Origin of the sequence: Streptomyces sp. NPDC047079, from assembly GCF_040643755.1 — a bacterium.
Taxonomy (GTDB): Bacteria; Actinomycetota; Actinomycetes; order Streptomycetales; family Streptomycetaceae; genus Streptomyces.
Window position 1 is genome coordinate 516,397 of sequence record NZ_JBEYUZ010000001.1, and the last position, 57,319, is coordinate 573,715.

Genomic DNA, 57,319 nt, shown 5'->3' on the forward strand with positions numbered 1-57,319 from the left:
AGTGCGCACGGGCGAGCGCGGTCCCGACGCGCTCTGACCCGAGGGTCGGCGCCCGCCCACGGCCCGCCAAGGCGCAGGGGCGCTTCAGCCCGCCGTCAGCGTGGCGCGGAGCGCGCCGTCGGGGCCCGCCACCAGCACCGGCGTTCCGGGGCCACCGAGGTCCCGCACCGCCGCCCGGTCATCGGCGGACGCGGTCTCGGCCTCCGTGACCACGGCCGCCGCCTCTAGCGACTTCGCGCCCGACGCCACCGCCATCGCCACCGCGGTCTGAAGGGCGCTCAGCCTCAGCGACTCCAGGGCGACGGTTCCGGCCGCATACGTGCGTCCGGTCTCGTCGCGCACGGCGGCACCCTCCGGCACGCCGTTGCGGGCCCGCACCGAACGGGCCAGGGTGACGATCTTGCGGTCCTCGGGTTCGAGCGCGTTGCTGTCGGTCATGATCCGAGCATACGGAGCCGCGCGGACCGGGCGGTCCCCAGGGGCGCGCGTCCGGGTGCCCTCAGGAGCGCGGCCGGCGCCGTGCGCCCGGCCGCCGGGAACTCACTCCGGCTTCGGCTCCCCCTCGGGGAGCTCGACCGGGCCCACCGGCTCCACCAGCACGGTCACGATCTTGTTCCTGCGGCCCGCCGCCGCCTCCGCGGTCAGACGCAGCTCGCGGCCGTCGGGCAGTTCGACCACGGACGACGCCCCCGCGATCGGCACCCGGCCCAGCGCCTTCGCGAGCAGTCCGCCGACCGTCTCCACGTCCTCGTCGTCGTACGCCTCGAGCCCGTACAGCTCGCCGAGGTCGCCGATGTCGAGGCGGGCGGTGACGCGGTAGCGGTCCTCGCCCAGGTCCTGCACCGGCGGCAGTTCCCGGTCGTACTCGTCGGTGATCTCGCCGACGATCTCCTCCAGGATGTCCTCGATGGTGACGATCCCGGCCGTGCCGCCGTACTCGTCGATGACGACGGCGACGTGGTTGCGCTGCTTCTGCATCTCCCGCAGCAGGTCGCCCGCGTTCTTGGTGTCCGGGACGAAGGTGGCCGGCCGCATGGCGGTGGACACCAGCTCCGACTCGGCGTCCCGGCTGATGTGCGTCTTGCGGGCCAGGTCCTTCAGATACACGATCCCGACGATGTCGTCCTCGTTCTCCCCGGTGACCGGGATGCGCGAGAAGCCGGACCTCAGGGCCAGGGTCAGCGCCTGGCGGATGGTCTTGTGGCGCTCGATGACCACCAGATCCGTCCGCGGGACCATCACCTCCCGGACCAGGGTGTCGCCCAGCTCGAACACCGAGTGCACCATGCGGCGCTCCTCGGCCTCGATGAGGGACTCCTTCTCCGCCAGGTCGACCAGGGCGCGCAGCTCGGCCTCGGAGGCGAAGGGACCGCGACGGAAGCCCTTGCCGGGGGTCAGGGCGTTGCCGAGGAGGATCAGCAGGTTCGGGATCGGACCCATGACCCGGGCCAGCGGGACGAGGATGTACGCCGCCGCCGTCGCCGTGTTCAGCGGATGCTGGCGGCCGATCGTGCGCGGGGAGACGCCGACGGCGACGTACGACACGAGCACCATGACGGCGATCGCGACGAGGAGGGCCTCCGCGGTCCCGGAGAACTCTCTCAGACAGGCGTACGTCACCAGCGACGCGGCGGCCATCTCGCAGGCGACCCGGACCAGCAGCGCCACATTGAGGTAGCGGGTCGGGTCCGCGGCGACCTGGGCGAGCTTGGCGCTGCCGCGCCGTCCGCTGCGTACGGCCTCCTCGGCGCGGAAGCTGGAGACGCGTGCCAGGCCCGCTTCCGCGCAGGCGGCGAGCCAGGCGACGACGACCAGTGCGACCGCGCCGACGACGAGCTGGGGGGTCATGACACGGTCGGGGCCGGGGACGGGCCGGTCAGGCCCTTCTCCGCGCGCCAGCCGTCCACGATGGCGGCCTGGAGGCCGAACATCTCGGCCTTCTCGTCGGGCTCCTCGTGGTCGTAGCCGAGAAGGTGCAGCACTCCGTGGACGGTCAGGAGCTGGAGCTCCTCGTCCATGGAGTGCTGCGTCGCCGCTTCGGCGCCCTGCCTGGCGGCGACCTCCGGGCACAGCACGATGTCACCGAGCAGTCCCTGCGGGGGCTCGTCGTCGTCCTTGGCCGGGGGCCGCAGCTCGTCCATCGGGAAGGACATGACATCCGTCGGTCCCGGCAGGTCCATCCACTGGACGTGCAGCTGCTCCATGGCGTCGGCGTCCACGACGATCACCGAGAGCTCGGAGAGCGGGTGGATGCGCATCCGCGCGAGCGCGTAGCGGGCGATGTCGAGGATCGCCTGCTCGTCGACCTCGGTACCGGACTCGTTGTTGACGTCGATCGACATGGTGCTGCTGGTCTACTTCCCCTTGTGCGCGTGCCCGGCCTTGCCGCGGCCGGGCTTGTGCGTGCCGTTCTCGGTGCCGTTCTTGCTGTCGTACTTCTCGTAGGCGTCGACGATACGGCCGACGAGCTTGTGCCGTACGACATCGCGGGACGACAGGCGGGAGAAGTGGACGTCCTCGACGCCTTCCAGGATTTCCTGCACCTGCCGCAGACCGCTCTTGGTGCCGTTCGGCAGGTCCACCTGGGTGACGTCACCCGTGATCACGATCTTCGAGTCGAAGCCGAGGCGGGTGAGGAACATCTTCATCTGCTCGGGGCTCGTGTTCTGGGCCTCGTCGAGGATGATGAAGGCGTCGTTGAGCGTCCGGCCACGCATGTACGCCAGCGGTGCGACCTCGATCGTCCCGGCGGCCATCAGCCGCGGGATGGAATCGGGGTCGATCATGTCGTGCAGCGCGTCGTAGAGCGGGCGCAGGTACGGGTCGATCTTCTCGTACAGCGTGCCGGGCAGGAAGCCCAGGCGCTCGCCCGCCTCGACGGCCGGACGGGTCAGGATGATCCGGTTGACCTGCTTGGACTGCAGGGCCTGGACCGCCTTGGCCATGGCCAGGTAGGTCTTGCCCGTACCGGCGGGGCCGATGCCGAAGACGATCGTGTGCTTGTCGATCGCGTCGACGTACCGCTTCTGGTTGAGGGTCTTGGGGCGGATCGTCCGGCCGCGCGAGGACAGGATGTTCTGCGTCAGCACCTCGGCCGGGGTCTCGGGCCCGTCGCCCTCGCCGTTCTCGCTGGCCCGGAGCATGGCGATCGAGCGTTCCACTGCGTCCTCCGTCATCGGCTGCCCGGTGCGGAGCACGAGCATCATCTCTGCGAACAGGCGCTGGAGCAGGGCGACCTCCGTCGCGTCGCCGACCGCGCTGATCTCGTTTCCCCGGACATGGATGTCGACCCCCGGGAAGGCCGTCTCGATCACGCGCAGCAGGGAGTCGCCGGAACCCAGCACCATCACCATGGGGTGCTGGGCAGGGACGGTGATCTGCGTTCTCGCCTGCCCCTGCGCGGGGGTGTGAGCTGTGGGTGTCTGAGTCATGGGCCGGCTCTGTAGGCCTGCGATTCCTCCTCCGTACGGCCGCACAGCTGAGGGCGGCCTCGCGGTTTCAAGGGTACGACGCGGCGCTGACAGAGCTATAGGACTTTTCCGTGCGCTTGTACGAAGGCCCTGGGGCACCGGACCGACCGCCGGCGCCGACCCGGCCGGGAGGACCGGCACGGGGCCGGGCTGACGGAGGCGGCCTCGGAGAAGGTCGCTCCACTCGCCGGATCCGCCCCACCAGAGCACCGCCCCGGCCAGTCCGATCACCGCCGCGACCGGGTACAGCACCCGGTAGCCGCCCCGGACACGTGTCGATCGGCGCGGCCAGGGCCGGGGCCGCGACCTGGGGGAGGGCGTTGGCGATGTCGATCAGACCCAGGTCGGGGTCGGGGTGGTCCACGCGGTCCCGCAGGTAGCTGGGGGCGGCGCAGAGTCGGCGGGCCGCTTCGCCCCCGTCATCCCCGCGCCCGCAGCGCGTCCCGCAGCCACCTGTACGACGCCTTCGGGGTCCGCTCCAGGGTCGTGTGGTCCACGTGCACGAGGCCGAAGCGGCGCGCGTACCCCTCGGCCCACTCGAAGTTGTCCAGCAACGACCACACAAAGTAGCCGCGCACATCGACTCCCGCCTCCACCGCCCGGTGCAGCGCCCGGATGTGGCCGTCCAGATAGGCGATGCGCTGCCGGTCCTCGACGCCCTCGTAGGAGCAGCCGTTCTCGGTGATGACGACGGGCGGGAGCCGGTCGCCGTAGCGCTCGCGGAAGCCGGTCAGCAGCTCGGTCAGCGCCTCGGGGACCACCGGCCAGCCGAAGTCGGTGACCGGGTGGCCCTCGATCTCCCGGACCGAGAAGGGGAGTTCGGCGGGCAGGGAGAGACCACCGAACCGGATCTCCTCGCCCTGCGGGGCACCCACCTTCGTCGGCGCGTAGTAGTTGATCCCGTACCAGTCGACCGGTTCCGCGATCACCTCGAGGTCGGCTTCGACGTCACCGGGCATCAGCTCGCCGATGCCCTCGGGGTAGCGCCCCAGCAGAAGGGGGTCGGAGAACAGCCGGTTGAGCAGGACGTCGTAGAAGTCCGCGGCCCCCCTGTCCTCAGGGCTGTCGGACGCCGGCCATGTCGGGCCGTGCGAGTTGGCGATCCCGATGTCGCCCGCCCCCGCCGCGCGCAGGGCCTGTACGGCCAGACCGTGGGCCAGCAGCTGGTGGTGGGCCACCGGCAGCGCGTCGAACATCAGCCGTCCGCCCGGCGCGTGGACACCGAGCGCATGGCCCAGCAAGGTGTGCTCGGCGGGCTCGTTGAGGGTGATCCACTTGTCCACGCGGTCGCCGAGCCGCTCGGCGACGACCGACACGTACGCGGCGAACCGCCTGGCGGTGTCCCGCTCCAGCCAGTCCAGGGTGACCGGCAGGTCCCAGTGGAAGAGGGTCACCACCGGCCGTACGCCCGCCGCGCACAGCTCGTCGACCAGGCGGTCGTAGAAGCCGAGGCCGCCGGGGGAGTTCACCCGGGGCCAGGAGACCGAGAAGCGGTACGCGTCCACGCCGAGGTCCGCCAGGAGGGCCACGTCCTCGCGGTAGCGGTGGTAGTGGTCGCAGGCGACCGCGGCGGTCGAGCCGTCCTTCACCCGGCCCGGCTCGGCGGTGAACGCGTCCCACACGGAGGGCTCGCGCTCCCCGGCCGCCCCCTCGACCTGGTGGGCCGAGGTCGACACGCCCCACAGGAAGCCGGCCGGGAACTGGGGTATCGGGTTCGTCGCCATGCGCCGGATCATCCTTACCGCCGGTAACGGAAGTCAACGGGCAGGTGCGAACTGGCGGCTGTCCGGCGGGCGGGGGCCTCAGGCGCCTTCCTTCAGCACGCGTGAGACCAGTGCTCGCTGCTCCTCCGTCAGCCGGGGATCCGCGCAGTACACGGTCCGGCCGTCCACGCTGATCTCGTAGCTGAAGCCGTCCGGCACACCGGCCGGCGGCGCGCCCCGGCCGGCGGCCAGCGCCCGCTCGGCCAGGGCGTGCCACTCCTGGGCGTCGGCCCGTCCCGAGGTCTCCACCTCGGCCCGGCGCTCGATGCCCGCGAACCCGCCCGTACGCCTCACCCGAATACGCATGGGACCTGTCTAGTACGGGACGGCCCGCCCGGGCTACGGGGCAGGCACCCCGACCTGCTCCCAGGCCTTGAGCACGGCCTCCTGCTCCGCGCCCTCGTGGTAGCGGGCCCGCGCCGCCGCCACCGTCAGCCGCGCGAAGTCCTGGAAGGTCGCCTGGGAATCAAGCTCTCCGCCGGTCAGCACGTCGTACCAGATCTGACCGGCCCGCTCCCAGGCGTGCCCGCCGAGTTCGGTGGCGACCAGGTAGAACGCGTGGTTGGGGATGCCGGAGTTGATGTGCACCCCGCCGTTGTCCCGGCCGGTGCGCACATAGCCGTCCATCGTCCCCGGCTGCGGGTCCTTGCCGAGCACGTCGTCGTCGTACGCGCTGCCCGGTTCCTTCATAGAGCGCAGCGCCTTGCCGGTGACGCGCGGGGCGAGCAACCCGGCGCCGATCAGCCAGTCGGCCTCGGAGGCGGTCTGGCCGAGCGTGTACTGCTTGATCAGCGAGCCGAAGACGTCGGACATCGACTCGTTGAGGGCTCCCGACTGGCCGAAGTAGGCCAGGTTCGCGGTGTACTGGGTGACGCCGTGGGTGAGTTCATGGCCGATGACGTCGACCGGGAGGGTGAAGTCGAGGAAGATCTCGCCGTCGCCGTCGCCGAACACCATCTGCTCGCCGTTCCAGAAGGCGTTGTCGTAGCTCTCGCCGAAGTGCACGCTCGCGTCCAGAGGCAGTCCCTTGCCGTCGATGGAGTCGCGGCCGTACACCCGCAGGAACAGCTCGAAGGTGGCGCCGAGACCCGCGTACGCCCGGTTGACCGTGGCGTCCTCGCCGGGCTCCTCGCCCTCCCCGCGGACCTTGGCGCCGGGCAGGGTCTGCCGGTGCCCGGCGTCGTAGACCGTGCGGTGCGGTGCTCCGGCGCCGGCCGTGGGCGGGGTCGCCGCGGGGGCGCCGATGACGGTGGTCAGCCGGCGGCGGGTGCGCTCCAGGGCATCCCGTTCCAGGGTGCGGCGCGCGGGAGTGGCGAGCGCGGAGTCCTCGTGCCGGGCGACCTCGTCCAGGATGTGCGGCGGCACGATGGTGCAGTAGACGGGCTCAAAGCCCCCGTTGGTGTCCATGTCGGGCACCATTGCACTGAGTGACGACCCTGTCACCCCTGGCAACCATGATTGGTGAAAAGCGGCGACATGGAGGTGTCCGTTCCGTGAAGGGGTGATATGGAGACCTCCCGGAGGAGGGCGTTCTCCGGCTGTGAGCTGACACACTCGTGCCCGAATTGTCTCCCCGGTCCCGCATACTGATACGGACCCTCGCATCCGGCGCGGCTCCACTAACATGCGGAGCATCATGCGTTTCGGGCTGCTCCTCCTTAGCTGCCGCGGCGAGGGCCTGTAGTCGAGGCCGACCCCCTCCCCGCGGAGTTTGGCGTTGCGCCGTCGGCCGTCCTCCCGGACCTCCTGAGGAGCCCACGCACCATGGCCAACCGCCAGCAGCCCACGTCCATGCCGACCCACAAGTACCGCCCGTACGAGCAGGTCGACATCCCCGACCGCACCTGGCCCGACCAGCGGATCGGCCGCGCCCCGCGCTGGCTGTCCACCGACCTGCGTGACGGCAACCAGGCCCTGATCGACCCGATGTCGCCGGCCCGCAAGCGGGCGATGTTCGATCTGCTGGTGAAGATGGGCTACAAGGAGATCGAGGTCGGCTTCCCGGCCTCCGGCCAGACCGACTTCGACTTCGTGCGCTCGATCATCGAGGACGAGGACGCGATCCCGGACGACGTGACGATCTCCGTACTGACCCAGGCCCGCGCGGACCTGATCGAGCGGACCGTCGAGTCCCTGAAGGGCGCCAGGCGCGCGAACGTCCACCTCTACAACGCGACCGCCCCGGTCTTCCGCCGAGTCGTCTTCCGTGGCTCCAAGGACGACATCAAGCAGATCGCCGTGGACGGCACCCGCCTGGTGATGGAGTACGCCGAGAAGCTGCTGGGCCCCGAGACGGAGTTCGGCTACCAGTACAGCCCCGAGATCTTCACCGACACCGAGCTGGACTTCGCCCTGGAGGTCTGCGAGGCCGTCATGGACGTCTGGCAGCCCGGCCCGGACCGCGAGATCATCCTCAACCTGCCCGCCACCGTGGAGCGCTCGACCCCCTCCACGCACGCGGACCGCTTCGAGTGGATGCACCGCAACCTCTCCCGCCGCGAGTTCGTCTGCCTGTCGGCCCACCCGCACAATGACCGTGGCACCGCCGTCGCCGCCGCCGAGCTGGCCGTGATGGCCGGCGCGGACCGCGTCGAGGGCTGCCTGTTCGGCCAGGGCGAGCGCACCGGCAACGTCGACCTGGTCACCCTGGGCATGAACCTCTTCTCCCAGGGCGTCGACCCGCAGATCGACTTCTCCCACATCGACGAGATCCGCCGCACGTGGGAGTACTGCAACCAGATGGAGGTCCACCCGCGCCACCCCTACATCGGGGACCTCGTCTACACCTCCTTCTCCGGCTCCCACCAGGACGCCATCAAGAAGGGCTTCGACGCCATGGAGGCCGACGCGGCAGCGCAGGGCAAGACCGTCGACGACCTCGAATGGGCGGTGCCGTACCTGCCCATCGACCCGAAGGACGTCGGCCGCTCCTACGAGGCGATCATCCGGGTCAACTCGCAGTCCGGCAAGGGCGGCATCGCCTACGTCCTGAAGAACGACCACAAGCTGGACCTGCCGCGCCGGATGCAGATCGAGTTCTCGAAGATCATCCAGACGAAGACCGACGCCGAGGGCGGCGAGGTCACGCCGACGGAGATCTGGAGCGTGTTCCAGGACGAGTACCTGCCGAACCCGGACAACCCCTGGGGCCGCATCCAGGTGAAGACCGGTCAGACGACCACCGACAAGGACGGCGTCGACACGCTGACCGTCGAGGCCACGGTCGACGGCCGGGACACCGTCCTCACCGGCTCCGGCAACGGTCCGATCTCGGCCTTCTTCGACGCCTTGCAGTCCGTCGGCATCGACGTACGCCTGCTGGACTACCAGGAGCACACGATGAGCGAGGGCGCCTCCGCGCAGGCTGCCTCGTACATCGAGTGCGTGATCGACGGCAAGGTTCTGTGGGGCATCGGCATCGACGCGAATACGACACGTGCCTCGCTGAAGGCCGTCGTCTCCGCCGTCAACCGCGCCGCCCGCTAACCCGTCTGACCTGCACGTCCCGGCCCCGTCCGCCCTGAAGGGCGGGCGGGGCCGGGTCATGGACCGGCCATTTCGGCCGAAGATCACGGACAGGTCTCGTCCTGGGTGCTGACTCCGCCTCAACAATGTGGCTAACATCACGCCAGCGCGGCGATGCTGCCGCGTGGTTAGGGAGGTGCGACGTGCTGCCAGGACGGGGACGCAACGCCCGCGGAGTCCGCAGGGGCCGTGTTTCGCAGGTTCTGGGCATCCGTACCGCATGGACCGCCGTCGGCGACGGCGAGTTCTTCTGCCCCGGCTGCGGGGGCGACCGCAACTACCAGCGACTCACCGGACGCCGCCGCCTCGCCCTCGTCGGCGTCCCGGTCCTGCCGCGCGGTGAGACCGGCCCGGTCGTGGAGTGCGCGGCCTGCGGCCACCACTACGGCACGGACGTCCTGGACCACCCCACCACGGTCCGCTTCTCCGCGATGCTCCGCGACGCGGTCCACACCGTCGCCCTCGCGGTCCTCGCCGCGGGCGGCAGCTGCTCCCGCACGGCCCTGGAGACGGCCGCCGGCGCCGTCCGTTCCGCCGGCTTCGACGACTGCACGGTGGACGGGCTCGGCGCCCTGGTCGAGGCCCTGATCGCCGACACCGGCCGGGTCTGCGGGGAACCGGGCGGCGCGAGCCTCGCCATAGAGCTGCACGAGGCGCTGGACCCCCTGGCCCCGCACCTCGCCGCCACCGGCCGCGAGTCGATCCTCCTCCAGGGCGCCCGCATCGCCCTCGCGGACGGCCCCTACACTCCGGCCGAACGCGAAGCCCTCACCACGGTCGGCGCGGCCCTGACCATCTGCTCGGACGAGGTGACCCGCCTGCTGGCGGCGGCCCGCACGCCGTCGTAACGACCGTGTACCCGCAGCAGGGCGCTCCAGGACGGCATCCGTGCCCTCGGCCGGGAGAGCCTCCAGGCCGGACGCCTCGTACCCCGGTACGCCCTCCTCTGCCTCGCCACCGGCCACAGCACTCGCCCTCCGTGTAGCCCTCCGTGTACTCCGCAGGAGGGTCTCACCGCACACCAGATCCCCCGCGCGGCAGGTCTATCGCCATGACGTCGGTGGCACATTGACGGCGACGGGATCTACCACATCCCGTGCCCACCGCAGTGCAGGGAGCGTGCCATGACCCTCATCCGTCGCACCGCCGTCCGAGCCACGATCGCCGCAGTGCTGCTCAGCGTCCTTCCGGTGACGCAGGCGGCGTCCGCCGTATCGCTGCCGCACCGTGGCGGCTGCCTCTCCTCCGTGCCCTACATCGCCGGGCGGGGCGGCTACCACACCTACCGGATCCCGGCGACGGTCGTCACGGGCAAGGGGACCGTGCTCGCCTTCGCCGAGGGGCGGCGGGGCGGAGCCGGGGACAGCGGGGACATAGACGTCGTGCTGAGACGATCCCTCGACGGCGGCTGCACCTGGGGTCCCCTCGCGGTCGTCGCCGCCGGCCGTGGGAACACCCGGGGCAACCCGGCGCCGGTCGTGGACGCACGGACCGGGCGGATCGTCCTCGTCACCTCCTACAACAGCGGCACGGTGAGCGAGGCGCAAATCATGCGCGGCGAGGTGACACCTGGCCAGAGCCGCCGTGTCTTCGTGCAGACGAGCCGGGACGACGGGCGCCGCTTCTCGGCCCCACGGGAGATCACGGCCCAGGTGAAGCGGGCAAACTGGCGGTGGTACGCCACCGGCCCCGGCCACGCCGTCGCCCTCACCCGGGGCCCGCACGCGGGACGTCTCGTCGTGCCCGCCAACCACTCCGCCGCACCGCCCCGCGGCTCCTCCGACACCGGACGGGAGGCCAAGTACTACGGCGCGCACGCGATCTACTCGGACAACGGCGGCATGACCTGGCACCTGGGCTTCAGCGACGACTCCTACGACGGTTACGACAACTCCAACGAAAGCAGTGCCACCCAACTCCCCGACGGACGGCTCTACCTCAGCTCCCGGGACCAGAACGGCAGCAGCGTGGGCAACCGCCTCGACAGCTACTCCGACGACGGCGGCCGGACCCTGGACCGTCCCTACACCGTGCAGCACACCCTGGACGACGTCCCCGTGGTCCAGGGCAGTGTCCTCCAGCTCCGGGGCCCCCAGGCCCCGTTGCTCTTCTCCGGCCCCTCCGTGCCCACCGCGCGTCAGGCGATGGCCATCTGGCGCAGCACCGACGCAGGGGCACACTTCACCAAGCTGCTGAACCTGTCCCGGCGGAAGGCGGCCTACAGCGACCTGGTGGAGCTTCCCGGCAAAGACGCCGGGATCCTCTACGAGACCGGGGCGAAGGGGCCGTACGACACGATCGAGTTCCGGCGGATCCCCGTCGGCCGCCCCGACTGACGGCTACAGCAGCCCCGCCGCCGCCAGGTACTTGCCCACCCGTTCCGTCTCCGCCTCCGACAGCGCCACCTGCGGCTCCGCCGTCGCCGGGCACGCGATCACCCCCCTCAGGCACAGGGCGGCCTTGAAAGCGCCCAGGCCCGAGGAACTCCCGCCCATCCGGGCCGGGTTCCCGACGCCGGTCATGCCGTACAGCGCGCACAGCCGCTCCTGCTCCGCCCGTGCCGCGTCCCAGTCGTGCGCGCGGCACAGGCGGTCCAGGCGGACGTACCCCGCGGGGTCCACGTTGGCCAGCCCCGGGACCGCCCCGTCCGCGCCCAGTGCCAGGGCCGCGTCCACGACCAGCTCGGAACCCGTCAGCACGCTGAAACCCGTGATCCCGGGCCGCGTCCGGGCGCCCGTCACCACCGCGCGGAAAGCGGCCAGATCACCGCTGGAGTCCTTGAGCCCGGCCAGGGTCCCCTCCGCGGCCAGCTCCAGGACCAGCTCCGGACTCAGCTTGGTGGGGACGGAGACCGGGATGTCGTAGGCGACCACCGGCACGGGGGAGCCCTCGGCGACCAGGCGGTAGTGGCGGGCGACCTCCGCCGGATGCGTGCGCGTGTAGAAGGGAGCCGTCACCACGACCGCGTCCGCGCCCGCCCCCGCCGTGTACGCCACATGGTCGAGCACCCGGGGCGTGGTCATGTCGATGGCCCCGGCCAGGACCGGGACCCGGCCGGACACATGGGCCACGACCGTCTCCACCACCAGACGCCGCTGGCGGTCCGTCAAATACGCGGCCTCCGAGGACGAGCCGAGTACGAACAAGGCGTCCACCCCGCCCGACAGCAGATGGTCCACGAGCCTGATGAGCGAGGACACGTCCACCTCGCGATCCGGTGTCAGGGGGGTGCAGACGGGCGGGACGACACCGGTCAGCGGGGTGGGCAGGGTCATCAGGGCTCCCGGGCGTGTTTCTGGTCGGGCAGTACGTGTTCCGGCGGTGCCTCGGCCATGGCGGTGGCCGGGGAGGGCCGTGCCGCCTGGCGCACGAGGTCGCGGGTCGGCACGCCCTCCTCCACAGGATGGTGACAGCGGAAGCGATGACCGTCGGCCGACGCGCCCGAGAACCCCGGCATCGCCGTGGCGCACACCTCGTCCGCCTTCCAGCAACGGGTACGGAAGGGGCAGCCGCTCGGCGGGCGCGTGGCCGAGGGGACCGGACCGGCCAGCGGGATCGGGTCGATCGGGTCCAGCAGACCGGGCGTCGCGGAGAACAGGGCACGGGTGTACGGGTGCCGGGCGTGGCCGGTGACCCGCCCGGCCGGGGCCTCCTCGACGATCCGGCCCAGGTACATGGTGATCACCCGGTCGCTCATGCGCCGCACCGTCTGGATGTCGTGCGAGACGAAGACGAGCGCCAGGCCCAGCCTTTCCTTCAGGTCCAGCAGGAGGTTGAGGATCTGCGCGCGGACCGACACGTCCAGCGCGCTCGTGGGTTCGTCGGCGACCACCAGCTCCGGGTCCAGGGCGAGGGCCCGGGCGATGGCCACCCGCTGCCGCTGGCCGCCCGACAGCTGCCCGGGCAGGGCGTCGGCGAGGGCCCGGGGAAGGCCCACCAGGGACATCAACTCCCCGACGCGCTCCTCCCGTTGGCGCGGGGTGCCACGCCGGTGCACGTCCAGCGGGTCACGCACGACGCGCCGCACGGTCAGCCGGCGGTTCAGCGCCGTCGACGGGTCCTGGAAGACCATTCCGGTGCTGCCTCCGACGGCGGCCCGGCGCTCGGCGGGCGGCATCGACCACAGGTCGCGGCCCCGGAAGAGCACCGTGCCGGACGTCGGCCGTTCCACGCCCACCAGCACCTTCGCCAGCGTCGACTTGCCACAGCCCGACTCGCCGACCACGCCGACCGTCTCCCCGGGCGCCACTCTCAGATCGGCGCCGGTCAGGGCGTACACCCGGTCCCGGGCGAACAGGCCGCCGCTGCGCGCCTTGTGGACGACATGGGCGTCGGAGACTTCCACGATGGCGTCACGGGAGTCACCGCCGTCACGGGAGTCACGGCGCCGGTCACCGGAGTCGCCTCCGTCATGGCGGTCACGGGCGTCACGGGCGTCATGGCGGTCACGGGCGTCGTGGCGGTCACGGGCGCCATCGGCGCCGGAAGGCTCGACGATGGCATTCACGTCACGGCCTCGCTCTCCTCCGTCGTCACCAGGTCCACCGCCGGGTGGTGGCAGGCCGCCGTGTGCGTGCGTGTGCCCGCCAGGCCGGGCGCCGTCGTCCGGCACACCTCGCTCGCCCGCGGGCAGCGGTCCGCGAAGCGGCAGCCGGCCGGGAAGTCGGCGGGTGCGGGGACGACCCCCTTGATCTGTGTCATCCGCGTGGCCGCCGACTCCAGCGACAGGACACTGCCGAGCAGCCCGCGCGTGTAGTGGTGGGCCGGCGCCTCCACCAGGTCCGCGGTCACCCCCGTCTCCACGATCTGCCCGCCGTACATCACCACCACCCGGTCCGTGACGTCCGCCACCAGTGCCAGATCGTGCGAGACGAGGATCAGCGCGAACCCGAGCTCAGCCCGCAGCCGCAGCAGCAGTTCGATGATCTGCGCCTGAACGGTCACGTCCAGCGCGGTCGTCGGCTCGTCGGCGATGATCAGCCTGGGATCGCGGGAGAGCGCGAGGGCGATCAGGACCCGCTGACGCTGGCCGCCGGACAGTTCGTGCGGATAGCTGCGCAGCGTGCGTTCGGGATCCAGCCCTACCAGGCTCAGCAGCTCCGCGGGGCTCCGGCGGCCGCCCCGGCGTACGACCTGTCTCAGCTGCGCCCGGATCGTCATCGCCGGATTCAGGGAGGACAGCGCGTCCTGATAGATCATCGCCATCTCGTGGCCGAGCAGCCTGCGCCGCACGCGCATCGGTTCGGCGAGCAACTCCCGCTGCCCGAAACGGACCTGGCCGCGCACCCGGGCGCCCTTCGGTTGCAGCCCCATGACCGTGAGCGCGGTGAGGGACTTCCCGCAGCCCGACTCGCCGACCAGCCCGAGGACCTCACCGGGGCGTACCTCGAAGCTGATGCCGTCGACGATGTCCACGCCGTGGTGCCGGCCGGGGAAGCCGATGGCGAGGTTCTCCACCGCGAGCACCGGCGGGCCGTCCGGGAGCGGACGGGCACGGGAGCGCAGCCGCCGTGCCGCCTCGGCGAGCCCCGGCAGTGCCACCACCTCGCCGCTGCCGGGCTCCGGCGTCTCCAGCCGGTCGCCGTCGCCCCGCACCCTGACGGCACGGGCCGCGGGAGCCGCCCACGCGTCCGACACGCCCTCGGACAGGATGTTCAGCGACAGGACCGTGACCAGCATCAGCAGGCCGGGGAAGACCGTCGCCCACCAGCCGCCGGTCAGCACCATGTTCTTGCCGTCCGCGATGACGCTGCCCCACGACGGGTCCGGGGGCCGCACGCCCGCCCCGATGAAGGACAGCGACGCCTCGAACACGATCGCCTCGGCCACCTGCACCGTGCAGAACACCAGCACGGGCGCGGCGCAGTTGACCGCCACGTGCCGCAGCACGATATGGGCGGTCCGCGCGCCGATCACGCGTTCGGCCGTGACGTAGTCCTCGCCGTACTGGTCCAGCACGTTCGCCCGTACGACCCGGGCGACCGGCGGGGTGAACAGGAACGCGATCGCACAGATCAGCACGGTGATGCCGCCGCCGAAGACGGAGATGAGGACGGCCGCGAGCGCGATGCCGGGGAACGCCATGACGACGTCCAGGCAGCGCATCAGCGTCTCGTCGACGGCCTTGCGGGAGGTGGCCGCGACCGCGCCGAGCAGGGCCCCCACGACCAGGGCCAGCGCCGTCGCCCCGAGCCCGATCGCGAGCGACCAGCGGGCCCCGTACATCAGCCGGCTGAGGATGTCCCGGCCGAGGCTGTCCTGCCCCATCCAGTGGCCGGCGGAGGGGTGCCCGGTGCCGTCGACCGGCTCCTGCTGGTCGAGCGGGTCGTGGGGGGCGAGCACCGGGGCGAGCAGCGCCACCAGCACCACGACCGCGAGGAAGCAGACCGCGGCCTTCGACAATGGCGGCATCCGGCGCCAGCCGCGCAGCCGGATGCCGGGACGGGACAGGGCCTCGCCCAGGCCCCTGCGTGTGGTGATCATCGGGCCGCATCCCTCAGTCGCGGGTTGACCAGCAGATACAGGATGTCGATGACGAGGTTGACGACCACGAAACCGGTCGCCGTGGTCAGGACCACGCCCTGGACGACGGCCGGGTCGCCGTTCTTGACGGCGTCGATCATCAGCTTGCCCATCCCGGGCAGCGAGAAGATGGTCTCGATGACGACCGCGCCGCCCAGCAGATACCCCACGCGCAGGCCGAGCACGGTCAGCGGGTTGATGAGCGCGTTGCGCAGCACGTTCCGGCCGACCACCACCCGGGGTGGCAGCCCGCTGCCGATCGCCGTGCGCACGTAGTCCTTGTCCAGCTCCTCCACCACGGCCGTCCGCACGATCCGGGTCAGCTGTGCCGCCACCGGCAGCGACAGCGCGAAGGCGGGCAGGGTCATCGTCCTCAGCCACCCGGTGAAGGAGTCGGCCGGGTTGATGTACCCGCCGGTCGGGAACCAGCCCTGGCCGACCGCCAGATACTGGATCATCAGCAGCGCCAGCCAGAAGCCCGGTGCGGCGACGCCGGTCAGCGACACCACCCGGATGATCTGGTCCGGCAGCCGGTCCCGGTGGATCGCGGCCGTCACCCCGCCGGCGAGGGCCAGCACCACCGCGATGCCGAGCCCGAGGAAGGTGAGCTGGAGGGTGAGCGGCAGCGCCGTGGTGACCTGCTCGACCACCGGCGCCCGGGTCAGGGCGCTGGTCCCCATGTCGCCGTGGAGCAGATCGCCCACGAAGTGGACGTAGCGCACCGGCAGCGGATCGAGCAGTCCGTTCCGCAGCCGGAAGTCGTGCAGTTGCTGCGGTGTCGGGTTGGCGCCCTGGAAGAACGCGGAGGCCGGGTCGACATCGGAGAACCGCATCACGAGGAAGACGAACAGCACGATGCCGAGCATCAGCGGCACCAGCAGCAGGACGCGGCGGGCCAGGATCCTGGCGATGGCGACCACTGACCGACTCCCTACTCGCTACACCCACTTGGCCTGGAGCAGGTTGATGCCCGGGTAGGGCTGTGCCCTTATCCCGGTGAGTTCCCTCGGGTTCCAGGCGGTGATCAGCTCGTTGTGGACGACCGGGTAGAGCACGGCCTGCTCGGCGACGACGTCGATGTAGTCCTGGATCATCGCCTTCTTCCGCTCGGGGTCGGACTCCCGGGTCGCCCGGTCCATGTCCCCGAAGAGCTTCTTGGCGACGGGGTCGTCGGCCCAGCGGGCGTACTGCATCCACAGGTTCTGCGGGCCGTAGTTGTAGTGCATGATCAGGTCCGCGTCGAGGCCGAACTGGTTGGGGTTCGACGCGGCGGCGACGACCTGGTAGTCCTGCTTCTGGTCCATCTTCGTGAAGACGGCCGTGGTCTCCTGCGGCGACAGCGTGGTCCGTACGCCGATCGCGTCCCACGAGGACTTGATGGTGGGCAGGCAGTCGACGATCCAGCTCACGTTCACCGAGAGGACGTCGATCCTCAACCCGCTGACTCCTGCCTCCTTCAGCAGTGCCCGCGCCTTGTCGGGGTCGTAGTCGTAGACGGTCTTCGCCCGCCGGTAGGCCGGATTGGCCTCGTTGAGGAAGGAGGTCGACGGCTTTCCGTGTCCCTTCAGGGCCACCTCGACCATCTTTCGGGTGTCGATGGCGTAGTGGAGCGCCTGCCGGACACGGACGTCGTCGAAGGGCTTGTGCTTGGTGTTGAACATCAGGAACAGGTTGTTCATCCCGGCCCCGCCCCTCACCGTCAGCCCGTCGGCGGTGAGCTGCCGGATGTTGGCGTAGGGGATGTTGTCCGCGATCTGCGCCCCCGCGTCGGCGCCGGAGATCCTGGCGACGCGCGGCGCGGCGTCGACGATCGTCAGCCAGTTCATCTTCTTGAAGGCGGGCTTGCGCGGCCCGTTGTAGTCGGCGAACGCCTCGAAGGTGGTGTTGGACTTCGGGTGGTGCGCGGTCTGCCGGTACGGCCCCGAGCCCACCGCCAGCCCCTTGATCGCGTCGTCCCAGGCGCCGGGCCTGGAGAAGACGTGCTTCGGCATGACCTTCGCCAGGGTCAGACGGGAGACTCCCTCCGGGAAGGGGAACTTGAGCCTCAGCTCCACGGTCTCCGCGTCGACCTTGCGGACCTCCTGCAGCCAGCTCGCGAAGAACCCCTTGCCGAGGGTCTGCGTGTCCGGGTCCAGGATCCGGTCGAAGACGAACACCACGTCGTCGGCCGTGACCGGATGCCCGTCGTGAAACTTGGCTCCCGCCCGCAGGGTGAACCTCCAGGTCGTGCCGCCGAGGTCCTTCGGCACCTCGGTGGCGAGCGCCGGGTACGGCTCCCGTGTGATGGGGTCCGTGTCGAGCAGGCCCTCGTAAATGTGGTTGTTGGCGGCCATGCAGAAGGCCGAGGCGGTCTGGGTGGGATCCCAGCTGCCGTCGTTGCCGTAGCCGATGACCGCCGTCAGTGTCCGGTTCCCGCCGCCCCCGCTGCCGGTGTCGTTGGTGGACTCCGGGCCCGAGGAGCAGGCGGCCAGCGACGAGGACAGGGCGGCGGCCGCGCCCAGCGCGCCGGAGTACTTCAGGAACGTCCGGCGGGCCGGCGCCGGTACGTCAGGGGTCACGTCGCGCACGGTTCCTCCAGCAAAGGTGGTCTCGGTGGGGGCTCGGACAGGGGCTCGAGGATGGGGAGATACGACGTCCTACGTCATGGGCGGCAGCGCGACCATAGGTGGGGGCGTGAGGACGGTCAAGGGGACGCACACGAATGGACCAGCCGTCAAAGGTGCGACCAATGACGGCTGGAAATGCGGGGAGTTGACGTTTTTCATCCGTGCCGGAGACGGGACGCCCAAGGGGCACGCGCGTACGATGCGGCGCATGGCCGATGACCCCGGGAACCGGCGCAGGACCGAGCGGCGCGTGAGCAGCCGGATCCAGCGCGAGGTCATGCAACTCATCCTCGATCGCAAACTCAGGCCCGGCGCGCCGCTGCCCACGGAGTCGGAGCTGATGGAGGACCTCGGGGTGAGCCGCAACTCGGTCCGTGAGGCGCTCAAGGCCCTCCAGGCGCTCGACATCGTGGAGATCCGGCACGGATACGGGACGTATGTGGGGCAGGCATCGCTGACCCCCTTCGTGGACGGGCTCACCTTCCGCACGCTCACCCGGCCCGATGACGAGATGGACGCCCTGAACGAGATCCTCCAGGTCCGCGAGGTGCTGGAGGAGGGGCTGATCAGGCGGGTCGCCATGACGCTGTCCGAGCCGGAGCTGGAGCGTCTGGAGGACGTGGTGGCCCGGATGGAGGAAGCGGGCCGTGGGGGCCGTTCCTTCCCCGACCTGGACCGGGAGTTCCACGAGTTGCTCTACGGATCGCTGGGCAACGAGCTCGTGCCGCAGCTTCTGAGCGCGTTCTGGACGGTGTTCCGGCGGGTCGCCCGGGCCCGGGACTGGGCGGACGGCGCGGCCCCGCAGCTGACGGCGCGCCGCCACCGCGACATCGTCACGGCCCTGCGGGCGCGGGACGTCGAGGGCGCGGAGCGGGCGATGACGGACCACTTCCGGGGCATCGAGGACCGCACGGCCCAGGAGTACGGCGAGCCGTCCGGCGGCTTCTGAGGGGTCCTCGCACTACAGGCTCAGCTCCAGCACCAGGCGGTGCTCGCCCGGTCCGAAGTAGTTTCTGCGCAGCCCGCCCTCGGGTGCCGCGGGGGAGAAGCCGGAGGACTTGTAGAGGGCGATGGCCGCCGCGTTGGTGGGCTCGACGGTGAGCCTGACCTCCCGTACGCCGTCGTGGCGCAGCCGCCGCAGGATCTCCAGCATCAGCCGCCGCCCCAGACCCTCCCCGCGCCGTTCCCGGGCGACACCCAGCCCGAGCACCCAGCCGAGCCCGGTGCCCATCACGGTGCCGGCCAGCACGTAGCCCTGCAACGCCTCGCCGTCGTCGAGGACGAGGAGGTGATCCGCGTACATGTCGAACAGCTGGCGCAGCATGAAGTACGGGTACGCCACCTCCTGGAAGACCTCCCGGTCGAGACGGTGCAGCTCCGGCAGGTCGGACTCGGTGACGCCTCTCATCCGCACGGACCGCTCCTGGGCGGGACGGAAAAGGCCCTGGCCGGTGAGCGACGCGAAAGGATCTCCTGAGCGTTCCGCTGGATGAGCGGTCATGGCCCCCCCTGGTCAAAGGTCCGGGGCGCACCGGCCCCATATGGGTGAATAAGACTCGGATGGCGCACACCCTGCCGTCCGGTTCGCTTTCGGCGGGGTTTTGACCAGCATCTCCCGGCGGTGTCCGCCCGCTCAAGGAGGGTTCAGGACCAAGAGGCCGATGTGCCATTGCCCCGGTCGGCCGTCCGGGCTTCCCCCCGTCGCGGCAAAGGGGATCCGCGTCCTCTCACCCGTTGGTACGGTTAAGCATGGACCTGGAAGCCCTACAGGGGGCACCCAAACTCAACGCCGATGCCCCGTGGGACGCATTCGACCCTCACGCGTACATCGATCGCAATTACCGCGAGCTGCTCGACGTGGACGCGGAGATCATCGCGTATGTGCGCGACCACTTCAGCGATCATTTCCGTGAGAATTTCGAACGGCCGGTTTTGGGTATTGACGTCGGAGCGGGGGCCAACCTCTACCCCGCACTGTCCATGCTGCCGTGGTGCAAGGAGATCACCCAGCTGGAGCTTTCGAGTGCGAACGTCGAGTACCTGAGGGAACAGCGGGTCAACTTCGACCAGGGCTGGGACAGTTTCTGGCGCGTGCTGCGAGAGGGCCCCGCCTATCGCGAGATCGACGAAAAACGGAGGGCGAGATTCACCGACACCGTCCGGGTCGAGCGCGGCAATCTGTTCGGTCTGGTCCGCCGTCCCGCGCACTGGGCCATCGGAACGATGTTCTTCGTCGCCGAGTCCATGTCCGACTCCCACGCGGAGTTCCGTCGCGCTGTCGCGTGCTTCATGCGGGCCCTGGCGCCCGGTGCTCCCTTCGCCGCCGCGTTCATGGCCCGTTCCACTGGGTATGACGTCGGCGACGAACATTTTCCGGCGTGCGACGTCGACGAGTTGCAGGTGCATGAGAGTCTCAGGCCATTTGCCGGAAAGATCGCCGTCCTGGGGCTGAGGAAGCCGACGGACATGGTGCGCCCGGGACACGAGGGGATGATCCTTGCCCTCGGTCACCGGAATTCCGAGGTTCATTTCTGACAGAGGGTACGGAATACAGGGGCAGAGCGACCTGTGTGAGGGGCATGGGGATGCAGATCAAGCCACGTCAGCACCTGCTCGACATCTGGCAGGCCATGGCCCGCCACTCGTTCGACGGCGGCAAGTGGTCCTGGGGGGAATGGGGCGGCCGCAGCAGTGTCGCGGACGCCGAACGGCTGCTGTGCCTCATGTACCCCGCCACCGAGATCCCCGCGTTCCGTCTCGACGAGCCCGACACCACCCAGACGGACGTCGAGCGGGCGCTGAAACGGGTCGGCGGGCGCACCGAGATCCCCGCCAACCTCGTCACGGTGCTCGACCAGTTCATGCGCACGCACACCGGCCCGGACGCCACCCCCACCTTCGCCGGCGGCTACTACTTCACCTCCCAGGACCACAAGCAGGAGATCACCCGGGAGCAGCGGGAACTGGGCGTGGTCGACTCCTTCTCCATGTCGGTCACCCTCTGCCTCGCCACGCTCGGATTCCTCAAGGTCTACGGGGACCGCACCTCCCGCAGTGACACGAGGAAGGCCATCGAGCAGCTCAGGGAGGCCACCAGCATCCGTCTGACCGCCGCGATGGTCAGCCTGCTGCGCTCCTTCACCGTCAACGTCTTCGACGCCAACTCCGCCCAGGGGCAGCGGTTACGCCGACTGGTCGGCCAGGGGAAGCTGTCGGAGCGCGCCGTCCTCCAGCAGTTCCAGCGCAGATTCAAACCCCTGCGCGCCACGATCACCGAGAGCTTCGTCCTCGGCGTCGACGTCGAGGAACGGCTCAGGGACGACAACCAGCTCTTCGAATGCGGCTGGGCCTGGAGCCTGGTCAAGGACGCACCCAAGGTGGAGACCAGCGACCCGATCGGCGTGCAGGCCGACGGCGTCGCCGAGGCGGTGCCCTACCTGTACTTCACGGTGGTCGCCCTCGACGGCATCCAGGACCTCTTCTCCGACCGCACCCTGACCCTGGGTCTGCTCAACCCCGAACAGCAGAAGCTCGCCGAGGCACTGCGGCTGCGCTGGGAGATCACCCAGCAGTACTGGTCCGGCATCGCCCGCTTCGACCCCGAACGCTGGCCGCTGGAGGACCTCCCCTGGCGCACCACCGGCCAACTGCTGGAATCCGAGTACTTCTCGCTCTCCGTCGCCGCCATCCTGGTCCACGACCTGGTGCGCAGGCGGGCCACCGACGAGGACCTCACCCGCACCGTGACGGTCATGGAGCGCCTCGCCGAACGCGGCCGCATCACCAGCCGTATGACGCGCGACGACCCCGCCGTAAGCCTCCACAACCCCGGCGTCACCCTGCCCCTGCAAGGCAGCGAGAGCGCGGGCGCGCCCCTTCAGTGGACCATGACCGACTTCTCGGCCCAGCTGCTCAAACGCACCATCCAGCTCAGCGAGCTGTCCCGCAACATCACCGCCCAGGACCGCCTGCTCCGGCTCGCCGAGGAGATCTTCGGGCATCTGTGGCAACGCCGCATCCAGGAGGGCGAGGGCATCGGCCTGTGGGACAACGTCCGTGCCGTGTACCCCGGCTCACCCCAGGGCTCGGGCCGGGTGTCGTGGAGCGTCACCGAGCGGGTCACCGAATGCATGGTGGCCGCCCGCAAGCTCTATGTGCAGCGGCCGATCCGCAGCGCCGAACTGGCGATCCTGGCACGCGCGTTGCTGAGCGAGTCCACCCATCTGTTCGGCTTCGAGCAGATGGAGCCCACCCTCGCGGCCGACGGCGAGCGCGCGAAGTCGCTGCGCAGCATAGAGATCCGACTGCGCCGGGCCCGCAGGATCCTCGACGAGCAGCCGGGTACGGCCTGCGCGCTGACGCTGTCCGTGCTCGGTGAACTGGACGTCCTGGCCCAGGCCCGCGACGCGGCCCGGGAGGTGTGAGACCGTGCTCGTCTTCGCCGCCTCCGACAAAGGAGGCACGGGCCGCTCCGTGACCAGCGCGAACCTCGCCTACCAACGCGCACTCACCGGTGACGACGTGTGCTACGTCGACTTCGACTTCGGCTCGCCCACCGCCGCCGCCGTCTTCGACGTACCCGGAGAGCTGGGGATCGACCGCGGCGGCCTGCACACCTACCTGGAGGCCGGCACGGCGGAGCCGGCCCGCGTCGACATCTGGACCCACACCCTGCACCCGGTGCTGCGCAACCGGCCCAACGGCTCCGGCCGGCTGGTCCTGCTGCCGGGAGACGCGAGCGGCGGCGAGTTCGCCACGGACCAGGACACCCTTCGCCGCTGCGTCGATCTGCTGCTCCGGCTCAACAGCGAGTTCGACGTCATCATCGTCGACCTGAGCGCCGGACGCAGCTACGCCATGGACATGGTGCTGGAAGCGACCGCACAGCCCGAACTGCGGGGCGTCCAGGCCCGCTGGCTGGTCTTCCACCGCTGGACCCGGCAGCACGTACTCGCGGCGTCGGGACTGGTCTTCGGCGAACACGGCATCCTCAACGGCGCGGCGGCCGGCCTCCACGACAAGGACGCGCTCCGCCGTTCCATCCGCTTCGTACGGGCCGCCGTACCCGACCCGGAGTCCGCGCTGTGGTCCCAGGTGTCGCCCGCCCAGTCCGTCTGGATGCAGCGGTGCGACGACTATCTGCGCCAGCTCGCCTCCGACCGGAAGATCGGGGACAGCGTCGTCCTCGGGACCATCCCGCTGGAACCCGTCCTCCAATGGCGCGAGCAGCTCATCACCGAGGAGGACGTGCTGTCCACGCAGATCGCCAACAAGGAGACGCTGGAGGCACTGGAGGAACTCGCCCGGAAGATCACCGACGACGCCCACTGGGGGCACTCGTGACGGACGCCGTGTTCCGGGAGACCGCCGCCGAGCCGCTCACCCGCTCCTTACCCCTGTCCCATCTCTCCCTGGAGCTGGGCCACCTGTACATGGAGGACTTCCAAGGCGGCGCCCAGCGGCTGCGGCGGCACTTCGAGAGCGTGAAGCCCTGGGCGGAGGCCGCCCGCGCCGACGCCACCGCCCGGGCCGGCGGCAAACGCCCCCGCATCAGCACCTGCTTCCTCATCGACGACTACTTCACCCGTTTCTCCACGCCCGCCGAGGTGGTACCGGTCCTGCTCGCCGAGGCCGAGCGCGCCGGGCTGGTCATCGACTACCTGGCCAGGGAGTCCGGCTGCGCCGTGGCGGACAAGGTGCCGCTCGCTGAATCGGTGGCGGGCCGATTGGTCGAATCACCGCCGCCCGGCAGCTACGGCCTGCGCCCGCCCGTGGACCAGACCGGCTGGCTCGCCAACGGGGTGCGCACTCCCGCCCAGCGCGCCCAGGCGATGAAGCGGTCGGGGGCCTGGCAGCCTCCCCAGGAGACCGCCGCCCACCGGCACTCCGTCTTCCTGGACGTCGAACTGTGGGACGACAAGGAAGGGCACCGCACCTGGTCCTGCCCCTTCCTCGCCGCGGTCTGGCAGCTGACCCGCCTCGGCCTGCTCCGCAACGAGGGCGAACCCGTCTTCGTCCCCCGAGCCCACTCCTCGGGCGGCTTCCCGCCCGAATGGGACCACCTCGCCCCGCTGCTCCAGCTCAACGCCGACGCCACCCCCTTCAACGCCTACCGCACCTGCTCCGTGCTGCCTTCGCGATTCCTCCCCATCGAGCACGCCGTGCGCATCATCCTCGACCAGACCGAGGTGGACGCGGGCGCGCTCGGGCAGATAGCCGAGCGGTCGCAGCGCGAGGGCATCGCGGTACCCGACTCCGTGGCGGACCGGGCCTCCTACGTCTTCTACCCGGGGTGGTGACATGGGCAGCCCGAGGCAGACGAGGTCCACGACGCTCGCCTGCGGCGAAGTGCGCACCTGCCTGCTGCCGACGTCCCAGGCACTGGACCTCCGGGCGGCCGGCCATGTGCTGCGGCTGAGAGCCGACGAGCGCGTCCTCGTCTCCGAACGCCCCAACCTGTACGCCCTCTCGCCGGACACCCTCATGGGCGTCGACTGTCCGCTGCCCGCCTCCAACGGCGCCAAGGTGCGCGCCGTCGGTACGGTGCTCACCCGCGCCGCGCTCACCGAGGGCCGTGTCCTCCAGGCCGGCTCGTCCTTCCGTATCCCGGCGTCCGGACCCGACCAGCGGCAGCCCTGGGGCCACTACCTGGTACGCCCGGGGGTGGTCGAGCCCCTCGGGAAACTGCCCGCGCAGGCGGTCGCCGAAGGGCTGCTGGGAGGCGGCCGGTCCGGGGAACTCGACCCCGGCCTGATCGCCGAGGGCCTGCTCACCAGGCTGCTGCGGCACCCGCTGCTCGACCAGAAGAGCCCCTTCAAGAGCCGCCGTACCCGCCTGCGCTGGGCGGCCCTGACCGTCCCCGACGGCCAGGACCCCTCCATCCACTTCACGGTCGTCGAAGACGATCTGCGCACGGTGCTGCTCGGGGTCCCCGAAGGCACGGAACCTACCGCCGTCGTGCGCCTGTGCGAAGACCTCGCCCTGCACGACTGGCTGCTCACCACGCTCGTACGGATGCTCGACGGCAGCCGCTTCGGGTCGACGGACGGGCCCATGGCCGTTCTGGCGCTGCGCCCCGCCGTCGACCATCTGCTGCACCTGTGGATGCCCCGGGCACGGGTGGACCGGAGGCTGTCCGCGCTGTGGGAGGCGCTGGAGGAGCAGCCGGGATTCAGCCGCCAGTGGCACACGCTGGTGCAGCGCATCAGGGACCAGATGGCCCTCCAGGCCATCCCGTTGCTGAGGGAGGCACTGACCGCACGCTGAGCACGACGCGCGAGCCGCTTCGGCGCGCGTTCCGAAGGGTCCGACGGGGGAGGAAGGAATGACCGACACACAAGGCACGAGGAACACGCCACGGCCGGAGGGCCTGCGCGTACCACCGCTTCTGCTGAAGACGCTCGTCACCGTCGTGGTGTCGATCGTCGCCTACGTCCTCACCAACGCGCTCAACCAGAAGCAGGACGAGGTGTGGAAGCTGACGGTCTCCATCGTGATCGGCGGGTCCGCGCTGATCGTCCAGTACATGGTCGACTTCGAGCGGCGGCTGGAGGCGATGGAGAGCGGGCAGCGCACCCGCATCCGGGAGATGAGGGACAGCCTGGCGGAGCACCATCGCGAGGTGCACAGTCATCTCACCGACCACCGCCGGGAGATGACGGACCTGGTCGACGACCGTTTCGCCCGGATCAGCGAGGCCACCGAACTCTTCAGCCAGGTGGACCGTTCGGTTCTGCGCTCCGACGGCGTGACCAAGCTCGCCCGCAGCGCCACGAAGGCGGGGCTGATGAACAACGAGCTGGTGAAGACCTTCGCCAGTGAGGAGATCGACCGGCTCGCCCAGTTGCTGGAGAACCTGAGCAACAACATCGCCGACTGCCTGGGCGAGAACCAGGACTGGCTCATCGACCTCACCCGGTGCATCAAGAAGTCCCTCGACGCCACCAGCACCTCCGTCGACCGGGACTTCTGGAACAGCGAGCCCGCGAGCCGCTACCTGGAGGCGCAGAGCGACGCGATCCTGCGCGGGGTGAAGATCAGGCGGCTGTTCATCGTCGACACCGAGGAGCAGATCGACGACAAGCTGATGGAGCTGTGCGAGAGTCAGCGTTCGCTGGGCATCGACGCCCGCGTGGTGGCCCTCTCCCAGCTGCCGCACCGGGTGCAGCTGGGCACGCACAGCGACTTCATCATCTTCGACAACGAACTCACCTACGAGATCGACCAGGACACGATGAAGGTGAACGCCAAGACCACCCTCAACGCCAGGGCCGCCCTCGTCGAACACCGCATGAAGCGCTTCAACCGGCTGTGGGAGGCCACACACGACCTCTCCGGCTGAGAGCTCCCGCCGTATCCGTATCGCCCCGGCCCCCGACCCCGTCATGTTCGCAGGGCCCGCGCACGTCTGCGACCGCGGTGGGGACCCTGCCGCGGCTCGGGGGGAGCCGCCTCCGATGAGGATCGTCCGCCTCGACGAGCCGACCTGACCGTTCGTCCGAGTCGTGGCGGACGGGGTTCGCCACTCTCGGGGACGTCGAGGTCCTCACGACCGCACCGATCCCGAGACCGCACTGCGCCGGCTGTGCGGGGCCGACCTCGCCGCGGTGGGACGGACGCACCTGTCCGCCGGTCCGCTGGGCAGGATCACCCGGCTGCGCTGTCCGACGCTGGTCACCGCGGGTTTCGACCCGGTGGACCCCGACGCCGCCGCACGGGCCGGTCTCACCGTCGCGTACTGCCCGACATACTCCCGGCAGGCCGTTGTGGGCATGTCTTCGCCTCACTGTTCTGTCGGGGTGTCAGCATTACTCATCACCCGGACATACCGGACAAGTTGCGTGCGTGTATCAGCGGCAGGCAGCATGGCACAGTCAGCACGTAGCTGCTGTTCACAGCATGTGTGTACGGGCTTATCGCACCGTTCGCAGGTCTTCGGCAGGCCCGCGAACGGTGCGAGCACCCGTAGGAGCGGCACTGCGGCACCAAGAGCCGCGTGGTCGACAGGAGCGGCCACTTACACCGGAACGTCGTGACCGAGCTCCTCGGGCAGCCGCATGTGTGGAACCGGCCGCCGATCAACTGGAAGCAACAGGAGAGGCGCTACAGGCGCCCATCAGGAGGTGTTTGATGAGCAGTATCGCTGAGTGGCTCGAAGAGAAGGTCACGACCGACAAACGCGCGCTCGACTGGTACCGGGAGCCGGAGTGCGAACCCCGTATCGTCCGTGCCTACCGCGAACTACTGAGCGGCTATGAGATCGACACCTCGACGATCCTCAAGACCACGGTCGAGGTCGAGGGCGAACACGCCGGAGTGGTCCGTGTCCACGACATCAACTACTACTCCATCTGCGCGCACCACTTCCTGCCCTTCTACGGGAAGGTGGCGATCTCCTACGTGCCCGGCAGCAAGATCCTGGGCCTCGGCAAGTTCCCCCGTCTGGTCCAGGCGTTCAGCCGCAGGTTCCAGATCCAGGAGCATCTCGTGAAGGACATCGCCGAGGAGATCATGTCCTCGGGTGGCGCCCGGGCGGCGCGTGTGGTCTCCACCGGTCGGCACATGTGCATGTGCAGCCGGGGCCCGTCCGACCAGACGGTGATCACCGACACCTCCTACGTCACCGGCGACACGGAACTGTTCACCCGGTTCGGCCTGGACAACTGAGGTTCTACCAGGTCAGACACACCCTGCTTCGCGCGGCGGACGCCTCGGCTCTCTGCCGCGCGAAGCATGCCGTCCCGCGCGGGCTCGGACATGCGCGACGGGACGTCCTAGACCGGGAGTGAGGCATGAACCTGGACTTCCTTCCGCCGCACGCGCTGCGGGACGGCGCCGTGCACCACTACTGCCTGCGTTGCCGCAGCGCGTCGGTGGAGTGGCGCACCGCCGGCACCCGCCGCCATGCTGTGTGCCTCGCCTGCGGTCACGTCGGCGACCGGGCGCTGGTGCTGGATCCCGCGGTCCGCTGGTGGACGGACACCGAGGGCGAGTACTGGCACGAGACGGCGGGCGTGTTCGTCCGGGACGCCCGCGGCCGCCTCCTCTTCTTCGACCGGACGGCGTTCCCCTTCGGCCTGACGATTCCCGCCGGTCACGTCGAATGCCACGAACACGCCGACGAAGCGGCGGTGCGCGAACTGCGCGAAGAGACCGGCATCACCGGCGAACGGCTCGAGCACCTGACCCGGACTCCGCTACCCGGCGACGGCTGCCGCCGCGGCGCCGACGCCCATCTGTGGCACGTCTACCGGACCGCCGACCCGGTGGACACGGACCTCGCGGTGCAACTCGGCCCGGAGGGCACCTCCGCTCTGTGGCTCACGCCCGACGAAGCGCTGAACCGCCCGGTCACCTACGCCGTACGCCGCCTGCTCCAGCAGTGCCGCGGCGCGCTGGTCCCTTCGCGTGCCGCCGGCTGATTCCGATGGGTCGTCACACAGGGTCATGCGTGCAGGCCGACGTTCCGACGCGGGCCGGACGACGGGAATGGATGGGGCTCGCGGTCCTCGCGCTGCCGACCATGCTCATCGGTCTGGACATGAGCGTGCTGCATCTGGCCGCGCCCGCCCTCGGCGAGCGACTGCACCCGAGCGGAACGGAACTGCTCTGGATCGTAGACATCTACGGCTTCATGGTGGCCGGATTCCTCGCCACGATGGGGACTCTCGGGGACCGGATCGGCCGCCGCAGACTCCTGCTGACCGGTGCCGCCGCCTTCGCGGTGGCCTCCCTGCTCGCCGCCTGTTCGTCCAGCGTGGGGATGCTCATCGCGGCGCGCGCGTTGCTGGGTGTCGCAGGGGCGACGTTGATGCCGTCGACCCTCTCCCTGATCAGCAACATGTTCCGCGATCCGGGGCAGCGGCGGCTGGCGGTCGCGGCGTGGATGACCAATTTCAGCATCGGTGGAATGATCGGCCCGCTGATCGGCGGCGTGTTCCTTGAGCACTTCTGGTGCGGCTCGGTGTTCCTGCTCGGCGTGCCGGTCGGCATCGTCCTGCTGATCGCCGGTCCGCCGCTGCTGCCCGAATACCGCGATCCGGGGGCCGGCCGACTGGATCCGGTCAGCGTCACGCTGTCCGTCACGACGGTGCTGCCGGTGGTCTACGGGTTCAAACAGATCGCCCAGCACGGCGTCCATACGCTGCCGCTGCTGAGCGTCGCCGCCGGGTTCTGTCTCGGTACCGTCTTCGTGCGCAGGCAGTTGAGGCTCCCCGACCCCATGCTCGACCTCCGGCTCTTCTCCCGCCCGGCGTTCGGGGTGTCGCTGGGCGGGCTGACCCTGGGACTCTTCGCCGTGACCGGGACGCAGTTCCTGCTCCTGCAGTACTTCCTGCTGGTGTTGGGGCTGTCCCCGTCGGTAGCCGGGCTGTGGGCGCTGCCCGCGGTGGCCGCGGGCGTGGTGGGCGCACTGCTGGCCCCTGCCGTGGCCGACCGCACGGGCCCGCTGAGGGTCATGGCGGGCGGCTTCCTGCTGGCCGTGCCGGGGCTGGTGCTGCTCACCAGGCTCGGCACCAGTTCCGGGCCCTTCCTCGCCGTCGTCGGTTTCGCCGTCATCTCCTTCGGCGTCCAGGCGGCGCTCGCCCTCACCAACGACGTCATCATCAGCAGTGCCCCACCCGAACGCGCGGGCAACGCCTCGGGTATCGGCGAGACCGGCGCGAACCTGGGCGAGGCGCTGGGCGTGGCCGTCGCCGGATCCGTCGCCGCCGCCGTGTACCGGGCGGAGCTGGACGGCAGGTCCCTTCCGGGCGGCATCGCCCCCGACCTCACCGAGGCCGCCCGGGCAACCCTCGGCGGTGCCGTCGAGGTCGCCGGCCGACTGCCCGAACGGCTCGGCCGTGAAGTCCTCGCGCTCGCCCGGACGGCCTTCACGGACGGACTGCACGTGGCGGCGCTGCTCAACATCGCCGTCCTGATGACGCTCACCGCGGCGCATCTGACCCTCCTGCGCCGCGAAACGGCACAACGGGAATCCACGGAACTCGATCCGGAACTCCGGGAGACGCTTCCCGGACCGCCGCCGGACCGCGCCGGACGGCATCCCCGGCCCGGTGCGGCGGTGGTGGGGACAGGGCGTCGGCGAAGCGGCGGTGACGACCTGTCCGACCCGCCGTAGGGAGCGGTGCTGGGCGTCATGTCCTGGGTGCCGATCACGGGGAGCGGTTCCAGCCGGGCGGCGCCCTCGGTGCCGGGCCGCGCCGTGAACCGCACGAGGCGGCGTCCTCCCCCCAATGCCGCCCCTCGCTCCCACTTGTAGAGCACAGACACCTGCCGAGTGTAGATGCGTAGCGTCACCATAGGGATGCGAAGCGTAAAAGTCGCAGGGAGCGGGGAGCACGGTGGCTGCGGTACACGTATCACTCGGGGGACGACATCGGCGCGCTGCGTCGAAGAGGCGGAGGAGACAGTGAAGGAATTACGGTCGGCGCTCGCGGACGCCGCGATCACCTTGCCTTCGCTCCGGATCGACCTCGCCGGTCTCGCGCGCGAGGCTCCCCGGCCGCGCGTGGTACCGGGCGGCCGTCCCGTCGGCCTCGCCGCCCGGCTCACGGTGGCCCTGTGGACGCGACGGGCCACGGAGGCGGGATGAAGCCACCGATCGGCTCGTACGCCGTCGACATCCGCACCGGGAGGGTGGGTGTGGTGATGGGACACGAGGGTCCGTACGTCCAGCTGAGACCGTACGGCGGGGGCAAGGAGTGGGACGTGGAGCCGGAAGCCGTGCGGCTCGCCACCCCCGCGGAGCGGCTGCGCGCGGCGACCGCGTACGCCAACGCGCGCAGCCGCGGCGAGGTGCCTTGAAGGGCGGGCGCCCGCGTCCGGAAGCGGACCACACGGCCCGGGGCGCGCCCGCCGTAGGCGAGAATGGGCGCCATGAGTCTGTTCCGCGACGACGGCATCGTGCTGCGCACCCAGAAGCTGGGTGAGGCGGACCGGATCATCACGCTGCTCACGCGGGGTCACGGACGTGTACGTGCCGTGGCCCGCGGCGTGCGCCGCACCAAGTCGAAGTTCGGGGCCCGGCTTGAGCCCTTCTCGCATGTGGACGTGCAGTTCTTCGCACGCGGCAGCGAGCTGGTGGGGCGCGGACTGCCGCTGTGCACGCAGAGCGAGACCATCGCACCCTACGGCGGCGGGATCGTCACCGACTACGCGCGCTACACGGCCGGTACGGCCATGCTGGAGACCGCCGAGCGGTTCACCGATCACGAGGGGGAGCCTGCGGTCCAGCAGTATCTGCTGCTCGTCGGCGGGCTCAGAACCCTCGCCCGTGGCGAGCACGCGCCGCATCTGGTCCTCGACGCGTTCCTGCTGCGCTCCCTCGCCGTCAACGGCTACGCGCCCAGCTTCAGCGACTGCGCGAAGTGCGGCATGCCCGGGCCGAACCGGTTCTTCTCGGTGGCCTCGGGTGGTGCCGTGTGCGGCGACTGCCGGGTGCCCGGCAGCGTCGTACCCTCGCCGGGTGCCCTGGAACTGCTCGGCGCGCTGCTGACGGGAGACTGGGAGACCGCGGACGCGTGCGAGCAGCGGTACGTCCGGGAGGGCAGCGGACTGGTGTCGGCGTATCTGCACTGGCACCTGGAGCGCGGACTGCGCTCGCTTCGGTACGTGGAACAGTAGACAGTCACAGCGACAGCAGATCGAGGAGCGAGAAGCACATGGCCGTACGCGGGTTCCTGGGGCGCCAGCGCCGTGAGTACAGCACGCCGGAGCCGCACCCGTCCGGAGCCCGTCCGCCGAAACTTCCGGGCGAGTTGGTTCCGACCCATGTGGCGATCGTGATGGACGGCAACGGCCGCTGGGCCAAGGAGCGCGGGCTGCCGCGCACCGAGGGGCACAAGGTCGGCGCCGAGCGGGTGCTGGACGTGTTGCAGGGCGCGATCGAGATGGGCGTCCAGAACATCTCGCTGTACGCGTTCTCCACCGAGAACTGGAAGCGCTCGCCTGACGAGGTGCGCTTCCTCATGAACTTCAACCGTGACTTCATCCGCAAGACCCGCGACCAGCTCGACGAGCTCGGCATCCGGGTGCGCTGGGTGGGCCGGATGCCCAAGCTGTGGAAGTCGGTGGCCAAGGAACTCCAGGTCGCCCAGGAGCAGACCAAGGGCAACGACAGGCTCACGCTGTACTTCTGCATGAACTACGGCGGCCGGGCCGAGATCGCGGACGCGGCGCAGGCGATGGCCGAGGACGTGAGGGCGGGCAGGCTCGACCCGGCGAAGATCACGGAGAAGACCCTCGCGAAGTATCTCTACTACCCGGACATGCCGGACGTGGACCTGTTCCTGCGGCCGAGCGGCGAGCAGCGCACCTCCAACTACCTGATCTGGCAGAGCGCATACGCGGAGATGGTCTTCCAGGACGTGCTGTGGCCGGACTTCGACCGCCGCGACCTGTGGCGTGCGTGTCTCGAGTTCGCCTCACGCGACCGCCGCTTCGGCGGCGCCATCCCGAACGAGGAGCTGCCGGCCATGGAGGGCGGGCAGGAGTAGCCCGGCGGGTGCTCCGACCGGTCCGACCCAGGATCACCTACGACCACGGCTCGTCACCGCAAACCGGGGAGGGGCCGTGACGCAGGAGCACCCGCGCACGAGGGCCGCCGGTGGCTGAACGGCGGCCGCGGTGTTCGCCTGGTCAGTGTTCGGCCGCGGCGCTCGCGCACTCCGCGCACGTGCCGAAGATCTCCACCGTGTGGGCGACGTTGACATAGCCGTGCTCCGCGGCGATCGCCTCGGCCCACTTCTCCACCGCCGGGCCCTCGACCTCGACGGCCTTGCCGCAGACCCGGCACACCAGGTGGTGGTGGTGCTCGCCGGTCGAGCAACGGCGGTAGACGGACTCACCGTCTGAGGTGCGCAGAACGTCGACCTCCCCCGCGTCGGCGAGCGACTGGAGCGTGCGGTAGACCGTCGTCAGGCCCACCGAGTCGCCCTTGTGCTTGAGCATGTCGTGGAGCTCCTGCGCGCTGCGGAACTCGTCCACCTCGTCGAGAGCCGCCGCCACGGCGGCACGCTGACGGGTGGATCGTCCCCGTACGGGCTGGCCGGCGGTCGTCACCGTTGCCTCCTTCTTGATGGCTCGCTCGCCCCTTCGGCTCTCTCACGCCTCGCGTCTGCGCCTTGCCGGGCCATTGTGCCAGCCCGGGCCGGGCGCGGTCAGACTCCGGCCTCGTCGCCCGCCCCCCGGGTGGCGGGAATTGCGCACTCCAGCGGGTCGGTGGTGGCCCGCGCGGCGGACAGTGCCCGCGCGCGTCGCCGGGCCAGCGGCGTCGCCAGCGCGGTCAGCGCGACGAACGCGGCGATCGTCAGCAGCACGATCGTCGCGCCGGGCGGCACGTCCTGGTAGTAGGACGTGATCGTGCCGCTGATGGTCACGGTCACGCCGATGGCGACCGCGATCGCGAAGGTCGCCGCGAAGCTGCGGCCGAGCTGCTGCGCCGCCGCCACCGGGACCACCATCAGGGCGGAGACCAGCAGCAGACCGACCACACGCATCGCCACCGTCACCGTCACCGCCGCGGTGACCGCGGTCAGCAGGTTCAGCGCCCGCACCGGCAGGCCCGTGACCCGGGCGAACTCCTCGTCCTGGCTGACCGCGAAGAGCTGGCGGCGCAGACCGAGGGTGACCAGGACGACGAAGGCGGCGAGCAGGCAGATCGCCAGGACGTCCGACTGCGAGACCGTGGACAGCGATCCGAACAGGTACGACGTCAGGTTGGCGTTGGAGCCTCCCGGCGCGAGGTTGATGAACATCACGCCGCCGGCCATGCCGCCGTAGAAGAGCATCGCGAGGGCGATGTCGCCGCGCGTTCTGCCGTACCAGCGGATCAGCTCCATCAGGACGGAGCCGAGGACCGAGACGGCCGTCGCCATCCACACCGGGGAGGTGGACAGCAGGAAGCCGAGGCCGACGCCCGTCATCGCCACATGGCCGATCCCGTCGCCCATCAGGGCCTGGCGGCGCTGCACGAGGTAGATGCCGACGGCCGGCGCGGTGATGCCGACCAGGACGGCCGCGAGCAGGGCCCGCTGCATGAAGGCGTAGTTCAGGAAGTCCATCAGCTCAGCAGCCCCGTACGGATCGGTTCGGCGCCCGCCGCGTCGTGCGGGTGTACGTGGTCGTGGCCGGGCAGGGCGTGCTGGCCCACGGCCTTCGGGGGCGGCCCGTCGTGCAGGACGCAGCCGTCGCGCAGGACCACCGCCCGGTCGATCAGCGGCTCCAGCGGACCCAGTTCGTGCAGCACCAGCAGCACGGTCGCACCGGAGTCCACCTGCTCCCTCAGCGTGTGGGCGAGCACCTCCTGGCTCGCGAGGTCGACGCCCGCCATCGGTTCGTCCATGATCAGCAGTTCCGGCTCGGAGGCGAGGGCGCGGGCGATCAGCACCCGCTGGTGCTGGCCGCCGGAGAGCGCGTTGACGGAGTCCTTGGCCCGGTCCGCCATGCCGACCAGCTCCAGGGCGCGTCGAACGGCCTCGCGGTCGGCCCTGCGCAGGATGCCGAAGCGGGCGCGTGAGAGCCGGCCGGAGGAGACCACCTCGGTCACGGTGGCGGGCACGCCGCCCGCGGCCGTCGTGCGCTGCGGCACATAGCCGATGCGCCGCCAGTCGCGGAAGTCACGGCGCGGGGTGCCGAACAGCTCGATCTCGCCGGCGTTCGTCGGCACCTGGCCGATGATGCTGCGCACGGCCGTCGACTTGCCCGATCCGTTCGCGCCGAGCAGCGCGACGACCTCACCCCGGTGGACGGTGAGGTCGATGCCGCGCAGGACGGGGCGCGAGCCCAGGTCGGCGCGTATGCCGCGCAGGCGTATGACGGGCTCGCTCATGGCCGTATCCTCCGGTGTCACTTGGTTCCCAGGGCCGTCTGGAGGGCCTTGAGGTTGGACTGCATGACCTGGAAGTAATCGCTGCCGCGGGACTTGGAGGTGATGCCCTCGATCGGGTCGAGGACGTCCGTCCTCAGCCTTGTGTCCCTGGCGATGGTCTTCGCGGTCTTGTCGCTGACGAGCGTCTCGTAGAAGACCGTGGAGACGCCGTCGGCCTTCGCCATCCTCTCCAGGTCCCGCACCCGCGCCGCGCTGGGCTCGGACTCCGGGTCCAGGCCGTTGATCGCCTCCTCGGTGAGGCCGTAGCGCTCGGCGAGGTAGCCGAAGGCGGCGTGCGTGGTGACGAAGACCTTGCCCTTGGCGTTCTTCAGACCGCCCGTGTACTGCGCGTCGAGGTCCTCGAGCTTGTGGACCAGGGCCGCGGTGTTCTTCTTGTAGTCGGCCGCGTGATCCGGGTCGGCCTTCTCGAAGGCCTTGCCGACGCCCTGGGCGACCTGGGCGTAGCGCACCGGGTCGAGCCAGATGTGGGGGTCGTTGCCGCCGGACTCCTCGCCCTGGTGCGTGTCGTGCGCGGCGGCGTGGCCGCCGACCTCGTTGCCGTGGTTCTCCAGCGTGGTCAGGGAGGCCGCGTCGATCTTCGTCTTGATCTCGGACTGGGCGACCGCGTCGTCGACGGAGGGCTGGAGGTTCTTCAGGTAGAGCACCGCGTCGGACTCCTGGAGCTGCCCGGTCTGCCGGGCGCTGATCTCCAGGTCGTGCGGCTCCTGGCCGGGCTGGGTGAGACTGGTGACATGGACGTGGTTCCCGCCGATCTGTTCGGCGAGGAAGGCCATCGGATAGAACGACGCGACGACGTCGAACTTCCCGGTGTTGCCGGCGGCGGCACTGGTGGAGGAGCAGGCGGAGAGGGCTCCGAGGCCCAGTGCGGTGGCCGCGGCGACCGCGGTCCCGGCTAGGAGGCGTCGACGTATGTGCATGACAGTCATTTTCAACAAATATGGAAACCGTTGTCAATTATCCCCGGTGACGGCTCCACCCACCCGGGGACCGGCTCCAGGTGCCGTACCGATTTGATTGGAGGGGAGCCCCCGCCGGTAACCTGAAGCATTCGCTCTGAAGCAATGCTCTGAAGCAGTCGCTTCGTCGCCCGTCGTCGTAATGAAGAGAGCACCGTGGCCGCCGACAAGATCGACACCATCGTCAGCCTGAGCAAGCGCCGTGGCTTCGTATTCCCGTGCAGCGAGATCTACGGCGGTCAGCGTGCCGCCTGGGACTACGGACCGCTGGGTGTCGAGCTCAAGGAGAACATCAAGCGCCAGTGGTGGCGCTACATGGTCACGTCCCGCGAGGACGTCGTCGGTATCGACTCGTCGGTGATCCTGGCGACCGAGGTCTGGGTGGCCTCCGGCCACGTCGCCACCTTCACCGACCCGCTCACCGAGTGCACCTCCTGTCACAAGCGCTTCCGCGCCGACCATCTGGAGGAGGCTTACGAGGCCAAGCACGGCCGTCTGCCGGAGAACGGCCTCGCCGACATCAACTGCCCGAACTGCGGCAACAAGGGCATGTTCACCGAGCCCAAGCAGTTCTCGGGTCTGCTCTCCACCCACCTCGGCCCGACGCAGGACAGCGGCTCGATCGCGTACCTGCGCCCCGAGACCGCGCAGGGCATCTTCACCAACTTCGCCCAGGTCCAGCAGACCTCGCGCCGCAAGCCGCCCTTCGGCATCGCGCAGATGGGCAAGTCCTTCCGCAACGAGATCACGCCGGGCAACTTCATCTTCCGCACCCGCGAGTTCGAGCAGATGGAGATGGAGTTCTTCGTCAAGCCGGGCGAGGACGAGAAGTGGCAGGAGTACTGGATGCAGGAGCGCTGGAACTGGTACACGGGCCTCGGCCTGCGCGAGGAGAACATGCGCTGGTACGAGCACCCGAAGGAGAAGCTCTCCCACTACTCCAAGCGCACCGCCGACATCGAGTACCGCTTCCAGTTCGGCGGCAACGAGTGGGGCGAGCTGGAAGGTGTCGCCAACCGCACGGACTACGACCTCTCCGCGCACTCCAAGGCCTCCGGCCAGGACCTCGCCTACTACGACCAGGAGGCCCAGGAGCGCTGGACTCCGTACGTCATCGAGCCCGCGGCCGGTGTCGGCCGCACGATGCTGGCCTTCCTGCTCGACGCCTATGTCGAGGACGAGGCGCCGAACGCCAAGGGCAAGATGGAGAAGCGCACCGTGCTGCGCCTGGACCACCGCCTGGCGCCGGTGAAGGTCGCGGTCCTGCCGCTGTCCCGCAACCCGGAGCTGTCCCCGAAGGCCAAGGGGCTCGCCCAGGCGCTGCGCAAGAACTGGAACATCGAGTTCGACGACGCGGGCGCCATCGGTCGCCGCTACCGCCGCCAGGACGAGATCGGCACGCCGTACTGCGTGACGGTCGACTTCGACACGCTCGAGGACAACGCGGTGACGGTGCGCGAGCGTGACTCGATGAAGCAGGAGCGGGTGTCTCTCGACCAGATCGAGGGCTACCTGGCGGGCCGCCTCGTCGGCTCCTAGTCGCCGCGCGACGTCCGAGAACGCCGGGCGAGCTGGATCGTTCCAGCTCGCCCGGCGTTTTCTGCCCCGGCTTCACGAAGGGGGCCGGAGGTCGTTCGCCGCCTGCGGGTCCGTGGGGCTTGCGGGCGGTTCCCCGCGCCCCTCCCGGCGTGCGGACCTGCTCAGCGGCCCTGCAAGGACCTCACGTTGTCGCCGAACGTCCAGTTCTTCGAGCCGTCCCAGTTGATCGACCAGGTCATCAGGCCCTTCAGGCCGGTGCCGTAGTGCCGCCACGCCTGCGAGACCAGGGACGGTGACATATAGCCGCCGCCCGCGCCCGACTGGGCCGGCAGGCCCGGGACCTGCTTGTCGTACGGCACCTTGATCGTCGTGCCCTGGACGGTCAGGCCCTTGTTCAGGCAGTCCGTCTGCGCCACGAAGCCCGCCACCGTGCCCGCGGCGTACGAGTCGCCGGAGCAGCCGTACATGCTGCCGTTGTAGTACTGCATGTTCAGCCACCACAGCCGGCCGTTGTCCGCGTACTTCTTGACGATCGGCAGGTACGCGCCCCAGATCGAGCCGTAGGTGACGCTGCCGCCGGTGACGTACGCCGTCTCCGGGGCCATCGTCAGGCCGAAGTTCGACGGCATCCGGGCCAGCACTCCGTCGATGATGCGGATCAGGTTGGCCTGGGAGGTGGACAGTTGGCCGATGTTGCCGCTGCCGACCAGTCCCGTCTCGATGTCGATGTCGATGCCGTCGAAGTTGTACTTCTTCAGGATCGGGACGATCGTCGCGACGAACCGGTCCGCCACGGCCGTCGAGCTGAGGTCGATGCCCGCGGTCGCCCCGCCGATGGACAGCAGGATCGTCCGGCCTGCCGCCTTCGCCGCGCACATCTCCGCCGGGGTCGCCACCTTCACCCCCGCGTCCATGCCGTCCTCCCACAGCGCGGTGCCGTCGGAGCGGATGACCGGGAAGGCCGCGTTGATCACGTTGTAGCCGTGCGCGGCGATGCGGGAGTCGGTGATCGGGGTCCAGCCGAAGGGCGGGTGGACCCCGTTCGAGGAGCCGTCCCAGTTCTCCCAGTAGCCCTGGAGGACCTTGCCGGCCGGGCGGGACTTCACGGCGCAGGTGTCCGCCGCGGAGGCGGCGGGGGCGGCGGCGATCGAGAGCGGGGCGAGGACCGCCGCCGTCAGGACGGCGGCGAGCAGGCGGAGCCTGTGGCGGATCATGCGGGGCCTCCCGGTGGGGGTGCGGTGAGGTGTCGTAGGCATGACACTGCGCTGGTCCAGACCTCTCGTCAATAGGTCTGGACCAAACCGGGTGCAGTGACAGGTGACAGATATTGAAATCTGTCACCTGTCATGCGATGCTGGACGCACGCTCAACGAGAACCCAGGGAGTTTTCATGCGTACCCTTCAGCTCGGGACCACCGGGCCCCAGGTCTCCGCTCTCGGCCTCGGCTGCATGGGCATGTCCGCCCTCTACGGCGACGCGGACCGGGCCGAGTCCATCGCCACCGTTCACGCCGCCCTGGAAGCGGGCGTGACCCTGCTCGACACGGGCGACTTCTACGCCATGGGCCACAACGAGATGCTGGTCGGCGAGGCCCTGCGCGCCGCGCCGGCCGCCCGCCGCGAACAGGCGCTGGTGAGCGTCAAGTTCGGCGCCCTCCGCGACCCCGACGGAGGCTGGGCCGGGTACGACGGCCGCCCCGCCGCCGTGAAGAACTTCGCCGCTTACTCGCTCCAGCGCCTCGGTGTCGACCACATCGACGTCTACCGCATCGCCCGCCTCGACCCCGACGTCCCGATCGAGGAGACGGTCGGCGCGATCGCCGAACTCGTCGAGAAGGGGTACGTCCGCCACATCGGCCTCAGTGAGGTGGGCGCCGACACCATCCGCCGGGCCGCCGCCACCGCCCCGATCGCGGACCTCCAGATCGAGTACTCGCTGATCTCGCGCGGCATCGAGGACCGCATCCTGCCCACCACCCGTGAGCTGGGCATCGGAGTCACGGCGTACGGGGTACTCTCCCGTGGTCTGATCTCCGGCCACTTCACCCGCGACCGGCAGCTCGCCGCGAACGACTTCCGCTCCTTCTCGCCCCGCTTCCAGGGGGAGAACCTGGACCACAACCTCGGACTGGTCGAGGCGCTGCGCAAGATCGCCGAGCAGAAGGGCGTGAGCGTGGCACAGCTCGCGATCGCCTGGGTGCTCTCGCGCGGTGAGGACATCGTGCCGCTGATCGGCGCCCGCACCCGGCAGCGGCTGTCCGAGGCGCTCGGCGCCCTCGAGGTGACCCTGGACGAGGCGGACCTGGCGGCCATCGAGACGGCCGTACCGGCGGACGCGGCGGCCGGCGACCGCTACCCGTCGATGCAGATGGACCACCTGGACAGCGAGCGGTGACCGGACGGCCGGGTACGGTCTGAGTCATGTCACCGACCACCGAGACCCTGACCGCCGAGCGCATCCTCGAAGCGACCGAGGAGGTGCTGCGCCGCCACGGCCCGGCCAAGGCCACCGTGGTGGACGTCGCCCGCGCGCTCGGCGTCAGCCACGGCAGCGTGTACCGCCACTTCCGTACGAAGGCGGCGCTGCGCGAGGCGGTCACCCAGCGGTGGCTGGACCGCACGTCCGGGGCCCTCTCCGCGATCGCCGCGCAGGACCGCGACCCGGAGGCGCGGTTGCGTGACTGGTTGTCGGCCCTGTTCGACGCCAAGCGGCACAAGGCGGGCGACGACCCGGAACTGTTCGCCACGTTCAGCGTGCTGACCGAGGAGAACAGCCGCGTGGTGGACCAGCACATCGCCGACCTCACCACCCAGCTCACGGAGATCCTCCGCGACGGCGTCGCACGCGGCGCCTTCACGCCGGCCCCCGACCCGGCCACGACGGCCCGGGCCGTCTTCCACGCGACGGGCCGGTTCCACGACCCGGCCTACGCGGGGGAGTGGGGGCGGCCCGGGATCGAGGCGGATTTCGAAGCGGTGGTGGACCTCCTGCTGCGGGGGGTGCGGGCCACCGGCCGCTCCGGTGGCTAGTGCTGCGACCGGAAGGTTCACCGGTTCGCGACGCCCGGCACGGCACCTCGCCGCGTTGTCGCATCACCCGAGTACATCCAGTACGCGGGCGATGCTCCCCCAGCTACCGCTGGGAGGTGCCCCCTGCACCGGACGCCGCGAGCTTTCCGGCAAACCTTTCCGGTCACAGCACTTGGGAGTCTCGTTCGCCCTGATCCGAACGGTCGCAAACCCCCTAGGCGACGCAGAACTCGTTGCCCTCCGGGTCCCGCATCACCCACCAGTGGCCGGCGGGGCCCTTGTTCACCTCCTCGACGCGGGTCGCGCCCAGGGACTCCAGGCGCGCCACCGTGGTCTCACGGGCCTGCGGGCCCGCGTGGAGGTCGAGGTGCAGGCGGTTTTTCGTGCTCCTCGGTTCGGGAACGTCCTGGAAGAGGATGCGGCGTCCCCGGCCGATGCCCGTCTCCTGGTCGTACGGGTCCTCGGGGTGCCGGATCGCGGCGAAGCCCCGGAAGGCGCGGATCCCGTCGCGCTCGGCGACCGCCGCCTGCGGCAGCGTGCCCGCCGCCAGCAGGCGGTCGATCAGCGCGCTGTTGTCCTCCACCGCGTATCCGAGCGCCGCCGCCCAGAAGTCCGCGAGGGCAGGGGCGTCGTGCGTGTCGACGACCAGTTTCCAGTCAAGTGTCGCTGTCATACGAGCAGTTCTACTCCTGCTCCACCGTCGCCTGGTGGGCCTCCGCGAGATGTTCCTCCGCCTTCAGCCACGGCAGGAACTGCGCGCTTCTGCGCCAGCCGCACGTATCGCAGCTGATCGTGCGCTGCACCCCGGTCCGCCGCACCCGCACCACATGCTCGCGCCCGTGCTGGTCCCAGCGGCTTACCTTGCTCGTGTTGATCTGCAGCATGACGCCTCCAGGGAGTACCCGTCCGCTCGCGCAGCAAGGAGTGTGCAGCAACCGGAAGATCAGCGTGTGTCAATGGTGCTTTCCGCACCGTGAGTTCACGGACCGGCCGATGGTCGATCACTGCTCGGACGGTACAGACCACACGACGCGGTCAGTCGAATGCGGCATGACCATCACCCGGCGCATGGTTGGCTGCCGTCGTGGCTGAAGAACTGGAGATCGTCGCATTCGAATCCGCCGAGGCCTTCGAGGAGTGGCTCGGCGAGCGACTCGAGAAGCATGTGGCGATGCTCGCCGAAGGCAAGAAGATCTACCCCTGAGGACCGGCGGTTGAGGGCCCCACCGCCCCGGATCTGCCAGTGCCTGTCCGGCGGACCAGGTGGCAGCAGGGCCACGACGCCTGATCGACCCGGGGATGAGCCGGGGCCCGGTGCTCCCTTCCGGCCGCAGCTCTAGCTGATCGTGCGCGGCAGCCGCAGGCTCAGGGCCACCGTCAGGGCGATTCCGGCCAGCTGGACCAGGAGCGTGGTCACCAGCGCCTCCCGCATGCCCGAGCCGGGCACCAGGGCGAGGAAGAGGGAGCCCAGCGTCGCCACGCCCAGCGCCAGCGCCGACTGCTGAGTGGTGATCATGACACCGCTGCCGACGCCCGCCCGGGCCGGCGGCACCTCGGACAGGATGATCCGCAGCAGGATCGGGAGCTGGAGCGACTGACCCGCACCGGCCACCGCCGCGCCCGGCAGCAGTTCGAACGCGCCCAGATGGGGCCAGGAACGCCAGGCGGCGAGCGCCATCAGCGCCACACCGGCCGCCTGGACCAGTCCGCCGGCCGTCACCACCCGGGTGCCGTAGCGGGCCACCAGTCGCGGCCCGCACAGTGACACCACGAAGAACGCCACCGCCATCGGCGTGAGCGCGAGACCCGCCGGGACCGGACCGAGCCCGGCACCCCGCTGCAACGCCACCGCGATCACGAACATGAACCCGCTGAAGCCGATCGAGAAGGGCACCAGCATGACCAGCCCGCGCCGCAGCGAGGTGAGCGCGAGCAGGCTCGGCGGCACCAGCGGTGTACGGCCCTGCCGGTCCGCCCGGCGCTCCACCGCGTAGAACGCCCAGGCCGCGAACGGGAACACCGCCAGCGCGAGCCAGGTCCACAGCGGCCAGCCCGCCGCACGGCCCTCGGTGAGCGGGACGAGCAGCGTCAGCAGCGACACGGCGAGCAGGACGGTGCCGGGTCCGTCCACCGGCTCGGGGTGGTGCGAACGGGTCTCGGGTACCGCCCGCGCGGCCAGGACCAGGCCGACGACCACGACCGGGACGTTGACGAGGAACACCGAGCGCCAGCCGGTGCCCGCGATGTCCGCGGCCACGAGCACACCGCCGAGGATCTGCCCGGCCACCATGGACAGCCCGGCGGTCGCGCCGTACAGGCCCATCGCCTTGGCGCGGCGCTGCCCGCTGGTCGCCGCCTGGATGGTGGCGAGCACCTGTGGCAGCATCGCCGCGGCCGCCGCGCCCTGGGCGGCGCGCGCCACGACCAGCGTCCAGGCGTCGGGGGCCAGCCCGCACGCCAGCGAGGTGAGCCCGAAGGCCGCCATCCCGCCGAGGAAGAACTCGCGTCGGCCGAAGAGATCGCCCAGCCTGCCGCCGAGGACGAGCAGGACGGCGTACGACAGCCCGTACCCGGAGACGACGAGTTCGAGGACCGGCTCGCTCGCGTGCAGGTCCCCGCCGATGGTCGGGAGGGCGACGTTGACGATGAAGAAGTCGATGAGGGGCAGTGCCGCGCCCAGCAGCACCGTGAACAGTCCGAGCCCGCCCAGGGACGGTGTCGCCACCGGGGAGCGGACGGTGCGGGAAGTGAGAGTCTCGGTCACGCTATCGAGCCTCCGTCGGCCCTCAGCGTGGTACCAGAGTCTCTTTATCCTGGTAGAAGCACTACCTGGCAACAGGGTCCGGTGGGCGGCAGGCTGGGAGCATGGCGACCATGGTGCGGGAGACGGCGACGGTCGGGGAGACCACGGGACGGGACGTACACGCGACGACCGGGCGGGACGTACACGCGACGACCGGGCGGGACGTACACGCGACGACCGGGCAGGAGGTGCGCGCGACCACCGGGCAGCAAGTGGGCGCGGCACCCGTGTCCGACATCCGGCGGCATGAGCTGGCCGCGTTCCTGCGCCACCGCCGCGAGCACATCACCCCCGAGCAGGTCGGGCTGCCCCGCGGCCGGCGCCGCCGTACGCCGGGGCTGCGCCGCGAGGAGGTCGCCCAGCTCTCCGCGGTCGGCGTCACCTGGTACACCTGGCTGGAACAGGCTCGGGACATCCAGGTCTCCGTCCAGGTCCTCGACGCCCTCGCCCGTGCGCTGCTGCTCGACGCGAGCGAGCGGGCGCACCTGTTCAACCTGGCCGGGGCCGTCGACCCCGCGCCCGGCGCGCACTGCCCGTCGGTCACAGAGGCCCAGCGGGCCCTACTGGAGCAGCTGGAGCCGATTCCGGCCTGCATCCAGAACAGCCGGTACGACATCCTCGCCTACAACCGCACGTACGGGCTGCTGCTGTGCGACCTCGACGCCGTCGCGCCGGCCGACCGCAACTGCATGCTGCTCTGCTACACCAACCCCGACTGGCAGGCGTCGATCGTCCTGCTGGAGGAGACCATGCGGCTGATGGCCGCCAAGTTCCGCGCGGCCATGGCCGGTCATCTCGGCGAGCCCGCCTGGAAGATGCTGCTCAAGCGACTGTCGGCCGAGTCCGCGGAGTTCCGCGAGGCGTGGGAGCGGCATGAGGTGGTGGGCTCCCGCAGCAAGCGCAAGCAGTTCCGCAACGCCCACGTGGGTCTGCTGACGCTGGATCACACGGACCTGTGGCTGGGCCCCCACAACGGGCCGCGGATGGTGACGTACGCGCCGGCCGACGGGGGGTCCCGTGCGGGGCTGGAGCGGTTGCTTTCCGTCGCGTTGTCCAGGGAGCGGGCGGCACAGGCGCGTCGTGCTGCCGATGCCGCAGCCGCGCGCCCCCAGAGCTCCGCAGCCGCGCGTCCCTAGAGGGCCGCGACCTCCCGTACCTCTTGCTCCTGGAGCCGCTCCGCCGTGCGTACCGCCGTGCGGCGGCCCCAGCGGCCCGTCGTCAGGGCTCCCAGGGACAGGACCGCGAGGCCGCAGGCGGTGAGGATCCACCAGCCGGGGCGGGCGGCGGACACGAAGGTGTCCCGGTACGGCCCGGCGGAGCCCACGCCCGAGGCCAGAACCGCGCCGACCACCGCGACGCCCAGGGTCTGGCCCAGCTGGCGGCTGGTGGAGGCGATGGCGGCCGCGACACCGGCCTGGGCTCGCGGCATTCCGGAGACGGCGGTATTGGTGATGGGGGCGTTGACGAAGCCGAAGCCGATGCCGAACAGGACGTAGCCGACGAGGAGCGTGGCGTTCGACGTCTCCGCCTCGAACGCGGCGAACAGTACGGCGCTCGCGGTCATCGCGCAGCCCGCGACCAGCAGCGGCAGACGCGGGCCGCGACTGCCGACCAGGCGGCCGGACAGGGGCGCGCACAGGAACGTCGGGACGGCCATCGGGAGCATCCACAGACCCGCGTGCAGCGCGTCCAGGCCGCGTACGTTCTGGAGGTAAAGGGTGGACAGGAAGAGGAAGCCACCCAGGGCCGCGAACGCGCTGATCGCGATCATCGTCGCCCCGCTGAACGGCGCCGAGTGGAAGAAGCGCAGGTCGATGAGGGGTTCGGTGCGGCGGGGCTCGTACCACAGCAGGCCCACCAGGGCCACGAACGCGATGACCGCGAAGGGCAGGACCTTGCCGGGGCTCGAGTCCGGGGCCTCGATGATCGCGTACGTCAGGGAGCCGAACAGGGCGATCACCAGCAGCTGGCCCACCGGGTCGGGGCGGCGGGCCCTGGGAGCCCGGGACTCGGGCACGAAGCGCAGGGTGAGCAGGAGCGCGGCGAGGCCCACCGGCAGGTTGACCCAGAAGATCGAGCGCCAGCCGACCGACTCCACCAGCAGCCCGCCGACCACAGGGCCCGCGGCCATCGATATGCCGACCACGGCACCCCAGGCGCCGATGGCCCGGGCCCGCTCCCGGGCGTCGGTGAAGGTGTTGGTGATGATCGACATGGCGACCGGGTTGAGCATCGAGCCGCCGACCGCCTGCACCATGCGGAACACGATGAGCAGTTCCAGGTTCGGGGCGAGGGAGCACAGCAGCGAGCCGGCGGTGAAGACGACGAGACCCGCCATGAAGACGCGTTTGCGGCCGATCCGGTCGGCCGTGGAGCCGGCGAGCATCAGCAGCGAGGCCAGTACCAGCGTGTAGGCGTCGATGGTCCACTGCAGCCCCGACGTGGTCGCGCGCAGCTCGCGCTGCATCGACGGCAGCGCAACGTTCAGGACGGTGTTGTCGAGGCTCACGATCAGCAGGCTCATACAGCAGATCGCGAGCACCAGCAGGCGCCGGCGGGGGCTGAGCTCGGGCATGCGGCCCATCGTACGCCGATTTCGATAGTGCGGTTAACTAATGACCGATACACGGTCGCCGGATCGCCGGTGCCGGGGACCCGTCGGCGTGCGTGACAATGGGGTAATGCCCACGCCCACGATGAACCCGACGAACGTGATGGACTCTGCGGACTCCGCGGACTCTGCGGACTCCGCGGACTCGGCGCTGCGGATCGGTCCGCACGCCGTCCGGCCGCCCGTCGTGCTCGCGCCCATGGCAGGGATCACGAACGCGCCGTTCCGCACGCTGTGCCGGGAGTTCAGTGGCGGCAAGGGCCTGTTCGTGAGCGAGATGATCACGACCCGCGCGCTGGTCGAGCGCAACGACAAGACCATGCAGCTGATCAAGTTCGACGCGAGCGAGAAGCCGCGCTCGATCCAGCTGTACGGCGTCGACCCGGCGACCGTGGGCAAGGCCGTCCGCATGATCGCGGAGGAGGACCTGGCCGACCACATCGACCTGAACTTCGGCTGCCCGGTGCCCAAGGTGACCCGCAAGGGCGGCGGGTCGGCGCTGCCGTACAAGCGGAATCTGCTGCGGGCGATCCTGCGTGAGGCGGTGAGCGGGGCCGGTGATCTCCCGGTCACGATGAAGATGCGCAAGGGCATCGACGACGACCACCTCACCTACCTGGACGCCGGCCGGATCGCCGTTCAGGAGGGCGTGACGGCCATCGCGCTGCACGGCCGCACCACCGCACAGCACTACGGCGGCACCGCGGACTGGGACGCGATCGCGCGGCTGAAGGAGCACGTGCCGGAGATCCCGGTGCTCGGCAACGGCGACATCTGGTCGGCCGCGGACGCGCTGCGCATGGTGCGCGAGACGGGCTGCGACGGGGTCGTGGTCGGCCGCGGCTGCCTGGGTCGGCCGTGGCTGTTCGCGGACCTGGTGGCCGCCTTCGAGGGACGGACGGAGGAGCTCGCGCGGCCGGCCCTGCGCGAGGTGGCCGACGTCATGGTCCGGCACGCCACCCTGCTCGGCGAGTGGATCGGCGACGAGTCCCGCGGAGTCATCGACTTCCGCAAGCACGTGGCCTGGTACCTCAAGGGCTTCTCGGTCGGCTCGGAGATGCGCAAGCGGCTCGCGGTCACCTCCTCGCTCCAGGAACTGCGGACCGGCCTCGACGAGCTGGACCTCGACCAGCCCTGGCCGTCCGGCGCCGACGGACCGCGCGGCCGGACGTCCGGCAACAACCGGGTGGTGCTGCCGGACGGCTGGCTGAAGGACCCGTACGACTGCGCGGGCATCGCCGAGGACGCGGAACTGGACACGTCCGGGGGCTGAACCGGAGCATCGTCGCCGGTCGCCGGTCGCCGGTCGCCGGTCGCCGGTCGCCGGTCGCCGGTCGCCGGTCGCCGGTCGCCGGTCGCCGGTCGCCGGTCGCCGGTCGCCGGTCCCCGGTCGCCGGTCGCCGGTCGCCGGTCCCCGGTCCTCGGAGCCGGATCAGCCCTTCGACGGGTGCGGGGTCGAGCCGTACGCCGTCAGGAAGCGGTCGCGGAAGGAGCTCATCTTCCACACCGGCGCGTCGTGCGCGGGCCGCAGGCCGTCCGACCAGCCCCAGTCGGCGATCTTGTCGAACACCTTCGGGTCCTTGGCGACGATCGCGCACGGCACGTCACGGCTCGCGTGGTTGCCGCTGACGCGGGAGATCGGCTGATGGTCGCCGAGGAAGACGAGGACCGTGTCGTCGGTGCCGTAGCGCTCGAGCCACTGGGTCAGGGCGGTCACCGAGTACTGCACGGACTTGCCGTACTCCTCCTTCGACCGGGCGGAGTCGGCGATGACGTCCGCCGGGTTGTTGCCCGCCTTCTGGATGGCGTCGAAGACCGAGCCGTCGCCCAGCCGGTCCCAGCCGACCATCTTCGGGATCGGTGCCCAGGGCTGGTGGCTGGAGGTCAGGATGACGAACGACATCAGCGGCTTGTCCCGCTTCCTGCTGTGCTCCAGCTTCTGGAACTGCTCCAGCGCGTACTGGTCCGGCATGGTCGACCAGCTGAACTTCGGGCCCTCGTAGCCCATCTGGAAGGCGTTGTGGACCTTGTCGAGGCCGTACCACTTCGCCTCGGGCCAGCCCTTCTGCACACCCGGCATGATGCCGACCGTGTCCCAGGCCCCGGTCTTCTTGAACGCCTCGGTGAGGGTGAGGTGGTCGCTCGCGCTGACCGTGCGGTAGCGGTTCTGGTTGTTGATCCACAGGCCCGACATGAACGTGGAGTGGCCGAGCCAGCTGCTGCCGCCGTATGTCGCCGAGGTCAGCCAGCCGCTCTTGGCGTGAAAGCCCGCCTTGGCGAGGGCCTGGGTGCTGGTGTCGAGGGTCTTGTCGACGCCGGGCGCCATGATCGGGTCCTCGACGGCGCTCCGGCCGTAGCTCTCGATGAAGGTGAAGATCATGTCCTTGCCGCGCAGATCGGGCACGAGCTGGGACCCCGGGGTGTTGCCGAAGGCGTCGACCTTCGCGGTCCTGGAGAATTCGCGCTCGTCACGGACGGTCTCCCGGATCCGGTCGGAGCGGTACTGGAGCATCGTGACCGTGCGCTCGGCGGCCAGCGGTACGCCACCGGCCTGGAGACCGAGGGCCTGGCAGGTCATCCAGACCACGCTCAGGACGAGGACGGCGCGGGTGGTGGTGGGGCGGTGCCGGGCCATCAGGTTGCTGAGCCGGACGACGGCGAGCGCCGAGACGCCGAGGACGGCAAGGGGGATGACGAGGGCCGCGAGCAGGACACCCAGGGCGCCCGTGTTGCCTAGTGTGTCCTGGAGATAGGAGTACGCGTCGCTGAACAGCGGCCAGTCGAGGATGACGTTGAAGCCGCGGCCGAGGTACTGGTAGAAGCCGACGTCCAGCAGGTTGAGCACGGTCAGCGCGCCTAGCACGAGGCCGCCCAGCCAGGCCGTGATCAGCCGGGGACGCCGGGGCAGCGCGGTCAGCACGACAGTGCCTATGAGCGCCTCCACCGGGAGCCGGGTGAACTCGGTGATCCGGAAGTTCTCCGGCCGGTTGGGCAGCAGGAACGAGACGACGACGAGCAGGCCCGCGAGAACGGTGACGGCGACGCCGATGGCGCGGGCGGCGACGGGGTGACCGTCCTGCCAGCCGCGCAGCCGCCGGCCCCAGCGGGAGGGCGCGGGCCGGGGGTCGGTCGGCGTTCCCTTTTCGGTGTCGGTGTCGGTGTCGGTGTCGGTGTCCGTGCCGGCCGGGCCTTTGGTGTCGGTGACGTCCGTGACCTCGGTGTCGCTCTCGGCGTCGGCCGGGAGTTCGGTGCCGGCCGGGAGTTTGGTGCCGGCCGGGAGTTCGGCGTCGGTGTCCGTGTCGGCCGCGACTTTGGTGTCGGTGACGTCCGTGACCTCGGTGTCGCTCTCGGCGTCGGCCGGGAGTTCGGTGTCGGTGTCGGCCACGGCCGTGACCTCGGTCTCGGCCACGGCTTCGCCTTCCGGCGCGGGAGCGTCAGGCCCGTCCGCGGGCGGGTGCCTCGGCGTCTCCGGCGACTTTCCCTCGGGCGCCCGCTCTTCGGACGCTTCTTCGTTCGGGGGCTGTTCCTCTGACGCCCGCTTCTGCGGCCCCCGTTCCTCGGGTGCCTGTTCCTCGGGCGACGTCTTCGGAGCGGGCGGTGCCCCCTCCGTATCCGGCCGCTCCGCCTGCGCCGGCAGGACCCCGTCGGTGACCGCCCCCGCCTTGTCCGTCGTCTGTCGTTGGCGTGTGTTGAGAGGCAACCCGAGGGTCCTTCCATGCGAAGCCCGTGGTGGAGGGGCGGGCCGCGCTGGGGAGGCCCGGCCCGCCGTCATCCCGTACGGGCCGTCCCGGGCCTGCGTTCAAGCCGACCTCCAAGCGCCCGGCAAACACCCGGCAAACCCGAGGTCAACCAGCCGGACTGCAGGGAGCCCGTGCCGTCGCCGGCATGGCCCCGTGTGGGTGGATCCGGCGAACGCGCACAGGCTGTGGACCGTGCCCGGGAACCTTGTCCGTCCACGCCCTGAGCCTCAGGCGCCCCCGACCGCGGTGAGCAACGCGAGCGGTGTCGCCGCCGAGCGGGACTCCCGGGTACAGGCGTGCGGGTACGGCACCGGCTCCGGATGCGTGTCGCGGCCGTACCCCGCGAGCACCTCCGGCAGCCGGTGGCCCGTGGCCGTGGCCGCCTCCACCAGCGCGTGCGCCACCGTACGGGCCTCGTCGTGCAGCCCGTAGCGGGCCAGGCCCAGTGTGATCAGCGCGTTGTCGTGGGGCCAGACCGAGCCCCGGTGGTACGACATCGGGTGGTACGCCGCCTGGTCCGCGGCCAGTGTGCGCACTCCCCAGCCGGAGAAGAAGTCCGGTTCCAGAAGGCGTCGGCCGACCAGTTCGCCGTACTCCTTGTCCAGCAGGCCCGACCACAGCAGATGCCCGGCGTCCGAGGCCAGCGCGTTCACCTGGTGGCCCTCGCCGTCCAGCGCGAGCGCCGGGAAGGCGTGCTCGTCCATCCAGAAGTCGCGCTGGAAACGGTCGCGCAGGTCCCCGGCCGCCTGTTCGAGGAGTGCCGCGTACACCTCGTCGTCCCACACCGTGCGCGCCAGGTGCGCGGTGCGGCGCAACGCGTCGTACGCGTACCCCTGCGCCCCGGCCGCCATCACCGGCCCGTGGGGGCGGCTGCCGTCGGCGGAGCAGATAGCACCGGGGGAGTCCTTCCAGTTCTGGTTGGCGAGTCCTCCCCGGTCGGCGCGGTAGACGAGGTAGCCGTGCGAGGTGAGACCGCCGTGGTCCAGCATCCAGCCGATCGCCGCCCGGGCGTTGGGTTCCAGACGGCGGGCCGGCCCCACGTCACCGGTCTGCTCGACGTATGCCCCCAGCAGCACGAGAAACAGAGGCGTCGCGTCGACCGAGCCGTAGTACCGCCCGTACGGCACCTGCCCGAAGTGCGCCAGCTCCCCGTGCCGCACCTCGTGGACGATCTTTCCCGGCTGGGCGACCGAACGCGCGCCGACCTCGGTCGCCTGCGTCGCGGCGAGCGCGGGCAGGGTGGCCGCGGCCAGCCGGGGGCGGTAGGGCAGCGCGAAGAGGGACGTGAGGAGCGCGTCGCGGCCCAGCAGCGCGAGGAACCAGGGGGCACCCGCGGCGGGAACGAGCAGCTCCTCGCCGTCGGGGCCGGTCGCCGGGACCTGGAGCGAGGCCAGGTCGGACAGGCCCCGGGCACACGCCGTCGCCAGCTCCGGCCAGCCGGTGGGGAACGCCACGCCCTCCATGAACGCGCCTTCCAGCGCGAGCAGCCGGTCGTTGGCGGCGGCGGGGGTCGCCGGGACATCCGGGTCCCGCGTGGCCCCGTGCGGCCGGGCGGCGACCCGCAGGAGCAGCTCCGCCGAGCCGTGCGGCTGAAGCTCCAGCGCCCAGACCAGGCGGCGGGCGCCTGTGCCTGTTTCCTCCACGCCGTCCGGCGCCGGCTCGGCCGTGACGGTGGTACTGGATCGCCACTCGCCGCGCCGGTAGCCGAACTTCACTCCGTTGTCGAGGACTTGGCGGGAGCGCACGGCACCCGTCTTGGCATACGTACGGTGGTCGGAGCGCAGCTCGAACTGGTCCGCGAAGTCTGCGTCCGCGGTGACCGCCACGCGCACCGTGGTCGGCACCGGGCGGTTGTTGGTGACCCGCAGCGATTCCACGAAAGCTCCGTCGACGACGGCCTGTTCACGGAAGAGGGTGTGCGCGGGCGGCTCCTGCCGGCCGCCGCGTGGTACGAGGACGCAGTGCGCTGTGTCCCCGTCGGCGACCGGCGTGAGCGTCTCGGGCACGGCGCCGTCGACGGTGAGCTGCCACCGGCTCAGATGCCGTGCGTCCCGTACGAACAACCCGGCCGGGGAGTTGCCCCGCACCCCGCTGATGTCGCCGCCGTCGCCCACGGCGGCGAACGTGCCGCCGTGTACGAGCAGATGATGCCGATCCGTCATCCCCGGTCCCCTCCCTTGTCACTCCTGTCGAACGTGCCGGTGCCCATGGGGGACACGCCGTGTCCGGCGGGGGTCCCCTGTTCGGTTTCGCCTACGGGCGTGGGGCCTTGTGCAGTGCGTTGTGCAGCAGATCGAGCGTGAGCGCGGCGGTCCAGCTGAAGCCCATCGCCCCGCATGCCTCGCCGGTGCGGGGGTCGACGTACTCGGCGAAGTCGGAGGTGTCCGCTGTCTCCAGCAGCGCCTCGCGCAGGGCGTCGGCCGCCGCCTGCTGCCTGTGCGTCCGCAGGCCGCGCTCCAGCAGCCAGCCGGTGTTGAACCAGGCCGGGCCGCGCCAGTACCGGTGTGGGTCGAACGCCTCGCCGAGCAGGTCGTAACTCGGGACGAGCCGGGTGGCGCCGCCCAGGCCGAAGTGCGGCCCGGACAGCGTGCGCACGAGCGCGGTCGCGATGTCGTGGGGGAGTGTGGGCAGAAGCAGCGGGATGAGCCCGGAGACAGTGCGCTCGGGGATGAGAGCGCCAGCGAGAGAGCACTGCTCCGGTGCGAGAGCGCCGCTCCGAGAGCGCCTCCCCGCTCCGCGTGCGCTGCTGCGAGAGCGCTGCTCTGCTTCGCGTGCGCTGCTGCGAGAGCGCTGCTCTGCTCCGCGTGCGTCGCCCTGAGAGCGGCGCTCTCCTTCGAGAGCAGTGCTTCGAGAGGAACCGCTCTCCCGGGCCCCGCCCCGCAGATCCCGGCAGAAGAACGTCCCCTCGGCCGGGTCCCAGAGGCGGTCGACGAGTGCCGTCGTCAGACGTTGTGCGCGGGCGTGGCGCGCCGTGCCCGTCGCGCCCAACTCCCGCGCTATCCGGGCCAGTGCGTGCTCCGACGCGATCAGCAGCGCGTTGAACGCCGGGTCCTCCACCGCGAACTCGCCCGCCCCGTCGGCGTATCCGCTGTCCCGGTAGTCCGTCGCCAGCCGCACATACCTCCCGTAGTCCAGGTCCGTCGGGCGGTCCTCGGGTGCGCCGTGGTCCAGGTCGGCGCGGCGGAAGGAGCGGGCCGGGGCCGCGGCGATCCGGGACAGCGGCGCGTCCCAGGCGGGGCTGTTGTCCATGCCCTGCTCCCAGGGGTGCACCACCGAGACCAGCCCGCCGCCGCCCAGGTCCCGGCGGTGCAGCAGATAACGGTGCCAGGCGGCGAGCCGCGGGTAGACGCGGGGCAGGAAGCCGCGGCCCCGGGACAGCCCCGGGTCGGCCCGGTGCACCAGCCAGGCCGCCAGCGCGTGCACCGGTGGCTGCACGATGCCCGAGGTCTGTACGGCGCGCGGGGCGCCCGCAGCGCGCCCCGCGGTCGAGGAGCGCCAGAAGTCGGGACTCGGGAAGTACGCGTCGAGCGGCACGGAGGGGTTGAAGACGATGTGCGGGACGCGCCCGTCCGCCCATTGGGCCTCGAGCAGCGTCTCCAGTTCCGTCTGTGCCCTCAGCGGCGACAGATGGCGCAGGCCGATCGCGATGAACGCGGAGTCCCAGGACCACTGGTGTGGGTACAGACCACGGGACGGCACCGTGGAGGTCCCCGTCCAGTTGCCCTCGAGCACCTGGGCGGCCCTGGCGGGAAGCGTCCCCCAGCGCTCGGAGGGATCGTATGCGGCGGGCCTGGATCGGGCGATCCGGTGCGGACCGGACATCGGGGGCGCGCCGGGGGTGCGCGCGGGACCGGCGGGCTCCGCGCGGCGGGCGGCTAGTTGGGTCGAGCGGTCCACTCGGGCTCCCCGAAAGACGTCCTGCCGAGCGGTTCGGCAGGAGCTACCGTAGGGTTACGTCTATTTAACACGCAGAACTCAATATGTAATGCAGGGTTGATGAACGCAAGGGGGTGCGTATGAGCGGGAGGGCCGGGAAACCGGGCCACCAGGCCAGTGCCGGAGAACTGCTCGCACTGGTGCGCAGTGGCCGCGCCACGACCCGGGGCGCTCTTCAGCAGGCCACGGGCCTGTCCCGGGCCACGGTCGGCCAACGCCTGGACCGCCTCTTCCGGGCCGGCTGGCTGCGCGAGGGCGCGGGCGGGCCGGTCGACTCCCCGCTCGGCGGGCGCCCTTCGATCACCCTGGAGTTCGACGACGCCCACGCCGTGGTGCTGGCCGCCGACCTCGACACCCGGCATGCCCGCGCGGCCGTGGTGTCCCTGGCGGGCGAGATCCTCGCCGAGCACACCGGGATCCTGGTCATCGAGGACGGCCCGGACGCCGTGCTCGGCGAACTGGGCCGTCGGTTCGGCCGGTTGCTGGAGAAGGCGGGTCACCGGGCGCACGAGGTCTGCGGGATCGGGCTCGCCGTACCCGGGCCCGTGGACAGCGACACCGGCCGGGTGGTGCAGCCGCCGATCATGCCCGGCTGGGACGGGTACGACGTGAGAGGGCGCCTCGCCCGCGCCTTCGCCGAGCATGCGCACGGCGCCGGGGAGGTGCCCGTGCTCGTGGACAACGACGCGAACTTGATGGCGTACGGCGAACAGCGCGCCGGGCACCCGGACTGCTCGGCGTTCGTACTGGTCAAGGTGTCCACCGGTATAGGCGCGGGGGTGGTGGTCGACGGCCGTGTCTACCGCGGCATCGACGGCGGCGCCGGGGACATCGGGCACATCCGGGTCCCCGAGGGCGTGGACGCTCTGTGCCGGTGCGGTTCGTACGGCTGCCTGGCCGCGGTGGCGAGCGGAGGTGCCGTGGCGCGCCGGCTCGCGGAGGTGGGGGTGCCGGCCGCCTCCGGCTCGGATGTGCGGGATCTGCTGGCCGCGGGTCACCCGGAGGCCGCCGCGCTCGCCCGGGAGGCCGGACGGCGGGTCGGAGACGTCCTCGCGACGGTCGTGACCCTGCTGAACCCGGGGGTGCTGATGATCGCCGGAGATCTGGCCGGAACACCCTTTCTGACGGGGGTGCGGGAACTGCTGTACCAGCGGGCGTTGCCGCGTTCCACCGCGCACCTGGACGTGGTGACCTCCCGGCTCGGGGAGCGGGCGGGGCTGGTCGGGGCGGGTGCCCTGGTCGTCGAGCACCTCTACGCGCCGGAGCGGGTGGAGGAACGGCTGCTCGCGCTCGGGGTCTGACCCCCTCGGCCGGGTCGAGAGGCGTTCGGCGTCCGGGTCCCGCGAGCCGTGCTTCCGTCCGTACGTACGTCCGCATGGTGAAATGGGGCCGCCTCGCATAGCGTGATTCTCACCACCCCTGATAGGGGTTGCGCTCAGATGAGCGGATCAAGAGCGGCTGCACTTCTCAAAGATTGGCACTCAGTGCCACCCCTTGATCGTTCATCGATCGAAATCAGACGTGCCGAGACCCGCTCATGTGAGCGGTGAAGCGGGGCCTTTGGGTGTCGCCGCGTTCAAGAAGTGAAAACATCGCCCGGTCGGCGCTTGCGAAGCTTTGACTTTCGATCCAGTGGCGGACGAGTGGTTACGGGCGTATGACGGGCAAGTGGACGTACCCAGACGCCTTTGATCTGGGTATGTTCCTCGCCGTCAGGGCAGCCACCGCGTCCTCGAGGAGTCGCGACCGTGTCGGAAAACAAAGATCCCCACGTAACTGAAAACGGCGTGGAGCGCGTGAAGTTCGTTTACGACTTCACCGAGGGCAACAAGGACCTCAAGGACCTCCTCGGCGGTAAGGGTGCGAACCTCGCCGAAATGACCAACCTCGGTCTGCCCGTCCCTCCGGGCTTCACCATCACCACCGAGGCCTGCAAGGTCTACCTGGACAGCGGGGAGGAACCCGCGGCACTGCGTGACGAGGTGAGTGCGCACCTCGCCGCCCTCGAGGAGCGGATGGGCAAGAAGCTCGGCCAGGCCGACAACCCGCTTCTGGTGTCGGTCCGTTCCGGGGCGAAGTTCTCCATGCCCGGCATGATGGACACCGTCCTGAACATCGGGCTCTCCGACAAGTCCGTGCAGGGTCTGGCCAAGCAGGCGGGCGACGAGCGCTTCGCCTGGGACTCCTACCGCCGTCTCATCCAGATGTTCGGCAAGACCGTCCTCGGCGTCGACGGGGACCTCTTCGAGGACGCGCTGGAGAAGTCCAAGGAGTCCAAGAAGGTCACCGACGACACCCAGCTGGACGCGGCCGACCTGAAGAAGCTGGTCACCAAGTACAAGAAGATCGTCAAGACCGAGGCCGGCCGCGACTTCCCGCAGGACCCACGCGAGCAGATGGACCTCGCCATCAAGGCGGTCTTCGACTCCTGGAACGGCGAACGCGCCAAGCTCTACCGCCGTCAGGAGCGCATCCCGCACGACCTGGGCACGGCGGTGAACGTCTGCTCGATGGTCTTCGGCAACCTGGGCCCCGACTCCGGCACGGGCGTCGCCTTCACCCGCGACCCCGCCTCCGGCCACCAGGGCGTGTACGGCGACTACTTGCAGAACGCGCAGGGCGAGGACGTGGTGGCGGGCATCCGCAACACGGTCCCGCTCGCCGAGCTGGAGCGGATCGACAAGAAGTCGTACGACCAGCTGATGCAGATCATGGAGACCCTGGAGAACCACTACAAGGACCTCTGTGACATCGAGTTCACCATCGAGCGCGGCCGGCTGTGGATGCTCCAGACCCGGGTCGGCAAGCGCACCGCGGGCGCGGCCTTCCGCATCGCCACGCAGCTGGTGGACCAGGGCCTTATCGACGAGGCCGAGGCGCTTCAGCGCGTCACCGGCGCGCAGCTCGCGCAGCTGATGTTCCCGCGCTTCGACGAGAGCGCGAGGGTGGAGCAGATCGGCCGGGGCATCGCGGCGTCGCCGGGCGCGGCGGTCGGCAAGGCGGTCTTCGACTCGTACACGGCGGTCAAGTGGTCGCGCTCCGGCGAGAAGGTCATCCTGGTCCGCCGTGAGACCAACCCCGACGACCTGGACGGCATGATCGCGGCCGAGGGCATCCTCACCTCCCGCGGCGGCAAGACCTCGCACGCGGCCGTGGTCGCGCGCGGCATGGGCAAGACCTGTGTCTGCGGCGCGGAGGAGCTGGAGGTCGACACCAAGCGGCGCCGGATGACGGTGCCGGGCGGGCACGTCGTCGAGGAGGGCGACGTGATCTCCATCGACGGCTCGTCGGGCAAGGTGTACCTCGGTGAGGTCCCGGTCGTCCCCTCCCCGGTCGTCGAGTACTTCGAGGGCCGGATGCACGCCGGCGCGGACGACGCCGACGAACTGGTGGAGGCCGTGCACCGGATCATGGCGTTCGCGGACCGCAAGCGGCGGCTGCGGGTGCGGGCGAACGCGGACAACGCGGAGGACGCGCTGCGCGCACGGCGCTTCGGCGCCCAGGGCATCGGCCTGTGCCGCACCGAGCACATGTTCCTCGGCGACCGGCGTGAGCTGGTGGAACGCCTGATCCTGGCGGACACCGAGGTCGAGCGCGAGGACTCCCTGAAGGAACTCCTGCCCCTTCAGAAGCAGGACTTCGTGGAGCTGTTCGAGGCGATGGACGGCCTGCCGGTCACCATCCGCCTCCTCGACCCGCCGCTGCACGAGTTCCTGCCCGACATCACCGAGCTGTCGGTGCGTGTGGCGCTGGCCGAGTCCCGCCAGGAGCCGCACGAGAACGAGCTGCGCCTGCTCCAGGCCGTGCACCGTCTGCACGAGCAGAACCCGATGCTGGGCCTGCGGGGCGTGCGCCTCGGCCTGGTGATCCCGGGCCTGTTCACCATGCAGGTACGGGCGATCGCCGAGGCGGCGGCCGAACGCAAGGCCG

50 protein-coding genes (1 of these 50 cut by a window edge) are annotated in these 57,319 nt (G+C 70.5%); 25 read left to right on the plus strand and 25 right to left on the minus strand.

All coding sequences use genetic code 11. The annotated features are described in order from the left end of the window. Nucleotides 1–84: 84 nt before the first annotated feature. From ABZ823_RS02255 to ABZ823_RS02285, 7 genes are all read right to left on the minus strand, one after another. A complete protein-coding gene (locus ABZ823_RS02255; protein ID WP_361652709.1) occupies nt 85–438 on the minus strand; it encodes a cytidine deaminase in 354 nt (117 codons plus the stop codon). Between the two features lie 102 nt (nt 439–540). After that, nucleotides 541–1,848, minus strand: coding sequence for a hemolysin family protein (locus ABZ823_RS02260; protein WP_361652711.1), 1,308 nt, complete (start codon nt 1,846–1,848; stop codon nt 541–543). Next, complete coding sequence (ybeY, locus tag ABZ823_RS02265) at nt 1,845–2,342, minus strand: rRNA maturation RNase YbeY (protein WP_361652713.1); 498 nt, start codon at nt 2,340–2,342, stop codon at nt 1,845–1,847. The genes ABZ823_RS02260 and ybeY overlap by 4 nt, the downstream gene beginning before the upstream one ends. 12 nt (nt 2,343–2,354) lie before the next feature. Continuing rightward, nucleotides 2,355–3,431, minus strand: coding sequence for a PhoH family protein (locus tag ABZ823_RS02270; RefSeq protein ID WP_361652715.1), 1,077 nt, complete (start codon nt 3,429–3,431; stop codon nt 2,355–2,357). 458 nt (nt 3,432–3,889) lie between these two features. After that, nucleotides 3,890–5,194, minus strand: coding sequence for a GH1 family beta-glucosidase (locus ABZ823_RS02275; protein WP_361652717.1), 1,305 nt, complete (start codon nt 5,192–5,194; stop codon nt 3,890–3,892). 78 nt (nt 5,195–5,272) lie between these two features. Continuing rightward, a complete protein-coding gene (locus tag ABZ823_RS02280; protein ID WP_361652719.1) occupies nt 5,273–5,539 on the minus strand; it encodes a protealysin inhibitor emfourin in 267 nt (88 codons plus the stop codon). A 33-nt stretch (nt 5,540–5,572) separates the two neighbouring features. Beyond that, nucleotides 5,573–6,640: a M4 family metallopeptidase gene (locus ABZ823_RS02285; RefSeq protein ID WP_361652721.1), complete on the minus strand. Its 1,068-nt coding sequence runs from the start codon at nt 6,638–6,640 to the stop codon at nt 5,573–5,575. Nucleotides 6,641–6,997: 357 nt separating this feature from the next. Between ABZ823_RS02285 and leuA the strand changes: the two genes are divergently transcribed. From leuA to ABZ823_RS02300, 3 genes are all read left to right on the plus strand, one after another. Then, a complete protein-coding gene (leuA, locus tag ABZ823_RS02290; RefSeq protein WP_361652723.1) occupies nt 6,998–8,719 on the plus strand; it encodes a 2-isopropylmalate synthase in 1,722 nt (573 codons plus the stop codon). 182 nt (nt 8,720–8,901) lie between these two features. After that, a complete protein-coding gene (locus ABZ823_RS02295; RefSeq protein ID WP_361652725.1) occupies nt 8,902–9,606 on the plus strand; it encodes a TerB family tellurite resistance protein in 705 nt (234 codons plus the stop codon). Nucleotides 9,607–9,882: 276 nt separating this feature from the next. Beyond that, a complete protein-coding gene (locus tag ABZ823_RS02300; protein WP_361652727.1) occupies nt 9,883–11,094 on the plus strand; it encodes a sialidase family protein in 1,212 nt (403 codons plus the stop codon). A 3-nt stretch (nt 11,095–11,097) separates the two neighbouring features. On the opposite strand, the gene ABZ823_RS02305 is transcribed toward ABZ823_RS02300, so the two are convergent. From ABZ823_RS02305 to ABZ823_RS02325, 5 genes are all read right to left on the minus strand, one after another. Continuing rightward, nucleotides 11,098–12,033 carry a dihydrodipicolinate synthase family protein gene (locus tag ABZ823_RS02305; RefSeq protein ID WP_361652729.1) on the minus strand — a complete coding sequence of 312 codons (936 nt, stop codon included), beginning with the start codon at nt 12,031–12,033 and terminating at the stop codon, nt 11,098–11,100. After that, complete coding sequence (locus ABZ823_RS02310) at nt 12,033–13,103, minus strand: ABC transporter ATP-binding protein (protein WP_361652855.1); 1,071 nt, start codon at nt 13,101–13,103, stop codon at nt 12,033–12,035. Before ABZ823_RS02310 ends, ABZ823_RS02305 begins: the two co-directional genes overlap by 1 nt. 158 nt (nt 13,104–13,261) lie before the next feature. Continuing rightward, nucleotides 13,262–15,241 (minus strand): dipeptide/oligopeptide/nickel ABC transporter permease/ATP-binding protein, encoded by a 1,980-nt coding sequence (locus ABZ823_RS02315; RefSeq protein WP_361652731.1) that lies wholly within the window; start codon nt 15,239–15,241, stop codon nt 13,262–13,264. Next, nucleotides 15,238–16,200 (minus strand): ABC transporter permease, encoded by a 963-nt coding sequence (locus ABZ823_RS02320; protein ID WP_361652733.1) that lies wholly within the window; start codon nt 16,198–16,200, stop codon nt 15,238–15,240. The genes ABZ823_RS02315 and ABZ823_RS02320 overlap by 4 nt, the downstream gene beginning before the upstream one ends. An 18-nt stretch (nt 16,201–16,218) precedes the next feature. After that, nucleotides 16,219–17,847 carry an ABC transporter substrate-binding protein gene (locus ABZ823_RS02325; RefSeq protein ID WP_361652735.1) on the minus strand — a complete coding sequence of 543 codons (1,629 nt, stop codon included), beginning with the start codon at nt 17,845–17,847 and terminating at the stop codon, nt 16,219–16,221. A 238-nt stretch (nt 17,848–18,085) separates the two neighbouring features. On the opposite strand from ABZ823_RS02325, the gene ABZ823_RS02330 reads away from it, so the two are divergent. Beyond that, nucleotides 18,086–18,835, plus strand: coding sequence for a FadR/GntR family transcriptional regulator (locus ABZ823_RS02330; protein ID WP_361652737.1), 750 nt, complete (start codon nt 18,086–18,088; stop codon nt 18,833–18,835). Between the two features lie 12 nt (nt 18,836–18,847). Here the strand turns inward: ABZ823_RS02330 and ABZ823_RS02335 are convergent, their stop codons facing one another. Beyond that, nucleotides 18,848–19,387: a GNAT family N-acetyltransferase gene (locus tag ABZ823_RS02335; RefSeq protein ID WP_361652739.1), complete on the minus strand. Its 540-nt coding sequence runs from the start codon at nt 19,385–19,387 to the stop codon at nt 18,848–18,850. A gap of 248 nt (nt 19,388–19,635) precedes the next feature. Here ABZ823_RS02335 and ABZ823_RS02340 point away from each other — a divergent pair, with 248 nt between their 5' ends. The 14 genes from ABZ823_RS02340 (at nt 19,636) to ABZ823_RS02405 (ending at nt 32,381) form a co-directional block, all read left to right on the plus strand. After that, the gene (locus tag ABZ823_RS02340) at nt 19,636–20,421 is read left to right on the plus strand and encodes an SCO2525 family SAM-dependent methyltransferase (RefSeq protein WP_361652741.1); all 786 of its coding nucleotides are present in this window, start codon (nt 19,636–19,638) and stop codon (nt 20,419–20,421) included. Nucleotides 20,422–20,471: 50 nt separating this feature from the next. Beyond that, nucleotides 20,472–22,310 carry an SCO2524 family protein gene (locus tag ABZ823_RS02345; RefSeq protein WP_361652743.1) on the plus strand — a complete coding sequence of 613 codons (1,839 nt, stop codon included), beginning with the start codon at nt 20,472–20,474 and terminating at the stop codon, nt 22,308–22,310. Between the two features lie 4 nt (nt 22,311–22,314). Continuing rightward, the gene (locus tag ABZ823_RS02350; protein ID WP_361652745.1) at nt 22,315–23,229 is read left to right on the plus strand and encodes an SCO2523 family variant P-loop protein; all 915 of its coding nucleotides are present in this window, start codon (nt 22,315–22,317) and stop codon (nt 23,227–23,229) included. Then, nucleotides 23,226–24,185 carry an SCO2522 family protein gene (locus ABZ823_RS02355; RefSeq protein WP_361652747.1) on the plus strand — a complete coding sequence of 320 codons (960 nt, stop codon included), beginning with the start codon at nt 23,226–23,228 and terminating at the stop codon, nt 24,183–24,185. The genes ABZ823_RS02350 and ABZ823_RS02355 overlap by 4 nt, the downstream gene beginning before the upstream one ends. Before the next feature lies 1 nt (nt 24,186). Next, nucleotides 24,187–25,152: an SCO2521 family protein gene (locus ABZ823_RS02360; RefSeq protein ID WP_361652749.1), complete on the plus strand. Its 966-nt coding sequence runs from the start codon at nt 24,187–24,189 to the stop codon at nt 25,150–25,152. A 58-nt stretch (nt 25,153–25,210) separates the two neighbouring features. Next, a complete protein-coding gene (locus tag ABZ823_RS02365; protein WP_361652751.1) occupies nt 25,211–26,227 on the plus strand; it encodes a DUF6879 family protein in 1,017 nt (338 codons plus the stop codon). Between the two features lie 163 nt (nt 26,228–26,390). After that, nucleotides 26,391–26,921: a hypothetical protein gene (locus ABZ823_RS02370; RefSeq protein ID WP_361652753.1), complete on the plus strand. Its 531-nt coding sequence runs from the start codon at nt 26,391–26,393 to the stop codon at nt 26,919–26,921. A 94-nt stretch (nt 26,922–27,015) separates the two neighbouring features. Then, a complete protein-coding gene (locus ABZ823_RS02375; RefSeq protein ID WP_361652755.1) occupies nt 27,016–27,552 on the plus strand; it encodes a GTP cyclohydrolase I in 537 nt (178 codons plus the stop codon). A gap of 125 nt (nt 27,553–27,677) precedes the next feature. Beyond that, entirely contained in the window at nt 27,678–28,307 is a 630-nt protein-coding gene (locus ABZ823_RS02380; RefSeq protein WP_361652757.1) for an NUDIX hydrolase, read from the plus strand. A gap of 29 nt (nt 28,308–28,336) precedes the next feature. Beyond that, entirely contained in the window at nt 28,337–30,004 is a 1,668-nt protein-coding gene (locus tag ABZ823_RS02385) for an MFS transporter (protein WP_361652759.1), read from the plus strand. 291 nt (nt 30,005–30,295) lie between these two features. Further along, entirely contained in the window at nt 30,296–30,478 is a 183-nt protein-coding gene (locus tag ABZ823_RS02390; protein ID WP_361652761.1) for a hypothetical protein, read from the plus strand. Beyond that, nucleotides 30,475–30,690, plus strand: a complete 216-nt coding sequence (locus ABZ823_RS02395; RefSeq protein WP_361652763.1) for a hypothetical protein — start codon at nt 30,475–30,477, stop codon at nt 30,688–30,690. The genes ABZ823_RS02390 and ABZ823_RS02395 overlap by 4 nt, the downstream gene beginning before the upstream one ends. 72 nt (nt 30,691–30,762) lie before the next feature. After that, complete coding sequence (gene recO, locus ABZ823_RS02400) at nt 30,763–31,509, plus strand: DNA repair protein RecO (protein ID WP_361652764.1); 747 nt, start codon at nt 30,763–30,765, stop codon at nt 31,507–31,509. 38 nt (nt 31,510–31,547) lie between these two features. Further along, nucleotides 31,548–32,381, plus strand: a complete 834-nt coding sequence (locus ABZ823_RS02405) for an isoprenyl transferase (protein WP_361652765.1) — start codon at nt 31,548–31,550, stop codon at nt 32,379–32,381. Nucleotides 32,382–32,523: 142 nt separating this feature from the next. Here ABZ823_RS02405 and ABZ823_RS02410 read toward each other — a convergent pair whose 3' ends face one another. The 4 genes from ABZ823_RS02410 to ABZ823_RS02425 all read right to left on the minus strand — a co-directional run bounded on the left by ABZ823_RS02410 (nt 32,524) and on the right by ABZ823_RS02425 (nt 35,691). Continuing rightward, nucleotides 32,524–32,946 carry a transcriptional repressor gene (locus ABZ823_RS02410; RefSeq protein ID WP_361652767.1) on the minus strand — a complete coding sequence of 141 codons (423 nt, stop codon included), beginning with the start codon at nt 32,944–32,946 and terminating at the stop codon, nt 32,524–32,526. A 98-nt stretch (nt 32,947–33,044) separates the two neighbouring features. Then, nucleotides 33,045–33,947 (minus strand): metal ABC transporter permease, encoded by a 903-nt coding sequence (locus tag ABZ823_RS02415; protein WP_361652769.1) that lies wholly within the window; start codon nt 33,945–33,947, stop codon nt 33,045–33,047. Beyond that, complete coding sequence (locus ABZ823_RS02420) at nt 33,947–34,714, minus strand: metal ABC transporter ATP-binding protein (protein WP_361652771.1); 768 nt, start codon at nt 34,712–34,714, stop codon at nt 33,947–33,949. The genes ABZ823_RS02415 and ABZ823_RS02420 overlap by 1 nt, the downstream gene beginning before the upstream one ends. Before the next feature lie 17 nt (nt 34,715–34,731). Continuing rightward, nucleotides 34,732–35,691, minus strand: a complete 960-nt coding sequence (locus tag ABZ823_RS02425) for a zinc ABC transporter substrate-binding protein (RefSeq protein WP_361652773.1) — start codon at nt 35,689–35,691, stop codon at nt 34,732–34,734. Between the two features lie 195 nt (nt 35,692–35,886). Between ABZ823_RS02425 and ABZ823_RS02430 the strand changes: the two genes are divergently transcribed. Then, entirely contained in the window at nt 35,887–37,269 is a 1,383-nt protein-coding gene (locus ABZ823_RS02430; RefSeq protein WP_361652775.1) for a glycine--tRNA ligase, read from the plus strand. A 161-nt stretch (nt 37,270–37,430) separates the two neighbouring features. Here the strand turns inward: ABZ823_RS02430 and ABZ823_RS02435 are convergent, their stop codons facing one another. Beyond that, entirely contained in the window at nt 37,431–38,483 is a 1,053-nt protein-coding gene (locus ABZ823_RS02435) for a chitinase (protein WP_361652777.1), read from the minus strand. Nucleotides 38,484–38,659: 176 nt separating this feature from the next. On the opposite strand from ABZ823_RS02435, the gene ABZ823_RS02440 reads away from it, so the two are divergent. Then, nucleotides 38,660–39,664, plus strand: coding sequence for an aldo/keto reductase (locus ABZ823_RS02440; protein WP_361652779.1), 1,005 nt, complete (start codon nt 38,660–38,662; stop codon nt 39,662–39,664). Nucleotides 39,665–39,690: 26 nt separating this feature from the next. After that, complete coding sequence (locus tag ABZ823_RS02445) at nt 39,691–40,299, plus strand: TetR family transcriptional regulator (RefSeq protein WP_361652781.1); 609 nt, start codon at nt 39,691–39,693, stop codon at nt 40,297–40,299. A 214-nt stretch (nt 40,300–40,513) separates the two neighbouring features. On the opposite strand, the gene ABZ823_RS02450 is transcribed toward ABZ823_RS02445, so the two are convergent. The 3 genes from ABZ823_RS02450 to ABZ823_RS02460 form a co-directional block, all read right to left on the minus strand. Beyond that, nucleotides 40,514–40,972 (minus strand): VOC family protein, encoded by a 459-nt coding sequence (locus tag ABZ823_RS02450; RefSeq protein WP_361652783.1) that lies wholly within the window; start codon nt 40,970–40,972, stop codon nt 40,514–40,516. A gap of 10 nt (nt 40,973–40,982) precedes the next feature. Beyond that, nucleotides 40,983–41,183, minus strand: a complete 201-nt coding sequence (locus ABZ823_RS02455; protein WP_361652785.1) for a hypothetical protein — start codon at nt 41,181–41,183, stop codon at nt 40,983–40,985. A gap of 452 nt (nt 41,184–41,635) precedes the next feature. Next, nucleotides 41,636–43,063 (minus strand): MFS transporter, encoded by a 1,428-nt coding sequence (locus ABZ823_RS02460; protein ID WP_361652787.1) that lies wholly within the window; start codon nt 43,061–43,063, stop codon nt 41,636–41,638. A gap of 101 nt (nt 43,064–43,164) precedes the next feature. Here ABZ823_RS02460 and ABZ823_RS02465 point away from each other — a divergent pair, with 101 nt between their 5' ends. Then, nucleotides 43,165–44,238: a helix-turn-helix domain-containing protein gene (locus tag ABZ823_RS02465; RefSeq protein ID WP_361652789.1), complete on the plus strand. Its 1,074-nt coding sequence runs from the start codon at nt 43,165–43,167 to the stop codon at nt 44,236–44,238. On the opposite strand, the gene ABZ823_RS02470 is transcribed toward ABZ823_RS02465, so the two are convergent. Then, nucleotides 44,235–45,677 (minus strand): MFS transporter, encoded by a 1,443-nt coding sequence (locus tag ABZ823_RS02470; protein WP_361652791.1) that lies wholly within the window; start codon nt 45,675–45,677, stop codon nt 44,235–44,237. The two genes, ABZ823_RS02465 and ABZ823_RS02470, sit on opposite strands and share 4 nt — an antisense overlap. Before the next feature lie 139 nt (nt 45,678–45,816). Here ABZ823_RS02470 and dusB point away from each other — a divergent pair, with 139 nt between their 5' ends. After that, the gene (dusB, locus tag ABZ823_RS02475) at nt 45,817–46,986 is read left to right on the plus strand and encodes a tRNA dihydrouridine synthase DusB (protein WP_361652857.1); all 1,170 of its coding nucleotides are present in this window, start codon (nt 45,817–45,819) and stop codon (nt 46,984–46,986) included. Nucleotides 46,987–47,145: 159 nt separating this feature from the next. Here the strand turns inward: dusB and ABZ823_RS02480 are convergent, their stop codons facing one another. From ABZ823_RS02480 to ABZ823_RS02490, 3 genes are all read right to left on the minus strand, one after another. After that, complete coding sequence (locus ABZ823_RS02480; protein ID WP_361652859.1) at nt 47,146–48,804, minus strand: CDP-alcohol phosphatidyltransferase; 1,659 nt, start codon at nt 48,802–48,804, stop codon at nt 47,146–47,148. A gap of 876 nt (nt 48,805–49,680) precedes the next feature. Continuing rightward, a complete protein-coding gene (locus tag ABZ823_RS02485) occupies nt 49,681–51,615 on the minus strand; it encodes a glycogen debranching N-terminal domain-containing protein (RefSeq protein ID WP_361652793.1) in 1,935 nt (644 codons plus the stop codon). Between the two features lie 91 nt (nt 51,616–51,706). Beyond that, entirely contained in the window at nt 51,707–53,350 is a 1,644-nt protein-coding gene (locus ABZ823_RS02490) for a hypothetical protein (RefSeq protein ID WP_361652795.1), read from the minus strand. Nucleotides 53,351–53,469: 119 nt separating this feature from the next. Here ABZ823_RS02490 and ABZ823_RS02495 point away from each other — a divergent pair, with 119 nt between their 5' ends. Then, nucleotides 53,470–54,690 carry an ROK family protein gene (locus tag ABZ823_RS02495; protein WP_361652797.1) on the plus strand — a complete coding sequence of 407 codons (1,221 nt, stop codon included), beginning with the start codon at nt 53,470–53,472 and terminating at the stop codon, nt 54,688–54,690. Between the two features lie 495 nt (nt 54,691–55,185). After that, nucleotides 55,186–57,319, plus strand: partial view of a pyruvate, phosphate dikinase gene (gene ppdK, locus ABZ823_RS02500; protein ID WP_361652799.1) — the 5' portion only. The gene runs 560 nt beyond the window's last position; only the first 2,134 of its 2,694 coding nucleotides appear in the window; its start codon is at nt 55,186–55,188; its stop codon lies beyond the right edge, outside the window.

Excerpts from the sequence above, each read along its gene's own strand:
- ABZ823_RS02285 (WP_361652721.1), bottom strand. The coding sequence starts at position 6,640 with ATGGACACCAACGGGGGCTTTGAGCCCGTCTACTGCACCATCGTGCCG.
- ABZ823_RS02315 (WP_361652731.1), bottom strand. The coding sequence starts at position 15,241 with ATGATCACCACACGCAGGGGCCTGGGCGAGGCCCTGTCCCGTCCCGGC.
- ABZ823_RS02375 (WP_361652755.1), top strand. The coding sequence starts at position 27,016 with ATGAGCAGTATCGCTGAGTGGCTCGAAGAGAAGGTCACGACCGACAAA.
- ABZ823_RS02345 (WP_361652743.1), top strand. The coding sequence starts at position 20,472 with ATGCAGATCAAGCCACGTCAGCACCTGCTCGACATCTGGCAGGCCATG.
- ABZ823_RS02470 (WP_361652791.1), bottom strand. The coding sequence starts at position 45,677 with ATGCCCGAGCTCAGCCCCCGCCGGCGCCTGCTGGTGCTCGCGATCTGC.
- ABZ823_RS02255 (WP_361652709.1), bottom strand. The coding sequence starts at position 438 with ATGACCGACAGCAACGCGCTCGAACCCGAGGACCGCAAGATCGTCACC.
- ABZ823_RS02335 (WP_361652739.1), bottom strand. The coding sequence starts at position 19,387 with ATGACCGCTCATCCAGCGGAACGCTCAGGAGATCCTTTCGCGTCGCTC.
- recO (WP_361652764.1), top strand. The coding sequence starts at position 30,763 with ATGAGTCTGTTCCGCGACGACGGCATCGTGCTGCGCACCCAGAAGCTG.
- ABZ823_RS02420 (WP_361652771.1), bottom strand. The coding sequence starts at position 34,714 with ATGAGCGAGCCCGTCATACGCCTGCGCGGCATACGCGCCGACCTGGGC.
- dusB (WP_361652857.1), top strand. The coding sequence starts at position 45,817 with ATGGACTCTGCGGACTCCGCGGACTCTGCGGACTCCGCGGACTCGGCG.
- ABZ823_RS02425 (WP_361652773.1), bottom strand. The coding sequence starts at position 35,691 with ATGCACATACGTCGACGCCTCCTAGCCGGGACCGCGGTCGCCGCGGCC.
- ABZ823_RS02395 (WP_361652763.1), top strand. The coding sequence starts at position 30,475 with ATGAAGCCACCGATCGGCTCGTACGCCGTCGACATCCGCACCGGGAGG.
- ABZ823_RS02365 (WP_361652751.1), top strand. The coding sequence starts at position 25,211 with ATGACCGACACACAAGGCACGAGGAACACGCCACGGCCGGAGGGCCTG.
- ABZ823_RS02405 (WP_361652765.1), top strand. The coding sequence starts at position 31,548 with ATGGCCGTACGCGGGTTCCTGGGGCGCCAGCGCCGTGAGTACAGCACG.
- ABZ823_RS02340 (WP_361652741.1), top strand. The coding sequence starts at position 19,636 with ATGGACCTGGAAGCCCTACAGGGGGCACCCAAACTCAACGCCGATGCC.
- ABZ823_RS02260 (WP_361652711.1), bottom strand. The coding sequence starts at position 1,848 with ATGACCCCCCAGCTCGTCGTCGGCGCGGTCGCACTGGTCGTCGTCGCC.
- ABZ823_RS02280 (WP_361652719.1), bottom strand. The coding sequence starts at position 5,539 with ATGCGTATTCGGGTGAGGCGTACGGGCGGGTTCGCGGGCATCGAGCGC.
- ABZ823_RS02485 (WP_361652793.1), bottom strand. The coding sequence starts at position 51,615 with ATGACGGATCGGCATCATCTGCTCGTACACGGCGGCACGTTCGCCGCC.
- ABZ823_RS02380 (WP_361652757.1), top strand. The coding sequence starts at position 27,678 with ATGAACCTGGACTTCCTTCCGCCGCACGCGCTGCGGGACGGCGCCGTG.
- ABZ823_RS02455 (WP_361652785.1), bottom strand. The coding sequence starts at position 41,183 with ATGCTGCAGATCAACACGAGCAAGGTAAGCCGCTGGGACCAGCACGGG.
- ABZ823_RS02435 (WP_361652777.1), bottom strand. The coding sequence starts at position 38,483 with ATGATCCGCCACAGGCTCCGCCTGCTCGCCGCCGTCCTGACGGCGGCG.
- ABZ823_RS02465 (WP_361652789.1), top strand. The coding sequence starts at position 43,165 with ATGGCGACCATGGTGCGGGAGACGGCGACGGTCGGGGAGACCACGGGA.
- ABZ823_RS02415 (WP_361652769.1), bottom strand. The coding sequence starts at position 33,947 with ATGGACTTCCTGAACTACGCCTTCATGCAGCGGGCCCTGCTCGCGGCC.
- ABZ823_RS02445 (WP_361652781.1), top strand. The coding sequence starts at position 39,691 with ATGTCACCGACCACCGAGACCCTGACCGCCGAGCGCATCCTCGAAGCG.
- ABZ823_RS02495 (WP_361652797.1), top strand. The coding sequence starts at position 53,470 with ATGAGCGGGAGGGCCGGGAAACCGGGCCACCAGGCCAGTGCCGGAGAA.
- ABZ823_RS02270 (WP_361652715.1), bottom strand. The coding sequence starts at position 3,431 with ATGACTCAGACACCCACAGCTCACACCCCCGCGCAGGGGCAGGCGAGA.
- leuA (WP_361652723.1), top strand. The coding sequence starts at position 6,998 with ATGGCCAACCGCCAGCAGCCCACGTCCATGCCGACCCACAAGTACCGC.
- ABZ823_RS02305 (WP_361652729.1), bottom strand. The coding sequence starts at position 12,033 with ATGACCCTGCCCACCCCGCTGACCGGTGTCGTCCCGCCCGTCTGCACC.
- ABZ823_RS02300 (WP_361652727.1), top strand. The coding sequence starts at position 9,883 with ATGACCCTCATCCGTCGCACCGCCGTCCGAGCCACGATCGCCGCAGTG.
- ybeY (WP_361652713.1), bottom strand. The coding sequence starts at position 2,342 with ATGTCGATCGACGTCAACAACGAGTCCGGTACCGAGGTCGACGAGCAG.
- ABZ823_RS02360 (WP_361652749.1), top strand. The coding sequence starts at position 24,187 with ATGGGCAGCCCGAGGCAGACGAGGTCCACGACGCTCGCCTGCGGCGAA.
- ABZ823_RS02440 (WP_361652779.1), top strand. The coding sequence starts at position 38,660 with ATGCGTACCCTTCAGCTCGGGACCACCGGGCCCCAGGTCTCCGCTCTC.
- ABZ823_RS02275 (WP_361652717.1), bottom strand. The coding sequence starts at position 5,194 with ATGGCGACGAACCCGATACCCCAGTTCCCGGCCGGCTTCCTGTGGGGC.
- ABZ823_RS02330 (WP_361652737.1), top strand. The coding sequence starts at position 18,086 with ATGCGGCGCATGGCCGATGACCCCGGGAACCGGCGCAGGACCGAGCGG.
- ABZ823_RS02450 (WP_361652783.1), bottom strand. The coding sequence starts at position 40,972 with ATGACAGCGACACTTGACTGGAAACTGGTCGTCGACACGCACGACGCC.